The organism is Streptomyces poriticola (genome assembly GCF_036689765.1).
In the GTDB taxonomy this organism is placed as follows: domain Bacteria; phylum Actinomycetota; class Actinomycetes; order Streptomycetales; family Streptomycetaceae; genus Streptomyces; species Streptomyces poriticola.
Genome location: NZ_JBAGKH010000006.1, coordinates 111,293 through 168,963 on the forward strand (window position 1 = coordinate 111,293; position 57,671 = coordinate 168,963).

At 71.1% G+C, this 57,671-nt stretch carries 37 protein-coding genes, 1 tRNA gene and 1 pseudogene (2 of these 39 running past the window's edge); 5 read left to right on the forward strand and 34 right to left on the reverse strand.

Annotated features, from left to right (window positions below; genetic code table 11):
- The 9 genes from V5O46_RS12380 to V5O46_RS12420 form a co-directional block, all read right to left on the reverse strand.
- Positions 1–769: the 5' portion of a hypothetical protein gene (locus V5O46_RS12380; RefSeq protein WP_332884605.1), read on the reverse strand. 305 nt of this gene lie to the left of the window's left edge; only the first 769 of its 1,074 coding nucleotides appear in the window; it begins with the start codon at positions 767–769; the stop codon falls past the left edge of the window.
- A gap of 17 nt (positions 770–786) precedes the next feature.
- A complete protein-coding gene (locus V5O46_RS12385; protein WP_332884606.1) occupies positions 787–1,221 on the reverse strand; it encodes a type II toxin-antitoxin system RatA family toxin in 435 nt (144 codons plus the stop codon).
- A 28-nt stretch (positions 1,222–1,249) separates the two neighbouring features.
- The gene (locus V5O46_RS12390) at positions 1,250–1,864 is read right to left on the reverse strand and encodes a DUF6031 family protein (RefSeq protein ID WP_332884607.1); all 615 of its coding nucleotides are present in this window, start codon (positions 1,862–1,864) and stop codon (positions 1,250–1,252) included.
- Positions 1,861–2,970, reverse strand: a complete 1,110-nt coding sequence (locus V5O46_RS12395) for a DUF6001 family protein (protein WP_332884608.1) — start codon at positions 2,968–2,970, stop codon at positions 1,861–1,863. The genes V5O46_RS12390 and V5O46_RS12395 overlap by 4 nt, the downstream gene beginning before the upstream one ends.
- A 5-nt stretch (positions 2,971–2,975) precedes the next feature.
- Positions 2,976–4,667, reverse strand: coding sequence for an alkaline phosphatase family protein (locus tag V5O46_RS12400; RefSeq protein WP_332884609.1), 1,692 nt, complete (start codon positions 4,665–4,667; stop codon positions 2,976–2,978).
- Positions 4,664–5,446 carry an HAD-IIA family hydrolase gene (locus V5O46_RS12405; protein WP_332884610.1) on the reverse strand — a complete coding sequence of 261 codons (783 nt, stop codon included), beginning with the start codon at positions 5,444–5,446 and terminating at the stop codon, positions 4,664–4,666. Before V5O46_RS12405 ends, V5O46_RS12400 begins: the two co-directional genes overlap by 4 nt.
- Positions 5,446–6,690: a hypothetical protein gene (locus V5O46_RS12410; protein ID WP_332884611.1), complete on the reverse strand. Its 1,245-nt coding sequence runs from the start codon at positions 6,688–6,690 to the stop codon at positions 5,446–5,448. Before V5O46_RS12410 ends, V5O46_RS12405 begins: the two co-directional genes overlap by 1 nt.
- Entirely contained in the window at positions 6,687–9,200 is a 2,514-nt protein-coding gene (locus V5O46_RS12415; RefSeq protein ID WP_332884612.1) for a dCTP deaminase domain-containing protein, read from the reverse strand. Before V5O46_RS12415 ends, V5O46_RS12410 begins: the two co-directional genes overlap by 4 nt.
- A gap of 82 nt (positions 9,201–9,282) precedes the next feature.
- On the reverse strand, positions 9,283–9,432 hold the full coding sequence (locus V5O46_RS12420; protein ID WP_332884613.1) for a hypothetical protein: 150 nt from the start codon (positions 9,430–9,432) through the stop codon (positions 9,283–9,285).
- Positions 9,433–9,736: 304 nt separating this feature from the next.
- Between V5O46_RS12420 and V5O46_RS12425 the strand changes: the two genes are divergently transcribed.
- On the forward strand, positions 9,737–10,612 hold the full coding sequence (locus tag V5O46_RS12425; RefSeq protein ID WP_332884614.1) for a LuxR C-terminal-related transcriptional regulator: 876 nt from the start codon (positions 9,737–9,739) through the stop codon (positions 10,610–10,612).
- A 340-nt stretch (positions 10,613–10,952) separates the two neighbouring features.
- Here V5O46_RS12425 and V5O46_RS12430 read toward each other — a convergent pair whose 3' ends face one another.
- The 16 genes from V5O46_RS12430 to bldG form a co-directional block, all read right to left on the reverse strand.
- Complete coding sequence (locus V5O46_RS12430; protein WP_332884615.1) at positions 10,953–11,087, reverse strand: hypothetical protein; 135 nt, start codon at positions 11,085–11,087, stop codon at positions 10,953–10,955.
- Positions 11,088–12,070: 983 nt separating this feature from the next.
- Positions 12,071–12,469: a hypothetical protein gene (locus V5O46_RS12435; RefSeq protein ID WP_332884616.1), complete on the reverse strand. Its 399-nt coding sequence runs from the start codon at positions 12,467–12,469 to the stop codon at positions 12,071–12,073.
- 105 nt (positions 12,470–12,574) lie between these two features.
- Positions 12,575–13,096, reverse strand: coding sequence for a hypothetical protein (locus V5O46_RS12440; RefSeq protein ID WP_332884617.1), 522 nt, complete (start codon positions 13,094–13,096; stop codon positions 12,575–12,577).
- Complete coding sequence (locus tag V5O46_RS12445) at positions 13,093–19,440, reverse strand: scabin-related ADP-ribosyltransferase (RefSeq protein ID WP_332884618.1); 6,348 nt, start codon at positions 19,438–19,440, stop codon at positions 13,093–13,095. Before V5O46_RS12445 ends, V5O46_RS12440 begins: the two co-directional genes overlap by 4 nt.
- Positions 19,441–19,575: 135 nt before the next feature.
- Positions 19,576–23,703, reverse strand: coding sequence for a LamG-like jellyroll fold domain-containing protein (locus V5O46_RS12450; protein WP_332884619.1), 4,128 nt, complete (start codon positions 23,701–23,703; stop codon positions 19,576–19,578).
- Positions 23,704–25,007: 1,304 nt separating this feature from the next.
- Positions 25,008–25,084: transfer RNA gene (locus tag V5O46_RS12455), tRNA-Thr, on the reverse strand.
- Positions 25,085–25,362: 278 nt separating this feature from the next.
- Positions 25,363–26,961 carry an alpha/beta hydrolase gene (locus tag V5O46_RS12460; protein WP_332884620.1) on the reverse strand — a complete coding sequence of 533 codons (1,599 nt, stop codon included), beginning with the start codon at positions 26,959–26,961 and terminating at the stop codon, positions 25,363–25,365.
- 163 nt (positions 26,962–27,124) lie between these two features.
- A complete protein-coding gene (locus V5O46_RS12465; RefSeq protein WP_332884621.1) occupies positions 27,125–28,330 on the reverse strand; it encodes a DNA polymerase III subunit delta' in 1,206 nt (401 codons plus the stop codon).
- Between the two features lie 187 nt (positions 28,331–28,517).
- Positions 28,518–32,054: a dTMP kinase gene (gene tmk, locus V5O46_RS12470; protein WP_332884622.1), complete on the reverse strand. Its 3,537-nt coding sequence runs from the start codon at positions 32,052–32,054 to the stop codon at positions 28,518–28,520.
- 102 nt (positions 32,055–32,156) lie between these two features.
- Positions 32,157–35,045: a type I DNA topoisomerase gene (topA, locus tag V5O46_RS12475; RefSeq protein ID WP_332884623.1), complete on the reverse strand. Its 2,889-nt coding sequence runs from the start codon at positions 35,043–35,045 to the stop codon at positions 32,157–32,159.
- Positions 35,046–35,316: 271 nt separating this feature from the next.
- On the reverse strand, positions 35,317–35,514 hold the full coding sequence (locus tag V5O46_RS12480) for a hypothetical protein (RefSeq protein WP_332884624.1): 198 nt from the start codon (positions 35,512–35,514) through the stop codon (positions 35,317–35,319).
- Positions 35,515–36,002: 488 nt separating this feature from the next.
- Positions 36,003–37,523 carry a DUF7059 domain-containing protein gene (locus tag V5O46_RS12485; RefSeq protein ID WP_332884625.1) on the reverse strand — a complete coding sequence of 507 codons (1,521 nt, stop codon included), beginning with the start codon at positions 37,521–37,523 and terminating at the stop codon, positions 36,003–36,005.
- A 48-nt stretch (positions 37,524–37,571) separates the two neighbouring features.
- Positions 37,572–38,162: a small secreted protein gene (locus V5O46_RS12490; protein ID WP_332884626.1), complete on the reverse strand. Its 591-nt coding sequence runs from the start codon at positions 38,160–38,162 to the stop codon at positions 37,572–37,574.
- Positions 38,163–38,401: 239 nt separating this feature from the next.
- The gene (locus V5O46_RS12495; protein WP_332884627.1) at positions 38,402–40,819 is read right to left on the reverse strand and encodes a sodium-translocating pyrophosphatase; all 2,418 of its coding nucleotides are present in this window, start codon (positions 40,817–40,819) and stop codon (positions 38,402–38,404) included.
- Positions 40,820–41,103: 284 nt separating this feature from the next.
- Entirely contained in the window at positions 41,104–41,532 is a 429-nt protein-coding gene (locus V5O46_RS12500) for an ATP-binding protein (RefSeq protein ID WP_332884628.1), read from the reverse strand.
- 116 nt (positions 41,533–41,648) lie between these two features.
- Positions 41,649–41,990, reverse strand: a complete 342-nt coding sequence (gene bldG / locus V5O46_RS12505; protein WP_003975386.1) for an anti-sigma factor antagonist BldG — start codon at positions 41,988–41,990, stop codon at positions 41,649–41,651.
- An 82-nt stretch (positions 41,991–42,072) separates the two neighbouring features.
- Between bldG and V5O46_RS12510 the strand changes: the two genes are divergently transcribed.
- On the forward strand, positions 42,073–44,745 hold the full coding sequence (locus V5O46_RS12510; protein WP_332884629.1) for a DEAD/DEAH box helicase: 2,673 nt from the start codon (positions 42,073–42,075) through the stop codon (positions 44,743–44,745).
- A 142-nt stretch (positions 44,746–44,887) separates the two neighbouring features.
- Here the strand turns inward: V5O46_RS12510 and V5O46_RS12515 are convergent.
- The 7 genes and pseudogenes from V5O46_RS12515 to ssd form a co-directional block, all read right to left on the reverse strand.
- Positions 44,888–45,172 (reverse strand): annotated as a pseudogene (locus V5O46_RS12515) (Rv3654c family TadE-like protein); the annotation flags it as partial.
- The gene (locus V5O46_RS12520; RefSeq protein ID WP_332884630.1) at positions 45,169–45,546 is read right to left on the reverse strand and encodes a TadE family type IV pilus minor pilin; all 378 of its coding nucleotides are present in this window, start codon (positions 45,544–45,546) and stop codon (positions 45,169–45,171) included. The gene V5O46_RS12520 and the pseudogene V5O46_RS12515, both read right to left, overlap by 4 nt.
- Complete coding sequence (locus V5O46_RS12525; RefSeq protein ID WP_332884631.1) at positions 45,533–45,721, reverse strand: DUF4244 domain-containing protein; 189 nt, start codon at positions 45,719–45,721, stop codon at positions 45,533–45,535. Before V5O46_RS12525 ends, V5O46_RS12520 begins: the two co-directional genes overlap by 14 nt.
- A gap of 80 nt (positions 45,722–45,801) precedes the next feature.
- Positions 45,802–46,617, reverse strand: coding sequence for a type II secretion system F family protein (locus V5O46_RS12530; RefSeq protein ID WP_332884632.1), 816 nt, complete (start codon positions 46,615–46,617; stop codon positions 45,802–45,804).
- Positions 46,614–47,501: a type II secretion system F family protein gene (locus V5O46_RS12535; RefSeq protein ID WP_332884633.1), complete on the reverse strand. Its 888-nt coding sequence runs from the start codon at positions 47,499–47,501 to the stop codon at positions 46,614–46,616. The genes V5O46_RS12530 and V5O46_RS12535 overlap by 4 nt, the downstream gene beginning before the upstream one ends.
- Entirely contained in the window at positions 47,482–48,837 is a 1,356-nt protein-coding gene (locus V5O46_RS12540) for a TadA family conjugal transfer-associated ATPase (protein WP_332884766.1), read from the reverse strand. The genes V5O46_RS12535 and V5O46_RS12540 overlap by 20 nt, the downstream gene beginning before the upstream one ends.
- Positions 48,838–49,050: 213 nt before the next feature.
- Complete coding sequence (gene ssd, locus V5O46_RS12545) at positions 49,051–50,154, reverse strand: septum site-determining protein Ssd (protein ID WP_332884634.1); 1,104 nt, start codon at positions 50,152–50,154, stop codon at positions 49,051–49,053.
- Between the two features lie 550 nt (positions 50,155–50,704).
- Here ssd and V5O46_RS12550 point away from each other — a divergent pair.
- Positions 50,705–51,538, forward strand: a complete 834-nt coding sequence (locus V5O46_RS12550) for an HAD family hydrolase (protein WP_332884635.1) — start codon at positions 50,705–50,707, stop codon at positions 51,536–51,538.
- A gap of 374 nt (positions 51,539–51,912) precedes the next feature.
- Here the strand turns inward: V5O46_RS12550 and V5O46_RS12555 are convergent, their stop codons facing one another.
- Positions 51,913–52,737 carry a Fic family protein gene (locus V5O46_RS12555; protein ID WP_332884636.1) on the reverse strand — a complete coding sequence of 275 codons (825 nt, stop codon included), beginning with the start codon at positions 52,735–52,737 and terminating at the stop codon, positions 51,913–51,915.
- 101 nt (positions 52,738–52,838) lie between these two features.
- Here V5O46_RS12555 and V5O46_RS12560 point away from each other — a divergent pair, with 101 nt between their 5' ends.
- Positions 52,839–53,819, forward strand: coding sequence for an ATP-binding protein (locus V5O46_RS12560; RefSeq protein WP_332884637.1), 981 nt, complete (start codon positions 52,839–52,841; stop codon positions 53,817–53,819).
- Between the two features lie 63 nt (positions 53,820–53,882).
- Here the strand turns inward: V5O46_RS12560 and V5O46_RS12565 are convergent, their stop codons facing one another.
- A complete protein-coding gene (locus tag V5O46_RS12565) occupies positions 53,883–55,154 on the reverse strand; it encodes a polysaccharide deacetylase family protein (protein WP_332884638.1) in 1,272 nt (423 codons plus the stop codon).
- 393 nt (positions 55,155–55,547) lie between these two features.
- On the opposite strand from V5O46_RS12565, the gene V5O46_RS12570 reads away from it, so the two are divergent.
- Positions 55,548–57,671, forward strand: the 5' portion of a protein-coding gene (locus tag V5O46_RS12570; RefSeq protein ID WP_332884639.1) for a bifunctional SulP family inorganic anion transporter/carbonic anhydrase. It continues 354 nt past the right edge of the window; only the first 2,124 of its 2,478 coding nucleotides appear in the window; its start codon is at positions 55,548–55,550; its stop codon lies off the right edge, out of view.

Sequence of the window (57,671 nt, forward strand, 5' to 3'; positions counted from 1 at the left end):
CAGCCGTGAACTCCGTGCCGAGCCAGGACTCGAAGACGTCGGGGTCCATGAGGATCTTGTGGCTGGGCTCGTACGTGTCGATCCGGTCGTCGACACCGTCGCGGACCAGCTTCTCCAGGCGGGCGTCGGCCCGGATCGTGCCGACCCCCACATACGGGTAGTCGCGCCAGGGGTGGACGAGGATCTCGCCGTCCTCGATCGTGCAGAAGAGCTTGTCCCCGGTGAAGTACTTCCAGCCCGGCCGGCGCAGGGCGGACAGCAGGGTGGTGGTCTTGCCCGCGCCCTTGGGCCCGGCAATGATCACGGCCTGGCCGTCCCGGTGCAGGCCGGAGGCATGCAGCACCACGGTGCCTCGGTTCTCCTCGTGCCTGATGACGAGATCGCGCACGAAGTCGAGGATCTGCACCGTGGACCGCTCGGTGATCCGGACCAGGAAGGTGTTGTCCTCCGCGGTGTCGGCCGGGGCGTCGAGCAGTGTGGCCCGGTTGATGTACTGCCGGCGGCCGCCGGTGTCGACGACGTGGGCGTCGAAGTTGAACTCGGCGGCGTTGCTGCGCCTGATGACGGACTGCGGCAGCTCCCACACTTCGGGGGCGATGTCCGCGTCCGGGTCGTAGGAACGTACGTCGACGGAGAAGGTGATCTCGCCGGCCGGGGCCGGCGAGATCAGGTGCCGAAAGAACCGGCGGACGGGCTCGAACGTGCCCTCCGCGTCCTCGGCCACGTCGAACCGCACGGTGGTGTGCAGGAAGTTCAGGTAGAGACTCATACTCAGGTCGCTCTCTGTTACGCGGCGCAGGCCGTGAGGGCTCGCAGCAGTTCGTCCGCGTGGGCTTGGAAGGACTGGGACCAGATGGGTTCGAGCAGCGGCGCGAGGCCGTCGACGCCCAGCTCGTAGTCGAGAGCGAGCGCGATCCGGGTGCCGGTGTCGGCCGCGGTCAGGGACCACTCGCCCGACAGCTTCTCCAGGTCACCGACGGTCTGCTCGAAGCGCAGCCGCAGCCCGGGCCCAGCGGCCTCCCGTTGCCGCCAGGTCACCTCACTGCCGTTGAGCAGGACGGTCCACTCGTTGACGCGGAACGTCCTGTCCTGGTCGGACTGCGGCCGGACGGCTACCACGTGCCGGGCCCGGGACGCGACGAGCGAGCTGTCCTTGACGATCGCCCACACCTCGTCCGGGGTACGTCCCTCGATCAGCGTGTCCGCCTGGATCTCAGGCATGTGCACCTCACTTCTGTGTCCGGCAGCCTCAGGCGGCCTTCATGAACGGGGCCAGGAATCCGATGTCGAGCCCGGCCGTACGGGCGAGCTCCGCCCAGACCCGCAGGGTCCGCAACATGTCCCGCTGCCCCTCGGCGACCAGCCGGTCGGGCAGCTCACCGGGGAAGGCGTCCAGCAGCCGCTCCCACAGCAGGTGGATCTCATCCACGGCGCAGCTGCCGCCGCCGAACTCCTCGTGCAGGCCGAACACCTCGGCCAGCTCGGGTCCGGTCGCGTCGACCACCTCGCGCATCCCGTACTCGAGCGCGAGCGCCAGGCAGTGCGCGTCGTCCACGGCGACCCGCCCCGCCAGCCGCTGGTCGATGTCCAGCAGTTGCTCCAGGAGGCGCAGTTTGGCGGCCTGCTGCATCTGCGGCTGCTCGGTACCTCCTTCGAGATCCTCGATGTACGCCCGCCCTTCGGCCAGCATCAGCCAGGAGGCCTGCACCCAGACCTCGACGGTCTGCCGACCCGCCATGACGTGCCCGGCCCGTACCGACGGGAAGGCGGTGAGCTCGCTCGCGCCGCGCGAGGTGCACGACACCCGGTCCCGGTACTCGGCCATGTTCCGGTCGCTCCTGTCTGTCGCGGTGTGCTTCGTCATCGCCCGGTCTCCTCGCCCCGGTAGCCGATGCGCAGCCGGGCCGCGCCCGCTCGCAGCGCCCGCAGCAGGGAGGCGGCGGTCGGCGCGTCGAGCGTGGACAGCTCGTCCAGGCCGACCGGTCCATCGGTGAACGGCAGGTCCGTTTCGGCGCCGACGCCCGGCAGCACCACTCCGCTGCCCGACCCCAGCACAACCGCGGCACCGGGCAGGAAGGCCCGTACCCGTCCGGTGAGCTCCACGCCCACCGTGACCGCCTGCGCGGTGCCGGTGGCCTGTACGGCGTCCACGACCAGCTCGGTGAACGGCGCTGCCACCGGCGCGGCGGCCGTGGCGGGGTCCAGGAAGGTGTGGACGTCCTTGCGGAGCCGCTCCAGGCCGGCGGCCGCCGACTGGAGCCGCTCGTCGTGCCAGCCGCCCTCGGCCATCAACCGGGTCCAGCGCAGCACGTACCACTTGCGGGTGGTGTAGACGTCGCCGTGGTGTGAGAGCAGGCCGTCCATCAGATGCAGCAGCACGTTGTACGCGTAGCCCACCCGCCCCCGCGTCTCGCCCGCGGCTTCGGCCAGCGCGGTGTGCGCGGCCTGCTCGATCGCGGTCTGCAGGGCGGCCCGACTCCAGACCCGGCTGAGGGCGGGCAGCCACCGCAGGTACGGCGCGGAGCCGTCCATCGCGATGCCGTTGACGATGCGCTCGGTCTGCTTCCGGCGCGGTTCCCGCTGCTTGTCCCAGACCCGGAAACCGGCCACGCTCTGTGCTGCCGGGAGGTCGGCGAGCCGGTCCAACTCCTCCAGGTTCGATGCAAGTTCGGATTCGCTGAACGACACGACCTCCAGGTGGTGCCCGTTCTCGAAGATCTTGGTGGATATCCGGGGGCCGTCGATCGCGGCTTCCTGTATTCGGATGAAGTCCAGGTCGCTGGTCGAGTTGGCCAGTCCGTGCACGGGAGAGCTGGTCAACAGCAGCAGGCCCGCGCCGACGCGTTCGCGCATCAGCTCGGACAGCCACGCGGCGTCCAGGTCACGCGTCCCGAGGAAGGCCGTCACCTGCGCATGTCGACGGGCTGTCAGCTCGTCGGGAGAGAGGAAGTGGGGAAAGCCGGACGGCATAACCATCATCTTTCGTCGGTCGGTTCGAAAGGGCCGGTGCGGTACAGGCTTGCGGCGTCCGGGCCGAGGCCCAGCTGGCCGAGGACCAGCGCGGCCGGCAGGGTGTTGTCGACGACCTCCGCCGCCGTGCCGGGCGGGATGTCCGGGCCGACCGCGGCGTGGACCGCGTGGAGCCTGCTGTCACCGGTGTTGACGACATGGGCCCCGGTCTTGGCGACACGTCGCACCACCGCCCCGTCCCCCAGCAGTTGGGCACTCGGCTGGTAGTCGTCCGCCAGAGCGACATAGGCCACCGCGGGGTCCGCCGGTGCACCGGTGAGCGGCTCACCGTCGCGGTCGAGGAAGCCCGCCACCACGGGGCGGCCAGTCTCGTGGTCCGTGATCGAGGACAGGGCAGCCCGCGCCTGCGACATGACCTGGCGGGCGCGTACGGGATCACCGGCCGTGCTTTCGCCCGCCCACAGGGAGCCGTTGTTCGCCGGATGATAAAAAACCTGGGAACCTTCGGGGTCCAGACCACCGTCGAAGTCGCGCACCGCCAGGCCCGCGCGCACCAACTGGTCGTTGAGATGCACCAGGTGAGTGCTGCCGACCATGCCGTGATCCGCTCCGAGCACCACGGTGTCCTCCGGGCCGGCCCGGTCGAGAACCCGGCCGAGAACCGCGTCCGACCAGGTGTAGCAGCGCCGGATGTACGACCACACCCGCTCGGCGATGTCCGGACGGTGGGCGGCGCTCCGCCCGTCGCACCAGCCCAGGAACTCGTGGCCCACGTCGTCGGTCATCGGCAGGTAGACGACGACCAGGTCCGCGTCGTGGGTCTCCAGGACCGCGTCGGCCACAGCGCCGAAGGACCGGGCCACGCACTCCACCGAGGAGAGGAAGACCTCCTCGGCCGAGCCGTCCCCGCCCTCGGCCAGCCGGGGGCCGAACACCCCCTGGCGGTAGAGCGGTCCGACTCCCTCTCCCGCGAACGGCGGGGACTGCGCGAGGCGGTGCAGTGTCTTCGGGTTGCGGCCGGCGGTGCGCGTCCGCCAGACCCCCGTGTGCACCAGCATCAGCCGTTCGCCCACCCGGACACAGCACACCCAGGTGCCGTGATGCCGGTCCAGTCCGAAGGGCTGCCATCCGCCGCCGGGCCCCAGCAGCAGCCGCTCGCCGCCGGTGATCCGCACCCGCTGCGAACCGTCCTGGGCCCGATCGACCACGGCTTCGACGCGGTAGTCGCCGATGTCCCAGTGCTGCTCCCCGGGGCCGGAGTCCAGTGTGCGCAGCGCATGCCGGGTCAGCCGGCCGCTGTACGCCTCCACCGCGCCGTCGATGTGCGGCCCGACGTGGTCGTCGGCACCGAAGACCCAGGGTGCGTGCACCAGCGCGCTCGTCAGATCGGTCTCGGACATCGCCTCCCACACCGGCGGCGCGGCCGGGAAGCCCGGCGAGAAGCCACTGACATGGCTGGCGACGCCCTCCCCGGCACCCGGCACGGTGTACCCGGTGACCTTGTGCTCGGCCGGCCAGGCGCCGGTGAACAAGGTCGCGAGAGACGGCGGGGTCTGGCAGTTGGGGCGTGCGGGGCGGGCCGCCGCGAAGACCCCGCGCTCCCGCATCCGCGTGACGGCAGGCAGCGCGCCCTCGCGTTCCAGCCGGTCCACGACCCAGTGCGCCCCGGCGTCCCAGACCACCCAGTAGACGGTCACAGGAGGCCCCACTCGCGGATGAGCTGCGGCAGCCCGGCCACGGAGTCCAGTTCGTGGGTGGCCTGCCCGGTCAGCCCTTCGGCCCGTTGGTCCTCGTACTTGCCCGTGCGCACTTGTACGGTCCTGAGCCCGGCGGCGCGGCCTCCCGCGATATCGGTCGTGGCGTCGTCACCGACCACCACGCACCCGGTGACCGGCACGTCCATGGAGTGGGCCGCGAGCTCGAAGAAGTCGGTGGCCGGTTTGCCCAGTACCCTGGCCTCGGTTCCGGCGGCGTACGCGACGGCCGAGACCACCGCGCCGGTGTCCAGGTGATCCCCGTCGGCCCGCTTGAAGTAGCGGCCCGTCTGGAGGGCGAGCAACTGCGCCCCGTCCCGTACGGCCCGGAAGGCCCCGTCGAGCGCGGCGTAGTCCAGCGTGTCCCGGCAGTCCCCGATCACCACGTGGCTGTACGGGGGTTCGTCGGCCAGGGTGGGCAGCACCGCGCGCAGTTCCCGCGAGACCAACGGGTAGGTGCGGGCGCCGGCGGCGGTCAGCAGCTGGGCGGCCGCCACCACCGGCGTGAACAGTTCCTCCGCCGCCACCGTGAGCCCGTAACCGGCCAGGTCGGCCCGGATCCGCTCCGCGGGTTTGGAGTCGGTGTTGGTCAGGAAGCGCAGCCCCACACCCAGCTCACGCAAGGCAGCCACCGTCTCCGCTGCACCGTCGATCACGGCGCCCCTGGCGTACAGGGTGCCCTCCAGGTCGAGCAGGACCGCTCGCACCGCGGCGCCCGTCATCAGCCGACCTTCCGGGCCAGCTCGGGCCGGGCCGCGACGGCGTCCTTGAGGAAAGTGCGCTTGGAGTAGAAGCCGCGCCGGTCGTTGAGGCCGCGCGCCCTCAGGAATGCCTCCAGCCAGGCGACGATCTCCTCCATCTCGGCCAGCACCTCGGCCTCGTCGGGCTCGACGGCGACCCGGCTGCGCAGGTACTCCAGCTCGCACTGATTGAGGGTCACCTCACGGGCCTCGACCAGGCTGCAGTGGTCGAAGAAGACGCCGTAGACGTGACCGGTGCGCACCGACTCGAAGTTGATGTCGTAGCGGACCCGCCGGAAGGACGGCAGTCGGACGGCCTCGACCTTCAGCTCCTCACTGACGTACCGCTCGAAGCCGCCGTCGTCGGCCAGATCGAGCCCGTACGTGTGGCTCTCCCTGCGGTCGAAGGTGTCCTCGGCGTACCACTTCCGCTTGAGCAGGTGCTTGCCGTCGGTCGTGGGGATGAAGGAGGCGTAGCCGCGCTCCGCCTCCATGGGGCCGGTGACCTCGAACAGGTGGTTGAGGTAGTCCCAGGCCTGGTACTCGTCCCGGTATTCCGGGATGTAGCCGGGCAGTTCGCCGTGCAGCAGGCTCTGGTACAGCTCGACCGTCAGCGTCCAGGCGTCCACCGGCGGGGTGAGCGTGTACTTGTACTCCAGCTCCTTGCCGCTGAAGCACTTGCGGTAGCAGCGCTGGTGGTTGTTGAGGAAGAGGAACTGCTCCGCGTGCCGCCGGACCGCCTCCGGCAGCCATCCCAGCTCCTCGATGCCGGCCGTGGGCACGGTCTCGGGCGTGATCCGGATGAAGCAGGCGTCCTCGGCCAGGAAGCGGATCTGGCTGTGCACATGGGCCCGGTCGCCGTCGGCGGTGACGTAGAACAGCGGCACGAGCGGTCCGACGGCCCGACCGGTGACCTCGGTCACCGCCTCGCGCAGCGCCTGGCCGGCCAGCATGCCGGGGAAGAGTTCGTCGCCGAGAGCCTTCGCAGTGTGCCGGCGTGTGCCGTCGACGGTACGGACGGCCAGCTCGAGCGGGCCGAGGCGGTCCCACTGCAGGACGACCGTGTTGCTCGGGAACGCCTGTTCCACCGGGGCGTCGAGTCCCACGAGAACCACGGGGTCGGTGCCGGCGAGCGGCGCCGTGCCGTTGAGGAGGTGCAGCCCGCCGAGGACGAGCCAGGCACGCCGTCCGGCCGCGGCAGTGGTCGGGGTGGTGGTGTCGCTCACGGTCGTTCTCCCTTACGGCCGGTCGTCGCGACCGTGCCATCACTGATCACTGCTTCGGCTCCGCTGATACCGGCGGCGGTCACCGCGGGGACCCGGGCCTCGCGCAGCAGGATCGCCAGGTGCCCCAGCGCCGAGCCCTGGTCGAAGACGAATCCCGCGACGTGCTCAAGGAGGACGGAGAGCACCGCGTACGGCCGTGCGGCGCTGATCACGGGCTTCTCGTCGTACGACTTGACCAGCTCGAGTATCCGGGCCAGGCCCTCGTGCTCGGTGACGTCCTGGGACTTGTCGATGCTCACGGCAGGGCCGATGGAGAGGCGGCGCAGCAGAGCGTCGTCGTCGAGGCGCAGCAGCGGTCCCCGGGCGGTGCCGGGTGAGATGCAGACCTCTCCGTGCGCGACGGTGACGGTGTCGTCGCCGCCGAGCACCGAGTAGTCGACGAAGTACAGCGTGCCCCGGTCGAAGACCCACTCCAGGGTCACTGGTCCGTGTTTGGCGTGCATGGCCGCCGTGAAGCGGGCGAGTTCGTCGAGGTGCGGACGCAGAATCGTTCCGTCAGCAGGGCACGTCACATTGGACGCATCGTCGTACCCTCCCGCAACGTCTCCGACGACGATCGCCTCGCCACCCGCGGTGCCGCGGTTCAGGGCCATCAGGCCCTCGTCGGTGTACTCGACGACGAGGCCGTTCCCTCCCGCCCGACGGGAGATCACCCCGAGCTCGCCGCGGATGAAGTCGCGTACCACCACCGTGTGCAGGTCCGTGCCGTCCGCGGTCACTCCCGTGGTGACGGCGAGCTGGTGCGGCACCTCCTCCTTGGGCACCACGATCTGGCGCAGGGTGTCGCCGAAGTCCAGCACGCATTCATCGGTACCGCCGGAGAGCGTGTCGCGCAGGGCCTTGCTGCCCTCGGCGCCGTGCAGACCGCGGCCGTTGAACCGGATGACCCAGCCCGCACCGGTGGACACCCCATGCTCGTGGGCCAGCCGGTGAGCGGGCCCGCGCTTGGCGCTGTAGCCGCTGTAAACCGCCGCCACCGCACCGAGGTTGAAGTCGGCGGGGAGTTCGTCGACGTACAGCTGGTGCGCTTCGGTGACCGGTTCGGCGGAGCCGTGGGAGACCTCGCGGGCCGCCGTGAGCGGGCGCACCTGGACGAGGTGGACGCCGTCGGCGTCGGCCGCCCACTCGACGTCCACGTGATGGCCCCGGCTCTCGCGCAGCCGCCGGGCCAGGGCGACGACCTGGACGAGAACATCGTGTTCGGCCGCGTCGCGTTCCTTCGGCCCTGCGGCCAGTCCGGCCGAGTCGGCGCGCCTCGGCACGGCGACGCCGGCGACGAGTTCGTCGGCGAGACCGTCTACGTACTCCACGGACACCCGGTCGTCGTCGCCGTCGAGGCCGGTGAACGCGACACCTGCAAGGGTCGGGCGTACGAGCTTCTGAACGATCACGGCAAGGCGCGGAACCGGGGAGAAATCTCCGGCCCGGATACGGGCGGCGACTGCCGGGGCCTCGTAGTACGAGCGCCAGCACTGCTCGACGGCGTCGATGACGGCGTCCACGCCACCGACACCCAGGATGGACTGATGGATCCCGGCGAGGCTGGATCCGTCGGTGTCCTCGTCCAGGCCCGAGGACCGTACGGCGAGTTCGGTCTTCTCGCCCCCGGAGCCCGGGAACATCTCGCTCAGCCGGGCAGCCAGCAGCTTCCGGGCCTGCTCGGGGACGCGGATCCCGGCGCCGATCTTCTGGATCTTCGCCACGGAGTCGGTGAAAAAGGCGCCGACGGTGGCCTTGAGGTCGCCGAAGGCGTCGGCGAGCGCGGCGTTCTGCTCGGCGGTGAGCGCGTCGGTGAACTCGCCGGCGGGCACGCAGAAGGCGTCCGGAACACGGAAGTCGTGACTGGATGCCGCGAGTTGGGCGAACTTGGGGCCCACGTCGTTCGCGTCGAAACTCGCACCGAGCCCGGGGAAACGCTGGCGGGCGAACTGCTTGTCGAAATCGACGTGGATGTCGCTGGAGCGGGGACCGACGGATCCCTGGTACTTGCCGTCGTAGAGGACGATCTCGCCCTGCGGGCGCCACCACATCATCTGGCCGATGTTGATGCCGGGATACACCCTGACCCGGTTCATGGTGTAGAGCTGCAACGTCCACTGGCCGACGTAGCCGATGTCGCCCAGGCTGGCGGAGAGGTTGATGAAGAGACCGAGCCGGGCGACCGAGGAGCGTGCCGCGAAGGTGGGCGCGTAGTGCTCGCTGCCCAGCATCTCTATGGTGTGGGCGAGGTAGAGCCGACCGGGCTCCAGGACATAGCCGTCGTCCGGGATCTCGATCTCTTCGAAGTCGTTCGTGCGCCGGGCGTCCAGCGGCATGCCCTGGTAGACCCGCAGCGTCTTGCCGAGCCGGAAGTTGTAGCTGTTCGGGTTGACCTGCTCCGGCGTGAACGGCTCGATCGTGATACGACCATTGGCCCGTTCTCGCTCGATCTCGGTCCCGGTCAGAATCATGGGTGCCCCGTTTCGCTCGTGCTCGTAAGAAGGTGTGGAGAGCCTCGGACGGCCGGCCTCACGGAGACCGGCCGAAGGGGCGTCAGCCCCAGCCGGTGTCGAAGGCGGAGGCGGAGACGCCACCGGCGCCGGAAGCGCTCACGGTGCCCGCGGTCGCGTTCGCACCGCCGAACACGCCGATCGCCGCGGCCAGGGCCCAGCCAACGAGAACCGCCTTGCGCAAAGTCTTCATGACACTGCCTTCACCTGTGCGTTGGTTCCTGTCCACCTGCCCATCACAGAAGTTCCCTTGCAGGGATGAAGGGCAGGATGAATCACCATGCCAAACGCTGCAGGTGCATGAGCGGGCAGAATGGATCATCAAACTGCATGGCAGCTTCTTGCCAGGACCGCACATGGGGATATAGATGGACATATTGACCAACGAAGGTGAAGGCGAAGCAAGCGAAGCAATTATGCAAGGTGTGTATGAATATGCACTGCAGCGCCTTCCGGGGGACACCTTTCCGGTCAGCTCCATCAGCATGGGCACCGGCTTGTCCCCCACGCAGGTCAGTGCCGCCGTGCGGGAACTCCTGGCCATGGGACTGCTGCGCAGCGGTCCCGGCGACGAACTCCGGGCGGTGGCGCCCGAGGACGCGGTGGCGTGCGTCGTCGGCCCCCTCGATCGCGACATCCGCGCCCGCCGCGCGCTCGCGGAACAGACCCGTGAGGCGATCATGGCCTTTCTGCCCGTCTTCGAGACGAGCCAGTTCTCCAGGGAGAAGGAGAGCAGGTTCGAGGTCCTGGAGGAGCTCGGCCAAGTCCGTGCGGTCATCGCCGACCTGACGGCGCGGACCCACAGCGAGATCCTCACGGCCCAACCGGGTGGCGCCCGCGGCGAAGGCATCCTCAAGGAGGCGACGCCCAGGGACAGGGCCGCCCTCGACCGGGGTGTCAGGATGCGCGTCCTCTATCAGCACACGGCCCGGTTCAGCCCGGGCACAGCCGCGTACGTCGACCAGGTATCGGAGTTGGGCGCACAGGTGCGGACCCTGGACGACCGCTTCAGCCGCCTCCTGGTCTTCGACGAGGAGACGGCGATCATCTCCCTGCCCGGCAACCACCTGGGCGCGGTCGTGGTCCGCGAGCCGCACATGGTCGCCTTCATCGTGGAGACGTACGAGCGACTGTGGCTGGCGGCCGAACCCTACGCAGTGGCCTTCGGCGCCCGCGCCGAGGTCGCGGGCGACGTCCAGCAGGCCATCGTCCGCCTTCTCATCGAGGGCCTGACGGACGCCTCCATCGCCACGCGTCTGGGCATGTCGGTGCGGACCTGCCGCCGCCACATCGCGGACATCATGGAGGAGTTGGGCGCCCAGAGCCGCTTCCAGGCCGGTCACCTGCTGACCGTCCGCGCCCGGCAGGACTGACGTAGGCATCGGCAGGGTGGCGGTGTGCCGCATGACCGTCCACGCAGAACCGGGCTCCCGCATCCGAGCGGGGACAACAAGGAGCACGGTTGACCGGCATCGGCGGGACCGACACAGTGAGCAAGCGGTGCATGGACACGTGCACGCCGGATTCGAGGGGGTGCGTGAGGCCTTGGCGCAGCTGGTGCAGGACCAGCTGCGCCAGCTGGTGCAGGACCAGCCGCAGCCGACCTGGCAGCAGCCGGCGGTGTACCGGCACGGTGTGCGCCTGACGGCGGACGGGAGCCCTCGGACGGGGATCGGCGGGCGGAGTCGCCTCCGCCCGAGGTGTGGCCGGCGCCTATGCGTCGCTCATCGGCGGCCTGGACGAACCGGCACTGCTCACCCCGTACACGATGGAGACGTTCAGCCAGATCCACTCGGGGGCGTCGAGGCCGTGGGCGGCGCCGAGAGCCGGTTCGCCCTGGGATTCCAAGTCTTCGAGACCGTTCCCCGGCACTCGGCCCGGACGCCTTCGGCCACCCGGGCGCAGCTGGCGCCGTAGCGTTCGCAAGCCCGCGACCCGGCTCCGCGTACGCGCACGTCCGGAGCCGGTTCGCGCTCGGGGACAGTGCCGACAGGGGAGTCACCTTGCGGAAAGCGGCGCGACCTCCGACCCATGCAGGGCGACCGCGCAGGTCAACCGCCGGACTCCCACCCGGACGAAACCGCAGGAAAGCAAGAATCCCCAGGTCAATAGCCCGACCTGGGGTTCAAGGAGAGCCGCCTTCGGGATTCGAACCCGAGACCTACGCATTACGAGACCATGAGGGTTCGTGTTGCGTGGTGCCCACTCGTGCTGCAGGGTGACGTTTTGCCTGATCAGAGGACATACGACCTGTTGGCTCGTGACGCCTCGTGTGACACCGTCCAAAGGCGTCTGTCCACCGGCTGTCCACCGGGTGGGGGCACCACCGGCACTGCGCGACCTCTGGCGGCGGCGAGCCGCCTCCCGATTGCATCAGTTCAGAGTCTGCTGTCCGCTTGTAGCGAACATACAAGACCCCTCTCCCAGTCCGAGTGCTCTCACTGGTGACGGAGGTGGCCGCCGTCGGCTCTCATCTGGCGGCCGGGCATCCCAACGGTGCTTACCGGCGCTCCCTGTTGTCTACCGCGACTGGCCCCTCGGTACAGAACTCACACTCGTGCTCACCCAGCGTGCGGCTGACCATCCGCGGAGACGCCCGCTCGAATCGAACGCCTCCCACGGCTTGCTCGGACATGGGGGATGATTCCCCCGCTGAATCCCGTGCTCCCTTCCGAGTCGTCCGACGCAGAAAAGCGGGAATGAGGGCGCCGGGTAAACATTAGGCGACAGATCGAGATATTCCATCGTTCTGGTGCGCTCCGTGAAGGAAGAACGGGCAGGGCCCCGCCTCCTCGGCGTGAGTCCTGCCCGCTCATCTGCCAATCTGCCGGCTAGTCCTCGTCGTACAGGTCCTCCGGCAGCAGATGCCTCGTCACCTGGAGGAGCCGCTCCACCCGTGTCGGAGCGGTCTCCACCTCCTTCACGAGCCAGTAGGCGAGGAGAGCGCTGCCCTTGGACCCGCCGGACAGGATTTCCTCGTACAGCGACCAGGTTCCAGCCCGTACCGCGTCCTTGCACGCCTCGGCGAGGTCCTCGTCGTCCACGATGACGAACGACCAGAGCAGGTCCAGAAACTGATTCCGGGCCGCCGGCGAGATGCTCCGGTCCGCCAGCCCGGCCATCAGCACCCGGGCGACGGGGACAACGGTCGGAGTCGCCCAGCTCTCCTGCAGCACGTGGAACTCGATGTTCCTCGGCCTGGCTTCATCTCGCGTCTGCGCGCGGGCCATTCGCAGCAATTCCCCCGGAACGTGATCCGCGGAGGCGCAACTGCGGCATGGGAGCGTGGACCAGTCGTACAGACCGATCTCCAACTCCGTGGCGTTCATGGCCTTTCATCCCCTCGAAGCCCGCCTCCACATCGTGACGCCCTCCTTCTCCTCGGCCACCCAGGCGGGCGACCGGCGGACCCTGCGCGCGAGTCGCGCCAAGGGAGCGACAGGGCTCAGCGTCCTCAATGTGGAACGGGTGGACGACTGGTACGCGGACCAAAAGGCCTCCTGCTCGGCCACCGGGCTCACGTGGCGGGCGGGAGCCGGAGAGAGCAGGGGAACCAGATCCTCTGGTCCCGGATTCCTCGCGGACGGCAGGAGATACACCATGCCGCCGCCGGACGCGCTCGCCAGCGGCGAGGGCCGGGCGTTGGCCCTGGCGCCGTTGCAGCACAGCAGCACGCCCTGCTGCTCGATCTGTCTCCTCACCTCCTGAAGCGCGAGGAAGAGATCGGCGCCGTCGGCCTCGAACGATCGCCCATCGGGGGCCACTGCCCTGATCGTCCACGGCTCATCCTCGGAGGAATGGACGATCCATTCCTGCGCGCCAGCCGGCGTCCGGGCCGGAACCACCGTCTTGGTCATTTCGCTCCATACCCTGGGTTCTCGATCGTCTCGCCGGTGGGTCGTGCCCACTCCCAGCGTCTGGCCCGCACGATCATCGAGGGATCGATCCCGTCCGGGAACACGATCTCACGTTCGGCGCGGAAGACGTAGTTGAACGGCAGAGCCTTGTTCACTCGGATTCCCGTGCCGGGCTGACGGATCTCGTAGACCCATGTCCTTCCCTTCGCCCATTGCGGGAACATCGCCGCCAGGCTCTCACGGTCGCTCGTGCCGACCCAGGCCGATGGCGTGTTGTTCCAGCCGTAGTCCTGGATGTCGGTGTTGGTGCCCTTGGACTGGAACCCTTCCTTGAAGACCAGGTCGGGATGCCTGGCGTCGCCGCGGAACACCCGCTTCGGGGTGACGATGGCCCGCTCGGGCACCTTGATGTGCCGGAACGCGGGCTTGGTCTCCGCCTTCCTGGCCGCACCGGAGAACAGCTTCCCGAGTGCGCCCTTGACGACGTTCAAGACGGTGCCGGGCTTTGACGCAGCCTTGGCGCCGCCGCCGACGCCGGCCGCCCCCGGCAGCAACGGCGTGATGAACTTGCCGATCCAGTGCCCGGCCTTGTACCAGGCGCCGCTCTGGTCCGGCCCCCGGATGGTCTGATAGACGCTGACCAGACCCTTGCCCGCGCGGTCGTTCTTGATCTTCTGGGCGTTGCCGTCGGTCCAGCCGAACCGGTCGGTGACCGTGTAGACGCTCTCGGCGATGTCGTAGTAGCCGTCGATGACGCCGTTCTTGATGCCGGACCCGAACTGCTTGGCCTTCTTGACGGTGTTGTCCCACCACTTCCACAGACCCGTGCTGTCACTGAAGGTGACCGGCGAGTTCTCGGTGTAGGCGTAGCCGTTGAGCTGCTGCGGGTCCGTGAGGTCCATGACCGGGTCGACGCTGAGGAAGCGGCCCGTCGTGGGGTCGTACTCGCGGGCTCCGAGGTGCGTCAGACCGGTGTCGGGGGTGTCGTCGGTGCCGCCGACGAAGCCCTTGCTGCCGGCCCAGGCGGTCGGGGCCGTTCCTCGGATGCCTCCGAAGGGCAGGGTGCGGCGCTGGGTCAGCTTCTGGGTGGCAGCGTCGACCGCGAGCTGGCCGGTGCCCTGGTGGTCGGCGAGGGTGAAGGCGATGGCCCCGTTGTCGGACTTGACAGCCTGGTGGCCGCCGCCGAGCGGGGTGTAGCGGGTGGCCTTCGCCTTGTCGGCCCCCTTGGTGAGGATGAGCTCGGTGTGGGCGAGGTAGAGCGTGGTCGTCGAACCGGTGCGGCCGATCAGTCGGCTGCCGTCGGCGCCGTAGACGTACTCGGTGACCTTCCCGGCCTTGGTGGCCTTGGCCAGGTGGCCCTCGGCGTCCCACTCCAGCTTCTGGCCGCCACGGGTCGTGGTGTTGCCGGTCGCGTCATAGCCGTACGACTGCTCGCTGGTGGAGCCGTCGGGGCCGCGCGTCGTGAGGGACTTCAGCGCGTGCGGCTGGTCGCTGCCCCGCGTCGGGTAGCTGTACGTCCGCTTGATGTCCTTGGCGCTGTCTCCCGAGGAGTCGTGCAGGGTTTCGGTGAGGCGGTTGCCGGTCTTGTCGTAGGTGTAGGTCTGCCAGTACGGCGCCGGGCCGCCCACCGCACTGCGGGACGGGGCGGTGGCGCAGGTCTTGTCGCCCTGCGTCCATGCCTCCGTCAGCCGCCGTAGATAGTCGTAGCCGAAGCACTGGGTGTCCGTGCCGGAGCGGGAGGTGTCCGAGACGGACAGGATGTTGCCCGACTGGTCGTAGCGGTAGGTGTGGTGGCGGTCGACGCCGTTCACGTCCTGCCGGTCGACCCGCGAGGTCGCCAGGCGCTGGGTGCCCCACTCGTAGGTGTTGGTGACCTGGACCGGCTTGGCGCCGGCGGCGGTGCCGTACATCTTGTACTGGAGCGGCTTGCCGGTCCTGGAGTAGTTCGTCTCCGCCTTGAAGCCGTCGCCCAGCAGCGATACGGGCCGCAGGGTCTGAGGCTCGTACGTGTACGAGTAGCCGCCGCCTGGCAGCGAACCGGCCGCCGAGTAGCTCACGCCTCGGACCAGACCGGACGGCAAGTAGGCGGTGCCGGTCTGGTAGGTGCCCGCGAGGGCACCCTCCCGCTCGGGGACGACCACCGCCGTGCGCACCGGCCGGTAGAGGCGGTCGTACTGGGTGACCTTGGACGTGTACGCGGCCCCGTCGACGTAGCGTGTGGCCTCGGCAAGGAGGCCCTTGGCGCCGCTGACGGTGTCGTACGTCCACTCGGCACGCAGGGTGCCCGTGGCGGAGCCCTCGCGCAGCTCGGTTCGGCGGTCCAGGCCGTCGTAGACGCGGGCGAGAACGGTACCGCGTGCGTCCTTGGTGGTGGTGAGCAGACCGCGGTCGTCGTAGGTGTTGATCGTGGTGCCCCGGTCAGGGTCGTCCACGCGGGTCTGGCGGCCGCGTTGGTCGTAGCCGTAGCTCCAGGTGTTGCCGACCGGGTCGGTGACCTTCTCCAGCTGTCCCTTCGGCAAGTACCCGTACGTCGTGGCGTCGTAGGCGGCGTCGGCGCTGCGGGCGTGGTGCTGGCGCAGCTCGGTGACCTGGCCACGGGCGTCGACGATCGTCGTGGTGGCGGTGCCGCCCTCCGGCGGGATCACGGTGGTCCGGTCACCGCCGTGGATCGTGCGGGTGATGCCGAGGGCGGCACCGCCGTCGCCGTTGCCCGCGATGTCCCGGGTCTCGGTCTCCCGGCCGAGCCCGTCGTAGGTGTGCCGGGTCTGGGTCTCCACGGTGAGCGCGTCGGTCGGCTTGAACAGGGCGCGGTTCGGGGCGGATTGGTCGTTGTAGTACGGCGCGAAGGTCTTCGCCGTCAGACCACGCTCGTCGTAGAAGACGTCCGTGAGGATGCGGCCGCCGTCCGGGCCCGGTGCCTGGGTCTGGCGCTCGCGCAGGAAGCCGTCGTAGAGGACGTACGAGGCGCGCTGCCCGCCGTTGTTGTCGAGGGTCCGGGTGCGGATCGCGGCCGGTTTGCCCTCCTCGGTGAAGTAGGTGAACTCGTAGCTCGGGGTCTGGCTGGTGCGCCGGTCGGGGAGCCAGATCTTGCTGGACCGGCCCAGCGCGTCGTAGGTGAACTCGGCGCGCTTGCGGTTGGGGTCGACCTGGGCGGACGGGCGGCCGCGCAGCGCCTCGAACTCGGTGACCGTGGTCTGTGCCGTCGACGCGACGCCCGGCTTCGCGGGCGGGGTCGTCTCGGTGACCTTGGTGGGGAAGCCGGTGGCGGGGCTGTAGGCGGTGGTCGTCGTACGGCCGTCCTTGCGGGCCGTGCGGACGGGCCCTGCCGTGCCGGTCACCGTGATGTTCGCGGTCAGGTCGGTGGTGGTCAGGCGCCGGCCGTAGGAGTCGAAGGTCGCCTTGGACTCCAGGTAGGTGGCCTTGGTGCCGTCGTGGCTCTTCAGCGTCGCGGACGCGGTGGCGTCGCCCTTGGTCGCGGCGTCGCCGTACTCGCCGCCGTCGTAGGCGGTGCGCACGTCGGAGACGACGTCCTTGGACCGGTCCGGAGTGCGGGAGCAGGCGCCGAGAACGGTCTCCTCCCGCGCGACCAGGGTGAGGATGGCGCCGGGGGCGTAGGTGGTGCGGGTGCAGCGGTCGTCGGCCGCCTTGGTCGTGTCGCCGAGGTCGTTGACCCGGGTGACGCGGCCGGCCACGGTGTCGAACGTCGATTCCGTCGCCGTCGTCGTCCACTTGGTGCCTGCGCCGCCGTCGAGCGATGTCCAGGACGCGGTGCGGGCGGTGCCGGTGAGATTGGCGGTGACGGTGCCCCAGTCGCGGACCTTCCTGGCGGTCTGATGGTGCCAGGGCCGGCTGACGGTCTTCGCCAGGACCTTGCCGCCGACACTCGAGTAGGTGACGGTCTTGTAGGCGAAGCCCGCCGCCGACGCGTGGTCGGTGATCGGGTCGCCCTCACCGCTGCCGAGGGAGACGGAGACCTTCTTGGTACCGCCGGAGGCGGCCTCGCGGTCGCCGTCCATGCCACGCAGGAAGTAGGTGTCCTGCTGCGTCTTCAGGGCGGAGGCGCCGCCCTGGCCGCCGGACTTGACCCGGACCTGGCCGTAGCCACGCCACTGCGACCACGTCTTGTGCTTCTGCTTGGTCAGTCCGTCGTCATCGTCGTAGTGCCAGGCCGCACCGCCCAGGTACTCGTACCTCGTCACGCCGTCCGGGGCGCCGCCGGTGTGGTCGGTCTTGGTGGTGGAGGTGACGACGTACTTGTTGAACCACTGCCGCTCCGGCGCGTCGTCGGAGTCGCCGCCGATGAACTGCGGGTAGCAGCGCGTGGTGTTCTTCTCCGGCGTCGGCAGCGCGCTCCAGGAGCAGGCGGACGCCGAGTAGTTGACGTCGACCTGGCCGCCGTACTCGTCGGCGACGGTGGACAGGCGGGCCTTGATGAAGGGGGCGTAGCCGTCACCGGTCTTGTCGAGGCGGTTGGCGAGCTGGGTGTAGGCGAAGGTGGTCTTCGGCAGGGTGATCGCCGGGGTGGCGCTGTGCCCGGTGTGCTGGATGGAGTCCAGCAGCAGCTGGTAGTCGGTGTCGGCCTTGCCCCAGCGGTGGCCCAGCTTCCAGGAGTCGACCTTGGTGTGGGTGTCGCCCTTGAGGACCTCGGTGGTGATGCCGGTCAGCCGCTTGCGGGTGAAGAACACCGGGGACAGCCGGCCCTGGTCGCAGTCCTCGTCCGCCTTGCAGTTGAGGTCCCAGGGGGTGTCGTACCAGTAGAAGGCGTCCTTACCGATGTCCGAGCAGTCGGTCTTGCTGTCCGGCAGGCAGCGCTCGGAGGTCGTGAAGTCGACCCTGGCGAGCGGCTTGGTGCCGTACATCGACGACGACTTCAGGCCGTACTCGATACGGTCCAGGGAACCACCGCGCACATAGCGCGTGTTGTCCTTGGCCTTGAGGTTGCGGCCGTAGGAGTTCTTCTCCTGGTCGTAGTAGTAGGCGGCCGCGTTGCCGTGCGGGTCGACGACGTAGTCGAGGTTCCAGCGCCACGCCTGCTTGCACCACGAGTCCGCGAAAGCAGTCTTGTGGCAGGGCTCGCCGGAGTCGTCGCCGAAGACCGGGACCGTCCAGACCGAGTCGGTGGTCTCCCTGCCGTCCTTCCAGCCGGGCAGCCGGTTGTAGCCGAAGTAGTAGCGCACGCCGCCCGGGTCGGTCAGGCGCCAGTACTCGCCGTCGTTGTCGCCGTTGCCACGCTTGGTGGAGCGCAGGCGCTTGATGCGGCTGCCGTCGTCCTGCTTGAACTTGAACTCGTCGTCACCGGCGGGGACGAGCTCGCCGCCCTTGCCGTTGAAGGTGATGAACGCGTTGTCGTAGCCCCAGCACAGGTCGCCCGGCTTGCTGCCGTCGGCGTTCTTGACCCCGTCGTCGTAGCACGGCTTGTAACGGCGCTCGATGAAGCCGGACCACAGGTCGAATCCGTCCCCCGCCCAGGAGGACTGGTTGTTGGTGGTGCCAGTCTGCCCGTCGATCTGGCCGGAGTTGTACGACAGGCCGAGATCCGGGGTCAGTCCGCCGGGGACGTCGGGCACCGGTATGTCGTACGACCAGGTGAAGTCACCGGTGTTGAGGTCGGTGTCCCAGGTCGCGGAGGGGGACAGCTTGCTGGCGGTGTAGTCGCCCTTCCCGGCGGTCTCCTCGGCGGCGGCGACCGCTGCGAGGACCGTCGGGCCGGACGAGCGCAAGGACACCCTGGACGCGGTCAAGGTCTGCCGCTCGGTGTCGTTGACCGTCTCGACGGGGGTCGCGGTGCGGCACTCCGCCTTGTCGGGCTTGTCGAGGGCGCACGCGGGCAGCTCGACCAGCGTGAGCCGCGATCCGTAACCGCCGCCGAACGCCTCGGCGAAGGAGGAGTAGTCGAGGGAGGCGTCGACGGTACCGGGGCTGCCGTCGGCTTCAAGGGTGAAGACGACACCGTTCACGCCGGCCCGCTCGGCTGCGGTGCGGCCCAGGACGCTGGCGCTGGCGGTGCCTTGGGTACTGGTACTGGTCCGAGTGGCTGCGGTGAACCGTACGGACCGTTGTCCGGTCGTGGCCACTCGGGGCGTGGCGGGCCCGGTCACCCTGACCAGCTCCGCGCCCTCCCTCGGCCAGGCAGCCCTCGGCTTGCCCTGGGGCGTGCGGGGCTCCTTGGCGGCGGTGCGGGGCTCGCCCGTGCGAGCGTCCTTGCCTTTGACCGGCTTCTCGGCCGAAGGGAGGCCGGGCAGGTCGTGCCCCGCCGTCGGGGTCGCTGATGCTGCGGCGGTCTGCAGCACCGAGCCCACCATGACGGCGGACAGAGTGAGCGCCACCCTTCGTCGGACTGCCATATGCAGTCGCGATCTGGATGTTCCAGACATATGCGGCTGTAATCCTCGTGTGGGATGGGCACCGGCCACGTCCCCGGAGGGACGGGCCGGCGGAAAGGAAGGAGAAAGGAAAGAGAAGGACAGGGACCGCGGGTGTCAGCCGACGCCTGGTACCTCGGTCGGGAGGTCGAACCAGGTCGTGGCCAGCTTCTCGACCTGCTCGTCGGTCAGCGCGCCCTGGAAGGTCCAGACGTCGTCGACCAGGCCGGGGAAGTACCCGCCCCAGGCCCCGTCGGTCTTGGCACGGCCGATCTGGAGGGACTTGGTCGCCTTGAAGGCCAGCGTGTTTTCCGCCCAGGAGACCTGGTCCGCGCACGCGTCCTCGTCGGCTTCCCTGTCGCCGTCGGTGTCGCCGCAGGAGACGACCTGGAGCGTGCCGTTGACGTACAGGCGGGCCTGCTTGGCGAAGCCGTCGTAGACGACGGCCAGGTGGTTCCAGTCCCGCGCGTCGGAGAACTCGCTGTTGGCGACGCGTACGACGGTCGCGTCCGTGCCGTCCCTGTCCGGCACCGTCAATTCCCAGTGGCCGAGGCCCTCCGGATCGGCAGTGTCCGGGACGAAGCGGACGCTGAAGGCACTCTGCCCGGAACCCTCGGCGCTCACCAGCGAGACCCCGCTCTTGGGCAGCGCGGCGGCCTGGGCCCACGCGGTGACGGTGTAGCTGGCGCTGGTGTCCACCGGGACGGACGTAGTGGCCGCGTAGCCGCGGACGCCGTCGAGCTCCAGGCTGCCGTAGTCGATGAAGGCCGAGTCGGACTTCGTCGCACCGCCGTTCAGTGTGAGCGCGCTGCCGCCGGAGACGGCGTTCGGCATGGTGACCGTATCGGTCCCAGTGGTCTCCTCGAAGTTCCAGCGGCTCTTGACCAGCGGCCGCTGCTGGAACATCTGACGGACCTCGTCGTCTGCGACCGGACGGTCGAAGAGGCGGACCTCGTCAATGCCGCCGAGGAAGTAGTCGACGTACTTGCCCGTCCAGATGGTCCGGCCGACCTGCAGGCGGCCCTGGGCCTGCCAGGTCTTCGGGGCGGCGTCGGTGCCCTGCAACTGCCCGTTGACGTACAGCCGGATCTGCTGGGTGATGGCATCATGGACCGCCACCAGGTGGGCCCACTCACCGGGCCGGGCGGGCTGCTTGGCCACCACGCGCTGCTCCCTGATGTTGCCCGCCTGGACGTCCTCCAGCGAGGTGCGCAGGGACCAGGTCTTCTCCCCCGCCTCGTACGACAGATAGAACGGGCTGTAATAGGTGCCGCTCTGGCTGAGCACTGTGCGGTTGCCGGTGGTCTCCCCAGCGGACAGCTTCGCCCAGGCCGACACCGTGTACGAGCGGGCCGTGTTGAGCACCGGGCGGTCGGTGGCTGCGTAACCGCTCTTCCCGTCCAGCGTCAAGGCCGCGCCCGCGACACCACTCGCCCCGCTGGTCACACCGCCGTGAAGAGTCAGCGGCTGCTCGGCCGCCGTTCCGGCGATCTCGGTGGCGGCGGCCTCCTCGTCCAGCGGGAAGACGGCACGCGCCGGGCGCCCGCTGGTGAGACCCTGACCCCGGCGCAGCAGTCCGGCCTCGGCGGTGGTGACCGCCCGGTCGAAGATCCGCACATCGTCGATCGTGCCGGGGAAGAAGGACTTGTGGGTGCCGCTGTAGATGCCGGCGCCCAGTTGAAGGCCCCGGCGGGCCTCCCAGGCGGTGGTGTACGCGGTGGAACCGGCGAGCTTGCCGTTCACGTACAGCCGCAACTGCTTGGCCTTGCCGTCGTACACGCCGACGAGGTGGGTCCACTCGCCCGCCTCGGCGTCTCCGGGCGCGGCGGCCATGGCGCGGGCGATGGAGGCCCCGGCTGTGTCGGAGGTGTACTGGTTGAACACCCAGCGGTCGTAGTACCGGGAGTAGTACAGCTCGAAGCCCGGCGAGTGGTTGCCCGGCTGGGCGGCGATGATCGCCGCGTTCTCCGGCATCCGGTCGAGTCGGGCCCAGACCGCGACGGAGAAGCTGTCCGAGGTGTCCACGACGGTGAGGTCGGAGTCGGCGTACCCGGATGTGCCGTCGAAGTGGAGCCCGGTGCCTTCCCTGCCCTCGGCGCCGAGGGTGGCGCCGCCGTGCAGCCGTACGATCCTCGGGGGCGTCGCACCCGCGGCCGCGGTGGCGCCGGCGGGCTCGTCCAACTGCCAGGCCGCCCGCTCCGACTGCCCGGCCTTGACCCGGAACTGGTAGGTGCGGACCTCCGAGCCGTTGCCCGCCTGGTCGAACGCCTGGGCGGTGACGAAGTTCAGGCCCGGCTTCGCGGGCAGCAGCCGTACAGCTCTGGCCGCGCCGCCACTGGTGGTGATCTGCCGGGACGCGGACGGGTCGGTGTTGAACCCGTAGCGGTAGCGGACCGCGTCCGTGGAGGACGAATCAAGGGAAAACGTGCCGTACTGGCCGACCCCGTCGTACCACGGGTCGTCCGGGTCCTCCGGGTCCGACGCGGGGTACTGGCCCGAGGAGATCGCGGGTGCCTTGGGCACACTGGTGTCGTAGACGAAGTAGCAGCCCGTCGGATCCCCGGCGTACGACCACGGTGAGTACTGCGCCCCGTCGTACGAACGGACGTACCAGTGGACCTGCTTGTTCGGCGTGATCGACTTCGGCAGGGCGATGGAGAAGCTCGAACCGGACTTCTTGTACGACGTCCGGGCCGGCTTCCAGCGGGCGATCAGTCCCTTGCCGTCACCGGAATCCCACTTCGCCTGGAACTGGACCGCGATGTTGTCGCCGTCCGGGTCGGTGATGTTGTTCGCATAGATCTTGCCCAGCGTGCGCACGCGGGCCGCGCTCCCGGGCTTCTTGCAGGTGCCGCCGTACTCCATGGCGAGCTGCGACATCTTCACCTGCCGCGGCGCGCGGTTGTACTTCACGCGCAGGAAAGCCTTGTTCGAGAACCGCTTCCAGCCGTACCGGTCGGACTCGCTGGTGGCACGCAGCCCGAACGTCATCGTCGACCACTTGCCGTTCGCCGCCTCCTGGACCGCAGACTTCACGTTGAACTCGGCGTCCTTCGCGGCGCAGCCCGTGTAGCCGTGCGCGAACGACTTGCTCGCCAGCTTCTTGACCCAGAAGCCGGACGCGTTCTGCGAGTTCCAGGTGGTCGACGACGAGATGCCCTTCGTCCGCCACAGCTGCACCGAGCGCGCCGAGCAGGACGCCGAGTGCACATTGCGCACCACGAACTCCGCCGACAGGATCGTCTTGCCCGCGAACTTCGAGGTCGGCACGCGGTAGAAAAGCCGCTTGGTATCGTGCGGCTTGCAGTAGGCCCAGCCACAGTAGCCCAGGCCCGCGTTCGACTTGCCGTTGAACTTCCACTGCGGAGACGACGCCCAGTACTTCGACGCCATCGTCCAAGCTGAGGCACGCGGTGAGTACCACTGCGGGTCGATGAACACCGGGTACTGGGTGTCCTTGCCCTTCAGCACGTCCTGGTCCGGCTTGAGGACCAACTCGCGGCCGCCCGCCGGGAGATCCACGGCGACGGGGGCGAGCTTGGCGGACTCGGTGGGGCCGGGTTCACTGTCGGTGGCGGCGTCCGAAGCCGGGTCGGCCTCGGCCGAAAGGGGGGCGCTCCGCAGGAGCTGAGGAGCAGCACCCTTGTCGGCGTCCCTGGTGTCATCCTGGTCGGCACCGCCATCGGCACTGCCGTTCCCGGAGTCCCACATCAACGGCTTGGGCGCCTCGAACACCGCGTTCCCGGCACCCTCGTCGACCGCGACCAGGCCACCGCCCGCGGTCTCCTTCACCTCCATGCCGTCCGCAGCCAGCTTCAGCCGCAGCTCGGCCAGCGCCGGACTCGCCGCCGCCTCGGCCGAGTTGACCACGAGTAGCTGGGTGAACCCGTCCTCCTGCGCGCCCATGCGCAGATCGACATCCGGCAGCACGTTCCGGTACGTCGCCGTGGCACCGTCCAATTCGGGCACGGGCAATTCGCCCGGCCAGGACAACGCCAGCTCCCGCCCCGCCCTGTTCATCCGCACCAGCGGCACGTCGGTCCCGCCGCCGGAGAACGCCAGACCGACGGTCGTCACCTTCGGCGCGACCACGCCGTCGCCGGTCCGCGCCAGATCCGTATCGATGGCCTTCCACTCACCACCGACCCGGGCCCGCACAGGACGCAGGTACTCCCGCGTCTCCAGGTCCCCCTCGGGGGTCACGAACACGTCGTGGCTCTCACCGCGCAGTGAGGTGATCTCCACACTCCGGCCGGTCCGTTCGGCCTCCGCCCGTGCCTCCTCCTCGGAAAGCGGCGCCTTCCCGACGGCGGAACGGGCCTGCGTTTCCAGCGTATTCGGCCGTGCAGCGGTCGACGCCGTCGCGGTGGCAGGCAGCAGCCCGACCCCGAGAACGGAGCTCAGAGCGATCGCGATGGTTCCCCCGAACGCCACGCATACGCGCACGCGTCATCATCTTCAGTTCCCCCGCATCATGAAAAACATATGAAACTTTTGTGGTCGGGGGGGAACTTAACTCACGCACACAAGTTCGGTCCAGGCCTGTTGATTCCGGTCACTCCAGTCGCACACGACCAACGGGCAGTGCCTGAGCGACTCCCACAACTCACTCTCCGCCAGCTCATGGGCCACCGCCCGTCGAGGTTCGTACGGGCGGGCACGACGGGCCTCGGCACCATCGTGACGTTCTCGGCGGACAGGGAGTCCTCCTCGAACAAGGGATGGTCGGTGAGCACCCGGCGCATCGACTCGCTGCGACGCTCGAGCCCGCCTTCGCCGTGCCGTCCCGGCCCGACCACACCGACTTCGCCGTCGCCCGGCAGCGACACTTCCTCACCTGTGCCAGCCCACCGAGTTCGAGTCCGAACTCGCCGCGGGCGACCTGCGCCCTCTCTCTCCTGCCTGGCTCTCCGCGCTCACCCGCTGGGAACTGCAGGAGGACGTCGACGAGGACGAGTACACCTCCACCGTCGAGCCGCCCGTACCCGTCGGTCTTTCGGCCTCGGCCGCCGAGAGCGCGACGAGCGAGTCACCGTCGGGCACCAGCCAACCCGGCAGGCGCTGCGCCATCGCCTCGTCCGCCACCAACGCTCCCCCCTCCGCCCCACTCCGGCCCACCTGCCGACCCTCCCACGGATGTGGGTCCCGTCCGTGGGCGACGCTACGGCGTGAACCTCACCAGACGTCACCCCTCGACAGCCAGGGTTTCTCCCCGCCTGTCGGAACAGCACAAGCCATACGCCGCCGACCACCATTCCCAAGGCCCCCGAAACCCTGGGCTCCCCCAAGGGGCAGCGAGGCGATTCTGACTAGCCGCCATGCACGCTTGTCCACCGACTGTCCACCGGAGCGCTTGCCTGCATAGGCAACCGAAGAGCTAAATGCACCAAACCTGCTGGTCAGAGCCCTGCTACGGTCCAACGACAACAAGGAGCGAACCCGTGACCTACGCATTGCGATGCACAGACGTACAGTGCCCGATTTGCCGAGATTCCAAGGTCAACAAAAACGAGAAACCCCAGGTCAGAGGCCTGAACTGGGGTTCACCATGGAGCCGCCTTCGGGATTCGAACCCGAGACCTACGCATTACGAGTGCGTTGCTCTGGCCATCTGAGCTAAGGCGGCGCGCCGCATGCACCATGGTGCGATCGGCAACGTCGGTAAGTCTACACAGTTTCCCGGGGTGCTTCGTACCGGCCCCGGAGGGTGCACGGACCGTCGATCTGATCTTGCTTCCGGCTCTCCCGGCGACGGCCGAATGGGGGATCGCCGGGAAGCCGGATCGCCGGGAGGCACGACAGGAGGTCCCACCCGTTCCGGACAGGCGGCGACGCCGTGCTCTGCCGGGTGGGGCCAATGACCGCCCGAGCCGGGCGGCCCGGGGCCGGGTCCGTGGACCGGGGCTACGAGCAGCGCTTTCCGTCGTCCGGAGCGGTGCCGCGCAGCAGGTAGGCGTTGATCGCGGAGTCGATGCAGGCGCTGCCGCGGCCGTAGGCGGTGTGGCCGTCGCCGTCGTAGGTGAGCAGGCGGCCGGAGGAGAGCTGGCCGGCCAGGGCCTCGGCCCAGCGGTAGGGGGTCGCCGGGTCACGGGTGGTGCCGACCACGACGATCGGGGCGGCGCCGTCGGCGGTGATCCGGTGCGGTTCTCCCGTGGCCCGCACCGGCCAGTACGTGCAGTTCAGGGAGGCCCAGGCGAGGCCCTCGCCGAAGACGGGGGACGCCTTCTCGAAGTCGGGCAGCGCCTCGCGCACCTCGTCCGGGGAGGAGAAGGCGGGCGGGAGGTCGATGCAGTTCACCGCAGCGTTGGCGAACATGAGGTTGCTGTAGCTGCCGTCGGCGTCCCGCTCGTAGTAGCTGTCGGACAGGAGCATCAGGCCCGCGCCGTCCTTCTCCTTCATCGCCGAGGTCAGTGCCGCGCGCAGCTGCGGCCAGGCGCCCTCGTCGTACATCGCCGCGATCACGCCGGTGGTGGCCAGCGATTCGGTGAGCCTGCGCCCGTCGGCGTCGCCGACCGGGATCGGGGCGGTGTCCAGCCGGTCGAAGAACGCCTTCAGGTTCTGCCCCGCCCGGGCCGCCGACGTGCCGCTGCCGCCCAGCGGGCAGTCCGCCTGCTGCACGCAGTCCTCCGCGAACGACCGGAACGCCGTCCCGAAGCCGGCCGTCTGCTCCAGGTTCAGCCTGCGGGCGGGCAGCGACGGGTCCATCGCCCCGTCCAGCACCAGCCGCCCCGCCCGCTCCGGGAACAGCCCGGCGTACGTCGCCCCGAGGAACGTCCCGTACGAGGCCCCCACATACGTCAGCTTCTCGTCCCCGAGGACCGCCCGCAGGACGTCCATGTCCCGGGCCGCCTCCACGGTGGAGACATGGGGCAGCAGCTCCGGGGCGTCCGCCCCGCAGCCCTCGGCGAACTCCTTGTAGGCGTCGACGAGCCCCTCGGTCTCCTCGGCGTCGTCCGGCGTCACGTCCGTCTGCGTGTACGCGTCCATCTCGCGTCCGTCGAGGCACTCCACGGGTTCGCTGCGGGCCACGCCCCGCGGGTCGACCGCCACCATGTCGTAGCGGGCGCGGACACCCTCCGGATAGCCGATGCCCGCGTACTGCTGGAGGTAGCCGATCGCCGAGCCGCCCGGTCCGCCCGGGTTGACCAGCAGCGAGCCGATGCGCTCGCCCGGACCGGTGGCCTTCTTGCGCGCGACGGCGAGCAGGATGTCGCCCTCGGCCGGCTTCGCGTAGTCGAGCGGCGCCTTCATCGTGGCGCACTGGAAACCGGGGACGCCGCAGTCGCGCCAGCTCAGCTTCTGCCCGTAGTACGGCGCCAGGGCGGACGGGGTGGCCTCGGGGAGTGCGGCCAGGGCCGGGTCCGACGCCGAGGTGGCGGAGGTCGATGCACCCTCGGAGGAGCAGGCCGTGGCGAGCAGGGCGGCGGCGAGCAGGGCGAGACCCGTACGGGGGCGTAGGCGGGGGCGGGGGCGGGGGCTGCGGAGAGTGCGCCTGATGTGCATTGAGCGAGCGTAACTCTCTGCGATGGCATGAGTGCTCTGCGTGCGGAGCGTGCCTCTTATGAGTGACGCCGTCAACCGTGTCCGGGCGCGGACGTGTCCCGGGATACCCGGTCGGTGTCCGTGTCCAGGGTGCGAACGGCTGCCCCGACGGCCGGTGGCTCCGTCAACCCGATCTGAGGGCCATCGTCATCGCCTCCACCGCGAGCAGCGGCGCCACGTTGCTGTCGAGGGCGTCCCGGCACGCCGCGATCGCCTCGATCCGGCGGAGGGTGGCCTCCGGGGTGGTGGCGCGCGCGAGCCGGTCGAGAGCGTCCTCGGCGTCGGCACTGGCGATCGCCGTGCGGGAGCCGAGCTGAAGGGCGAGCACGTCCCGGTAGAAGGCGGTGAGGTCGGTCAGGGCGAGATCGAGGCTGTCGCGCTGGGTACGCGTCCTGCGCCGCTTCTGCTTGTCCTCCAGCTCCTTCATCACCCCCGCCGTGCCGCGTGGCAGCCGACCCCCCTGGGCCGCGCCCAGCGCCGCCTTCAGTTCCTCGGCCTCCTTGGCGTCCATGCTCTCGGCGAGCTGCTTGGCGTCCTCCGCCGCCGCGTCGACCAGCTCCTGGGCCGCTCTGAGCGCACCGCCGACCTCCTCGACCCGCAGCGGCAGCCTCAGCACGGCGGCGCGGCGCTCCCGGGCGGCGGGGTCGGTGGCCAGCCGACGGGCGCGGTCGACGTGCCCCTGGGTGGCGCGCGCCGCCGCCGCGGCGGCCTCGGGCTCGATGCCCTCGCGGCGGACCAGCATGTCGGCGACGGCCCCGACCGAGGGGGTGCGCAGATTCAGGTGGCGGCAGCGGGAACGGATGGTGGGCAGCACGTCCTCGATCGACGGGGCGCACAGCAGCCAGACGGTGCGGGGCGCGGGCTCCTCGACGGCTTTGAGGACCGCGTTGGCGGACTTCTCGTTCAGCCGCTCGGCGTCCTCGACGAGGATGATCTGCCAGCGGCCGTTGGCCGGCGAGGTGAACGACTTGCGGACCGTGTCCCGCATGTCCTTGACGAGGATCTCCGCGCCCACGGCGGCCACCGTGGTCACGTCCGCGTGGGTGCCGACGAGCGCGGTGTGGCAGCCGTCGCAGAAGCCGCAGCCGGGGGCGCCGCCGAGCGCCCGGTCCGGGCTGACGCACTGCAACGCCGCGGCGAAGGCGCGGGCGGTCTGCTCCCGCCCCGCGCCCGGTGGCCCGGTGAACAGCCAGGCGTGCGTCATCTTCGACGCCTCGGGCGGCGGCGTGTCCGCCGCGGCGGCGGTGACCAGGGCGTCGGCGTCCCGGGCAGCGGCGGCGAGCTGCTCGCTCACCTTCTCCTGCCCGACCAGGTCGTCCCACACCGTCATGGGTCACGCCGTCCTTCCGTGGTCCTGCGCGCCTCGCCCCGTGGTCCTGCGGGCGTGTTCCCGTGTTCCCGTGGTCCTGCGCGTGTCGTCTTCGTCCGGTCGTCCTGCACCGCGCCGTGCTCCGTCGGGCACGCCGTCCATTGTGCGGGGGGCCACTGACAATCCGGGCGGGCTCCTGCGGCGGGGGTCAGCGCCCGCGGCCACCCCGGCCGCTGCCCCGGCCGCTGCCGTCGTCGTCACCGGCGCCCTCGTCGTCCGGGCGCGGGCCGAGCAGCTCGTCCGCCAGCGACGGCAGGTCGTCCAGCGGGGTCTCCTCGGCCCAGTCCGGCCGCTTGCGGCGGCGCGGCGCCCGCCCGGCGTCGGCCTGATGGTCCGCCCGCGGGTCCACCTGCGGGAGCTCCCGGGTGCGGTCGCCCGCCCGGTGGTCCGTCCCCTGCTCCTCCCGGCGGCGGCCGTCCTCTCGCTCGTCCCGACGGCGGTGGTCCTCTCGCTCGTCCCGGCGTCCGTCGCCCCGCTCGTACCGGCTCTCGCCGCGGTCCTCGTCCCGGAAGAAGCCCGGCGGAACCCGGTCGGCGGGGGCGTCCGCGCGCACCGGCGGCAGCACGGCGGTCTCGTCCGCAGCACCCGGCGTCACGGGCGGCAGGACCGCCGTCTCGTCGGCCGCCCTCGGTGGTACCGGCGGCAGCACAGCCGTCTCGTCCGCCGCACCCGGAGCCTCCGGCGCCACCGGCGGCTTCGGCAGCTCGGTCGTCACCTCCGCCTCGGTAACCCCCTGCGCCCCGGACGCCCCGGTCCCCTCGCCGGATCCCGTCGACCGGTCCGAGCCCTTCCCGGACTCCGGAGACCGGCCGGAACGACTCGATCGACCCGAACGGCGCCCCGGCCCCTTCCCCGCCGTCCCGGACGGACTCGAGCCACCCTCCCCGGACGGCTCCTCCGGGGACTCCTCCCGCACCGGCCGCAGCACCGTCGTGTCCTCACCCGCGCCCGGGGACGCCTGCGTCGGCGGGACGACGGGCGTCGGTACGGTGGCGTCCTCCGGTGCGGGCCGCCGCCCGGCGGGCCGGGGGGCGGCCGTCGCCCGGGGCGGCGTCCCGGGCCGGGGGCCTTCCGCCGCAGCCGCCGCGGCCTGCTCCGCCGCCCGGCGTGCCTCCTCGGCGCGCAGCAGGGCCTCCTCGGCCTCGCGCTGCTTCTCCAGACGCCGCTCCTCGGCCTCCGCGCGCAGCCGTTCCTCCTCCTCGGCCTGCCGACGGCGGCGCTCCTCCTCGGCCTCTCGGCGGGCCTCCTCCTCGGCACGGGCCCGCTCCTCGGCGAGCAGCCGGGCCCGCTCCTCCTCCGCCTTTCGGCGGGCCTCCTCCGCCCGCTGCCGGGCCTCCTCCGCCTGGCGTTCGGCCTCGCGGCGCTGGGCCTCCTCCAGCTCGCGCCGCTTGCGCTCCTCCTCCTCGGCGCGCAGCCGCTCCAGCTGCTCCTGGCGCTCGCGCTCCAGGCGCTCCTCCTCGGCCTTGCGGGCGGCCTCTTCCTCGGCCTTGCGCCGGGCCTCCTCCTCCGCCTTGCGGCGCGCCTCCTCCCGGGCCTCGATCTCGGCCTGGGACAGCGGCAGCACCTGGTCGAGCCGGTGGCGTACGACGGTGGTGACCGCCTCGGGCTCCTGGCCGGCGTCCACCACCAGATAGCGACCGGGGTCGGCCGCGGCCAGCGTGAGGAATCCGGCCCGTACGCGCGCGTGGAACTCGGCGGGCTCCGACTCGAGCCGGTCCGGCGCCTCGGTGAACCGCTCGCGCGCGGTCTCCGGGGGCACGTCCAGCAGCACCGTCAGGTGCGGGACCAGCCCGTTGGTCGCCCAGCGGTTGATCCGGGCGATCTCGGTGGGCGAGAGGTCGCGGCCGGCACCCTGGTAGGCGACGGAGGAGTCGATGTAACGGTCGGAGATGACCACGGCGCCGCGCTCCAGGGCGGGCCGCACCACGGTGTCCACGTGCTCCGCGCGGTCCGCGGCGTACAGCAGCGCCTCCGCGCGGTGCGACAGACCGGCGCTGGAGACGTCCAGCAGGATCGACCGCAGGCGCTTGCCCACCGGTGTGGCGCCCGGCTCGCGGGTGAGCACGACCTCGTGCCCCTTGGCTCTGATCCACTCGGCGAGGGCCTCGGCCTGGGTGGACTTCCCGGCGCCGTCACCGCCCTCCAGGGCGATGAAGAAGCCGTGGGACGCAGGCGCCTGCACCGGGTCGTCGCCGCCGAGCAGCGCGTCCCGCAGGTCGTGCCGCAGCGGCACCCCGGAGCGGTCGTCGACCTTGGCCAGCACGAGCGCGGCCACCGGCAGCAGCAGTGCGCCCACCAGCATCAGGGTGAACGCCGCGCCGCCGTGCGCGAACACGAACTTGCCGCTCTCCAGCCGGTGCGGCCCGATCAGGGCGGCCACCAGCGGGGCGATCACCGCACCGAGCGCCACGGCGACCCGCACGCACGCGTGCAGGTGGTCGGTGGTCCGCGCCCGGCGGTGGTCCTCGGTCTCCTGGTCGAGCAGGGTGTGCCCGGTGTTGGCGGCCACGCCCGCGCCGACGCCGGCCAGCACCAGGATCAGCAGCACGCTGGTGTCGTCCGGGACCAGACCGGCGGCCAGCAGGGCGACACCGGCGAAGGCGATCGCCAGCGCGAGCAGCCGGCGGCGCGAAAGGGACGGCAGCAGGGCGGGGGCCGTGCGGATGCCGACGACCACTCCGCCGGTCAGCGCGGCCACCATCAGTCCGTAGAGCACCGGGCCGCCGCCGAGGTCCTTGGCGTGCAGCACGGCCACGGCGACCGCGGCCGACACCGCGCAGGCCACCGCGGCACCGGCGAGCACCAGCAGCGCGAGCGCCCCGGTACGTCCCCGCTCGGCGCCCGCCGATACCTTGGGGCGACGCAGCCCCTCCAGCGGCGACCGCGCGCGGGGGGTGCGGGCCGCGGGCAGCTCCAGGAATGTCACCACGGACAGCGACGCGGCGAACAGCCCGGCCGCGACATACGACCCGAGGGCGGCCTGGTGCCCGGCGAACCAGTCGATGCCCGCGCCCAGCAGGTTGTTCAGCAGGCCGGCGACGACGAGGGCCAGCGCCGCGAGCGGGACGGCCACGAAGGTCGTCCGCAGCGACAGACGGCGCAGCGCGTCCATGTGGTCCGGCAGCGGCCGCACGCTCGCGCCCTCCGGCGGCGGGGCGGGCAGCAGGGCGGGGGCCGCGCTCTCCCGGCAGACGGTCCAGAAGCGCTCGGCGACCCCGCTGACGAAGACGGTCACCAGCAGCACGGCGAGGGCGTCGTCCGGCATCCAGTCGATCCACAGCGGTGCGACGAGGAGCAGCGCGGCGCGCAGCCCGTCCGCGCCGATCATCGTCCAGCGGCGGTCCAGCGGGCCGTCCGACGAGGTGAGCGAGGTGAGCGGCCCGAGCAGTACGGCGCCGAAGAGCAGCGTCGCCAGGATGCGCACCCCGAAGACCGTCGCCACCGCGAACGCCGCGCCACGGTAGCCGCCGCCGAAGGAGCCCGCGGCGATGGCCGCCTGGAGGGCCAGGACGACCAGGACGAGGAGGGCGAGCGTGTCGCCGACGCCCCCGACGAGATGCGCACTCCACAGCCGCTTCAGCTGTGGCCGGCGCAGCAGGGCGCGGACGGCGCGCTCGCGGGAGTCCGCGACGAGTGCGTCGTCAGAGGCCGGGTGAGGGGCCGTTGGCTGCTCGGCTCGCGTCATGCGTTCAGCCTATCGGCAGCCACCGACAGCCCCGCGCGGTTGCCCGAACGTACGCGCGCCCCGACACCGGATCGATGCCGGGGCGTTCGCTCTGCTAAGGGCTCAGTCCTCCGACGAAGCCGGGGAAGCCGACGAGGCCGACGAGGCCGACGAAGCCCTGGAGGCCGTCGTCTTCTTGGCGGTCGCCGTCTTGGCGGTCGCCGTCTTCTTCGCCGCCGTGGTCTTCTTCGCGGTGGTCGTCTTCTTGGCCGCCGCCTTCTTCGCCGGGGCCTTCTTCGCGGCGGTCTTCTTGGCCGTCGTCTTCTTGGCGGCCGACTTCTTCGCCGTCTTCTTGGTGGGGCCCTTGGCACGCTTCTCGGCGAGCAGCTCGTAGCCGCGCTCCGGCGTGATCGTCTCGACGCTGTCGCCGGAGCGCAGGGTCGCGTTGGTCTCGCCGTCGGTGACGTACGGGCCGAAGCGGCCGTCCTTGACCACGACCGGCTTCTCGCTGACCGGGTCGGTACCCAGTTCCTTCAGCGGCGGCTTGGCCGCGGCACGACCGCGCTGCTTGGGCTGGGCGTAGATCGCCAGCGCCTCCTCGAGCGTGATCGTGAAGAGCTGCTCCTCGGACTGCAGCGACCGGGAGTCCGTGCCCTTCTTCAGATACGGGCCGTAGCGGCCGTTCTGCGCGGTGATCTCGGTGCCCTCGGCGTCGGTGCCGACGACGCGCGGCAGCGACATCAGCTTCAGGGCGTCGTCCAGCGTCACCGTGTCCAGCGACATCGTCTTGAACAGCGAGGCCGTCCGCGGCTTCACGGCGTTCTTGCCGGTCTTCGGGGTGCCTTCGGGGAGCACCTCGGTGACGTACGGGCCGTAGCGGCCGTCCTTGGCCACGATGGGGCGGCCGGTGGCCGGGTCGGTGCCCAGCTCGAAGTCGCCGCTCGGCTTGGCGAGCAGTTCCTCGGCCAGTTCGACGGTCAGCTCGTCCGGCGCCAGGTCGGCGGGGATGTCCGCGCGCTGGTGCTGCTCGCTGTCCTTCTCGCCGCGCTCGATGTACGGGCCGTAGCGGCCGACGCGGAGCACGATGCCGTTGCCGACGGGGAACGAGGAGACCTCGCGGGCGTCGATCGCGCCCAGGTCGGTGACCAGTTCCTTGAGGCCGCCGAGGTGGTCGCCGTCGCCGTTGCCGGCCTCGGCGGCGCCGCCGTTGCCGGTGCCTTCGCCGAAGTAGAAGCGGCGCAGCCACGGCACTGCCTGGGCCTCGCCGCGGGCGATGGCGTCGAGGTCGTCCTCCATCTCGGCGGTGAAGCCGTAGTCGACGAGCCGGCCGAAGTGCTTCTCCAGGAGGTTCACCACGGCGAAGGAGAGGAAGGACGGGACGAGTGCCGTGCCCTTCTTGAAGACGTAGCCGCGGTCGAGGATGGTGCCGATGATCGACGCATACGTCGACGGGCGGCCGATCTCCCGCTCCTCCAGCTCCTTGACCAGGGAGGCCTCGGTGTAGCGGGCCGGGGGCTTGGTGGCGTGGCCGTCCACCGAGATCTCCTCGGCGGTGAGCCGGTCGCCCTCGGCGACCTGCGGCAGCCGGCGCTCGCGGTCGTCCAGCTCGGCGTTCGGGTCGTCGGCGCCCTCGACATAGGCCTTGAGGAAGCCGTGGAAGGTGATCGTCTTGCCGGAGGCGCTGAACTCGACGTCCCGGCCGTCGGCCGCCGTGCCGCCGATCTTCACCGTGACGCTGTTGCCGGTGGCGTCCTTCATCTGGGAGGCCACGGTCCGCTTCCAGATCAGCTCGTACAGCCTGAACTGGTCGCCGGTCAGACCGGTCTCCCCCGGAGTGCGGAAACGGTCGCCGGAGGGGCGGATCGCCTCGTGCGCCTCCTGGGCGTTCTTGACCTTGCCGGCGTACGTGCGCGGCTGCGCCGGCAGGTAGTCGGCGCCGTACAGCTGGGTGACCTGGGCGCGGGCGGCGGCGACCGCCGTGTCGCTCAGGGTCGTCGAGTCCGTACGCATATAGGTGATGTAGCCGTTCTCGTACAGCTTCTGGGCGACCTGCATCGTCGCCTTGGCGCCGAAGCCGAGCTTGCGGCTGGCTTCCTGCTGCAGCGTCGTCGTACGGAACGGGGCGTACGGCGAGCGGCGGTACGGCTTGGACTCGACGGAGCGGACGGCGAACTGCGTCTGCTCCAGGGCGTCGGCCAGGGCGCGGGCGTTCGCCTCGTCGAGGTGGAGGGTGTTCGCGCTCTTGAGCTGTCCGAGCGAGTCGAAGTCGCGGCCTTGGGCGATCCGGCGGCCGTCGACCGACTGCAGGCGTGCGACCAGCGACGACGGGTCGGAGGTGTCGCCCGGGCGGCCGGTGAGGAAGGTGCCCGTCAGGTCCCAGTACTCGGCTGAGCGGAAGGCGATGCGCTCGCGCTCCCGCTCGACGACGAGCCGGGTGGCGACGGACTGGACGCGGCCGGCCGACAGCCGCGGCATGACCTTCTTCCACAGCACCGGCGAGACCTCGTAGCCGTAGAGGCGGTCGAGGATGCGGCGGGTCTCCTGGGCGTCGACGAGCTTCTGGTTGAGCTGGCGCGGGTTGGCCACGGCCTCGCGGATCGCGTCCTTGGTGATCTCGTGGAACACCATCCGCTTGACCGGGATCTTCGGCTTGAGGACTTCCTGGAGGTGCCAGGCGATGGCCTCGCCCTCGCGGTCCTCATCGGTGGCGAGGAAGAGCTCGTCGGACTCCTTCAGCAGGTCCTTGAGCTTCTTGACCTGGGCCTTCTTGTCGGCGTTGACCACATAGACCGGCTGGAAGTCGTGTTCGACGTCCACACCGAGCCGCCGGACCTCGCCGGTGTACTTCTCGGGTACCTCGGCGGCGCCGTTGGGGAGGTCGCGGATGTGCCCGACGCTCGCCTCGACGACGTATCCGGGGCCGAGGTAGCCCTTGATCGTCTTCGCCTTGGCAGGCGACTCGACGATGACGAGTCGGCGGCCGCCCTTCGCGGTCTCGCTGGTCGGGGACAACTTCGCTCTTCTCTCCGGTCGACGCTGGGGCCTGACCCAGGCATGCTCCCGGGGTCGGGTCTGTTTCCTTGTTCGCTCGTGACGCTGCGGAGTGTGACGGTACCTCCCGCCCCCGTGTCAAACGGGAAAAGCCCGCAACGGCCACTCGAACGGTAACCCGACCGAGCCGGTTCCTGCCGCCCGGAGTGGTCGGCGGCCTGTTGGCGCCTATCCGGAGCGCGATCCCCCGGTCACCGTGACCGCATCGCCGACGGCGACCGGAACCCGGCCTTCAGGGGCGGGTGAGACACCAGACCCCGAGGGCCAGCGCGATCACCGCGGCGATGCTCGCCAGCGTCGCGGAGGCGGCCTGGCCCACCCCGTGGGCGACCGGTCGACGGTGCCGCAGGCGGGCCGCGGTCCACACCAGCAGACCGGCTCCGAACAGGGCGAACACCATTCCCGCGAAGATCGCCGGTCCGCGCTCCATGGCTCCCTGTGCCCCTTTTCTCCCGACCGTGTCCGCCCAGCCTCCGGGAGGCTGACACGTGCGGGCTGCGTCCGGGCGAACCCGAGGTGAACGGGAGGCCGCCGGTCCGTGGCGTGGCCTGTTCCCCAGGTACTCTCGTGTCTCGTTTTCCTCTGAGTTTTTTCCGGCCCCCCGTGACTCATTTCTCTCGGCTCTCCCCGGCGCCGCTCGTGTCCCACGACGGCTTGGGGCTCGATGCGCCGCGCGGCTCAGGGCACGGCCGGCTAAGGGCACCGCCAGAATCGGAGCGCGACCGGGCTCGGTGCACCGCCGGGCTCAGTGCACCGCCGGGCTCGGTGCCCGACCGGGCCCACCGCATTACCGGACTTCCTGCCTCACTGGGCATCCTGCGCGGCCGGGCTCCCTGCGCGGCCGGGCTCCCTGCGCGGCCGGGCTCCCTGCGCGGCCGGGCTCCCTGCGCTACCAGGGCTCACCGCATCGGCGGGCTGTCACCGCGCCGGTTCGAGGAACCCCTGCTCCACCAGCAGGCGGATCTGCGCGGGGGTGCGGTCGCGCAGCAGCACCGGGTCCTCGCCCACCAACTGGGCGATGGCGTCCAGAATGCGGCCGGCGCTCATCGTGCCGTCGCAGACGCCGGCGAACCCGGCGCCCACCGTGTCGACCTTGGTGGCCCGGCACATACCGCGGTTCTGCCGCAGGACCACATGCTCCGGGTCCTCGGCGCCGGGCAGCCCCACCTGCTCCTGGACGACCTCACCGGCGAGCGTGAAGCTGGCCTCCAGCAGGGCCGCGTCGTCGTGGTCCCGGAGGTAGTCGAGCCGGTCGAAGTGGGCCCGGACGGTCTCGCCGAGCGGCTGCTCCACGGGGTGCGGCCACTCCTCCACCGTGATCGACGGCTCGGCGGCCCCGGTGCGGCGCAGGGTGATCCAGCCGAAGCCGACCGCCTTGACCTTGCGCGCCTCGAACTCGTCCAGCCATGCGTCGTACCGCGCCTGGTACCGCGCCGCGTCCTCGCGGTGGTCCCCGGCGTCGCGGAGCCACAGCTCGGCGTACTGCGTGACGTCCTGCACCTCGCGCTGGACGATCCACGCGTCGCAGCCGCTCGGCACCCAGGAGCGCAGTCGGTCCGTCCACTCCTCCCCCTCCACGTGCAGCCAGTTCGCGAGGAACTGCGCGAAGCCGCCCTCGGTCAGCCGGGTGCCCGCTCCCTGAACGAGCGTGCGGCACAGATCGTCCCCGCCCATCCCGCCGTCGCGGTAGGTGAGCCGGGCGTCCGGGGAGATCACGAACGGGGGGTTGGAGACGATCAGGTCGTACCGCTCCTCCTCCCGGACCGGGGTGAACAGCGAGCCCTCGCGCAGGTCGGCCCCCGGCGTGCCGGAGAGCGCGAGGGTGAGCGCGGTGATGTGCAGCGCGCGCGGGTTGACGTCGGTGGCGGTCACGTGCGTGGCGTGCCGGGTGGCGTGCAGCGCCTGGATGCCGGATCCGGTGCCGAGGTCGAGGGCGGCGGCGACTGGCGCACGGACGGTGATGCCGGCGAGGGTGGTGGAGGCGCCGCCGACGCCGAGCACGACGCCCTCCGCGCGGTGGCCGATGCCGCCCGCGCCGCCGACCGCGCAGCCCAGGTCGGAGACGATGAACCAGTCCTCACCGCCGGGTCCGCCGTACGGCCGTACATCCACGGTGGCCGCGACCTCGCCGTCCCCGGCCGGCCTGAGCCAGCCGCTCTCCAGACAGGCGTCGACGGGCAGAACGTCCGCCACGCGCGCGTGGCGGACCGGTTGCTGGAGGAGGAAGAGCCGGACGAGCAGCTCCAGCGGCGTGTCGCCACGGGTGGCGCGAAGCGCGGGCACCGTCTCGCTGCGGGAGAGCGCCGCGTAGGCGGGGGCACCGAGCAGCTCCAGCAGCCCGTCGGCGGTGAAGGAGGCCCCGAGCAGGGCGTCGCGCAGGCGTGCGGCGACGTCGGTACGGTCGGCGGAGGGCAGGGGGGAGAGGCTGGCGTTACTCACCACCCCATTGTGACCCCGCGCCCGGCCCGGGGCTCGGCTGAGCGGGCGTCAGCTCGTCGTGGCCGACGCCGTCGCGGTGGCCGACTTGCAGCTGGGCTGCTTGGCCATGGCCTGGCCGACCTCGCCCTCCTCCAGGGCCCGCAGCGCGACGTTGCCGCTCCTGCCGAGCTTGTCCAGCTCGGCGGCGATGTCCTTCAGGCCGTCGGCGAACTTGGCCTGGTCCTTGGTGTCGAGGGCCTCGACCTGCTTCTTCAGATCGGCGTAGGAGGTGGACAGGCCGTTGAGCTCGGCGACGGCGTCCTTCTGCTTCTTCTCGCCGTCCTCGACGTCGGGTGCCCCGGCCTTCTGCACGGCGCTGCCCATCGCCCGGTAGGCGTCGGACATGTCCTGGAAGGCCTTGGCGTCGGCCGACTGGACCTCCTGCGGTGTGCTGTTGTCCGAGGTCTCCTTCTGGATCGAGGCGTTGGCGGCCTCGATCTTCCTGGCCTGCGGCTGTACGGAGTCGCAGACGTCCTTGGCCCAGGAGTTCAGCTTGTCGCTGTTGTCGTCGCCGCCGCATCCGCTCAGCGCCAGTACCAGTACCGCACCGCCGGACAGTGCGGCCGCGAGCTTCTTGTTCACCGGTTTGGTCCCTTCCATGACTTCCGGCCCCGGAACATACACGCCATCCGGGCGACACTCGCGTGACCAACGTCCGGTATGACCATTCTTGCAGCCATTTGCACCAAGCGAGATAAGCCTCACGGCGCGCACCGGCGGACGGGGCGCATACGCGAGGCGCGGGCGTACCGCGTGCCAATGCACGCGGTACGCCCGCGCCTTGAGCCGGTCCCTCGCGCCCGGCCCGTTCGGGAGACCGCCGGCGGACCGCCTGAGGCCTACGAAACCACCGCCGGATCCGGCGATTTGGGTTCCTGGTCGGCGTCGCCCTCGCCGTCCACCGCGATGCCCCGCCGCTTGGAGACGTAGACCGCCGAGACGATGACGGCCAGCGAGACCACCGCGATCAGCACCCGTACGGCGACGTTCTCGTCGGCGCCGTACGAGAACTTGATCACCGCGGGGGCGATCAGCAGCGCGACCAGGTTCATCACCTTCAGCAGCGGGTTGATCGCCGGGCCCGCGGTGTCCTTGAACGGGTCGCCGACCGTGTCGCCGATGACGGTCGCGGCATGCGCCTCGCTGCCCTTGCCGCCGTGGTGGCCGTCCTCGACCAGCTTCTTGGCGTTGTCCCAGGCGCCGCCGGAATTGGCCAGGAACACCGCCATCAGCGTGCCGGCGCCGATCGCACCCGCCAGGAACGCCCCGAGCGCGCCCACACCGAGCGTGAACCCGATGAAGACGGGCGCCAGGACGGCCAGCAGACCCGGCGTGGCCAGCTCGCGCAGCGCGTCCCTGGTGCAGATGTCGACGACCTTGCCGTACTCCGGCTTCTCGCTGTAGTCCATGATCCCGGGCCGCTCCCGGAACTGCCGCCGCACCTCGAGGACCACCGATCCCGCCGACCGCGACACCGCGTTGATCGCCAGCCCCGAGAAGAGGAAGACGACCGCCGCGCCCGCGACCAGCCCGACCAGGTTGTTGGGCTGGGAGATGTCCATCATGAGGCTCATCGGCGCGCCCTCGCCGCTGAGCCGCTCGCCCACCTCTCTGGCGCCGGTGGTGATGGCGTCGCGGTACGACCCGAACAGCGCCGCCGCGGCGAGGACCGCCGTGGCGATCGCGATGCCCTTGGTGATGGCCTTGGTGGTGTTGCCGACGGCGTCCAGGTTGGTGAGGACCTGCGCGCCCTCGCCCTCGACGTCGCCGGACATCTCGGCGATGCCCTGCGCGTTGTCGGAGACCGGCCCGAAGGTGTCCATGGCGACGATCACCCCGACCGTGGTGAGCAGACCGGTGCCGGCCAGCGCCACCGCGAACAGCGCCAGCATGATCGACGTACCGCCGAGCAGGAACGCTCCGTACACACCGAGCCCGATCAGCAGGGCTGTGTACACGGCCGACTCCAGGCCGATGGAGATGCCGGCGAGGACCACGGTGGCGGGTCCGGTCAGCGAGGTCTTGCCGATGTCCTTGACTGGCCGGCGGGTGGTCTCGGTGAAGTAGCCGGTGAGCTGCTGGATCAGGGCCGCCATCACGATGCCGATCGCCACCGCGACGAGTGCGAGGATGCGGGGGTCGCCGCTCTTGCCGGCGATCGCCGCGTCGGTGACACCGTCGAGTTCGGAGTACCTGCCGGGGAGGTAGACGAAGACGGCCACCGCCACCAGCACCAGCGAGATCACCGCGGAGATGAAGAACCCGCGGTTGATCGCGGTCATGCCGCTGCGGTCGGCGCGGCGCGGCGCCACCGCGAAGATCCCGATCATCGCCGTGACCACGCCGATCGCCGGAACCAGCAGCGGGAACGCCAGCCCGGAGTCGCCGAAGGCCACCTTGCCGAGGATCAGCGCGGCCACCAGGGTCACGGCGTACGACTCGAAGAGGTCGGCCGCCATGCCCGCGCAGTCTCCGACGTTGTCGCCCACATTGTCGGCGATGGTCGCGGCATTGCGCGGATCGTCCTCCGGGATGCCCTGCTCGACCTTGCCGACCAGGTCGGCGCCGACGTCGGCGGCCTTGGTGAAGATGCCACCGCCGACCCTCATGAACATCGCGATCAACGCCGCGCCGAGACCGAAGCCCTCCAGCACCTTCGGCGCGTCGGCCGCGTAGACCAGCACCACGCAGGAGGCGCCCAGCAGACCGAGCCCCACCGTGAACATGCCGACCACGCCGCCCGTGCGAAATGCGATCTTCATCGCTCTGTGCGAAACGAGGGTGAGATCCTTTTTCGGCTCACCCTCCGCCGGTGTCGCCTCCCGCGCCGCCGCGGCGACGCGCACATTGCTGCGCACGGCCAGCCACATGCCGATATAGCCGGTGGCCGCCGAGAACGCCGCGCCGATCAGGAAGAACACGGATCGTCCGGCCCGCTGATTCCAGTCGTCCGCGGGCAGCAGCATGAGCAGGAAGAACACGACCACGGCGAAAACACCGAGCGTGCGCAGCTGCCGGGCCAGATAGGCGTTCGCGCCTTCCTGGACGGCCGCCGCGATCTTCTTCATGCTGTCGGTTCCCTCGCCCGCCGCGAGCACCTGGCGCACCAGGATGCCCGCGACCACCAGCGCGGCCAGCGCCACGGCGGCGATGACCACCACGATGGCTCGGTTGCCGTCGGTCAGCACCGCAGCTGCGAAGATCGAGGGGTCGCCCAACTGATGAGGGTCCAACTGAGGGGTAGAAAGCCCCGCCATTCGTCCTCCTTGACGCTTGGGCTGAGCTCAAGATGTGGACGGGATTGTAGGTAACCGGAACCTGATCAAAACAGTGCGCGACAAATGGAATTGGCCTGTCAAGCAGAAAGCTGTAATACCTCAAAAGCATTGGGCTCGATCAGGTGACCGTGATCCATTTTACGGTGGGGCTGATCGTGAATTCATTCACTTGTCGTCCGCACGCACCCACTGTATGCGTGACCTGCTGTTTCCGCACATGACAAAGGGCCCTACGAGGTAGGGCCCTTCGAGTGACGGGGGTGTCAGGGCATCGGCACGATCGGGGGCGTGGTCGGCCAGGTCATACGGATCAGCCCGCCGCCCTCGGTGGCGGAGACCTCCACGTCGTCGACGAGCCCGCTGATGACCGCGAGGCCCATCTCGTCCTCCTCGGCCTCCGCGTCGTCGCCGGCTCCAGAGGCGCCGCCCCCGGGCATGGCGTGCGGTGCCTCGTCGCCGACCTCGATGGAGAACTGCTTCTCGTCCTCGGTCAGCGCCACCTTGACCGGCGCCGTGATGCCCCCGCTCTGGTGCAGCCCGACGGCCCGGGTGCAGGCCTCACCGACGGCGAGCCTGACCTCGTCGAGGACGGCCTCGTCCACTCCGGCCCTGCGCGCCACCGCGGCCGCCACGAGACGGGCGGTGCGGACGTGCTCGGGCAGCGCGCTGAAGCGGAGTTCGACGGTGGCCATGCATCCCCCTCTGAGCTACGGGCGTGCTGTCGGGGGGGCCGGGCCGCCGAAAGCCCGGCCCCCTCCGGTTCGACTCGGCGTCCCGGGCCCGCCGGGCCCGGGATCGGTGCCGGTCGTCAGTCGGTGGCCGCCACCGCTTCCTCGACCGAGGTGTGGATCGGGAACACCTTGGTGAGGCCGGTGATACGGAAGATCTTGAGAATACGCTCCTGGTTGCAGACCAGGCGCAGCGAGCCCTCGTGGGCTCGCACCCGCTTCAGGCCGCCGACCAGCACGCCGAGCCCGGTGGAGTCGAGGAAGTCCACGCCCTCCATGTCGACGACGAGATGAAAACTCCCGTCGTTCACCAGCTCGACCAGCTGCTCGCGCAGCTTGGGCGCGGTGTATACGTCAATTTCGCCACCGACCTCGACGACCGTGCGATCGCCGACGGTACGGGTCGACAGGGACAGGTCCACGGATCCTCCAGCACCTTGCTATCGAGCGGTCGCCCCTCGGGACACCTCGGCTTGGAGCCCCCGGGACGGTTCGCCAGCCGCGATGGCATTCAATCACTTACCGGCAGGCGTGCACGACGCCTTCCTCCCATTGTCCGTCACGCCAGTGACACACTCGATGCCGATGGCCAAGAATCACCGATCCGATCGACCCTCGACGGACCCCGTTTCCCGGACGGAACCGCGCACGATACTGGACCGGCTCACCGCGGGGCCGAGCCGGGCGTCGCGCATCACTCATACGGAGCACTTGCCCCCGCGTGAGGGTCGCCATGCCGTCTGGCCGGACCGGATTCGGCCGGAGGTCGTCGCGGCGGTCCGGGCCGCGGGGATCACCGACCCCTGGGCCCACCAGGCGCAGGCCGCCGAGCACGCCCTGGACGGCGAGTCGGTGGTCGTCGCCACCGGCACCGCCTCCGGCAAGTCCCTGGCCTATCTGGTGCCGGTCCTGTCCACCCTGCTGGACGGCGCCGAGGCCCCGAACGGGCGCGGCGCCACCGCCCTCTACCTGGCTCCGACCAAGGCGCTCGCCGCCGACCAGTGCCGTTCGGTGAAGGATCTTTCACAGCCGCTCGGCGCGTCGGTGCGCGCCGCGGTCCACGACGGCGACACACCGTTCGAGGAACGGGAGTGGATCCGTCAGTACGCCAACTACGTGCTGACCAACCCGGACATGCTGCACCGCGGCATCCTCCCCTCCCACCCCCGCTGGTCCTCCTTCCTCAAGGCGCTGAGGTACGTCGTCATCGACGAGTGCCACACCTACCGAGGCGTCTTCGGCTCCCATGTCGCCCAGGTACTGCGCAGACTGCGCCGGCTCTGCGCCCACTACGGCACCTCGCCGGTGTTCCTGCTGGCCTCCGCCACCGCCGCCGAGCCCGCGGTCGCCGCCCGCCGGCTCACCGGCCTGCCGGTCGCGGAGGTCGCGGACGACGCCTCACCTCGCGGCGAACTGGTGTTCGCACTCTGGGAGCCGCCACTGACCGAACTGGAGGGCGAGAAGGGCGCGCCCGTCCGGCGCACGGCCACCGCCGAGACCGCCGACCTGCTCACCGACCTCACGGTGCAGGGCATGCGCTCGATCGCGTTCGTCCGCTCCCGGCGCGGCGCCGAGCTGATCTCGGTGATCGCCCAGGAGCGCCTGGCCGAGGTGGACCGGTCGCTCGCCCGGCGTGTCGCGGCCTACCGCGGCGGCTATCTGCCCGAGGAGCGCCGCGCGCTGGAAGGCGCCCTGCACTCCGGCGAACTCCTCGGTCTCGCGGCGACCAACGCCCTCGAACTCGGCGTCGACATCTCCGGCCTGGACGCGGTGGTGATCTCCGGCTATCCCGGCACGCGGGCGTCCCTGTGGCAGCAGGCGGGGCGGGCGGGGCGCGCCGGGCAGGGGGCGCTGGCCGTGCTCGTGGCACGGGATGATCCCCTGGACACCTTCCTCGTCCATCATCCGCAGGCGCTGTTCGACCAACCGGTGGAATCGACCGTCCTCGACCCCGACAACCCGTACGTCCTCGCCCCCCATCTGTGCGCGGCAGCGGCAGAGCTGCCGCTCACCGACGAGGACCTGAAGCTGTTCGGTCCCGCCTGCGGGGAACTGCTCCCCCAGTTGGAGTCCGCCAAGCTGCTGCGTCGCCGCACCCGGGCCTGGCACTGGACGCGCCGGGAGCGCGCCGCCGACCTCACCGACATCCGCGGCGAGGGCGGCCGACCGGTACAGGTCGTCGAGTCCGGCACCGGCCGGCTGCTGGGCACGGTCGACGCCGGAGCCGCCCACACGACGGTCCACGAGGGCGCCGTGCACCTGCACCAGGGGCGCACCTATCTGGTGCGGTCGCTCGACCTGGACGACGCGGTCGCCCTGGTGGAACAGGCCAGTCCGCCGTACTCGACGGTCGCCCGCGACACCACGTCCATCTCCGTCCTCGACACCGACGTCGAGATCCCCTGGGGCGACGGACGCCTGTGCTACGGCTCCGTCGAGGTCACCAACCAAGTGGTCTCCTTCCTGCGCCGGCGCCTCATCACCGGCGAGGTGCTGGGCGAGACGAAGCTCGACCTCCCTCCCCGGACGCTGCGTACCCGTGCGGTCTGGTGGACGGTCACCGAGGACCAGCTGGACGACGCCCGGATCGGCCCGGAGATCCTCGGCGGCGCCCTGCACGCCGCCGAGCACGCGTCGATCGGCATGCTGCCGCTGTTCGCCACCTGCGACCGCTGGGACATCGGCGGTGTCTCGGTGCCGCTGCACCCCGACACGCTGCTGCCGACGGTCTTCGTCTACGACGGTCACCCGGGCGGCGCGGGCTTCGCCGAGCGCGCTTTCCACACGGCCCGCGACTGGCTCGCCGCCACCCGCGAGGCCATCGCGTCCTGCGAGTGCGACGCCGGCTGCCCGTCCTGCATCCAGTCCCCCAAGTGCGGCAACGGCAACGACCCGCTGCACAAGAGGGGCGCGGTGCGGCTGCTCACCGTCCTGCTACGAGGTGCTCCGCCGGCCGTGGGGCGAGGGCCGACGGGGGAACCGCAACCCGCGGGCCAAGAACCGCCTCGGGAGCCGCAGCCCGCGGATCAAGGGCGGGCGGAGGAACCCCCTGCCGGACCAGCGGACCGGACGCAGGTACTGCGGACCGCGGGGCGACACCCTGCGCACGGACCGCGGGCCGGATCGCCGGAGGAACCGACACCGAACCCGCAGGGCGGATCAGCGGACCCGGCGTAAGTCCCGCCCACCCCGAAGCGACCCCCTGCGCACGGACCACGGGCCGGGGCGGTGGAACCGGCAGGGGAGGAACCCCCTCCGGTGGGCCCGCCCGGGCCCTGACCTCGGCCGCGAACGGCCCCGCCCCCGACGCGGCCGTCACGTCCACGATCCGCCCGGTGAGCGCGCAGCGCAGCAGCCGGGTGCCCTGCGCCCTCGCCACCCCGCCCGCCAGCGCACAGGCCTCCGGCCCGCCCCGGGACCAGTGGTCGGCCGCCGCCAAGGCCGCGAGATCCGCACCGGCGGCCGCTCGATGCCGGGCCACGACGGCCTGCCCCAGGGCCAGGACCACGCCGAACACGACGCACAGCACGGCGACGGCACCGACGCTCCAGACGGTGGCGGAACCCCGGTCGGCGACCGCCCGGCCGCAGCTGCCGCCCTTCATGAGCCCGGCTCCTTCGTGCCCTCCACCGACGCCACGGCCTCCTCCCGCACCTCGAACGGCAGCCCGTGCAGCAGCGGCGGCCCGGCGACGACGACCACCCTGACCCGGTCCGCCTCCCGGCCGACCCGGACCGACGCGCCGGGCGGCGCCGCCGCGCGGGCTATCGCCACGACCGCCTCGGCGGGATCCTGACGGGCCGCCGCGCGGGCGCCCGCCCGGGCCGCGTCCACACACTGGATCTGCGCGGCCACCACCAGCAGGCACCACACCAGCGCCATCGCGAACATCACCAGCACCGGCAGCACCACTGCCGTCTCCGCCGTCACGAACCCCCGGTCGCGCCGCACACCCAGGTCGCGCTCACATCCGGGCATTGAGTGCCTGCTGCACGATGCTCTGCAGTTCCGCGCTGACCGCGCCGCTCGTCAGCACCTTGTAGAGGACCACGGCGAACGCCACCGCCGCGACGATGCCCATCGCGTACTCCGACGTGACCATCCCGGTGTCCCGCCGCGTCGCACGCAGCCTTGCCCGTACCACCTGACACATGTCAACCCCCGTAAGGATCGGTTCCGTTGCTTGCCTGCTCGACTGCTCACTGCTTCTCGTCCGGTCCGACGAACCGTCTGCTATCGACCACCCCCGCCCAACGCCCCGCCCGCCAGGCCGATCACCACGGGCAGCACGCCGACGGCGATGAACGCGGGGAGGAAGCACAGCCCCACCGGCGCGGTGACCACGACGGCCGCGCGCCGCGCCCTCTCCGTCGTGGCGCGAGCCCGGTCGGCCCGGGCCTGCGCCGCGAGCCGCCCGACCGGTCCGGCGGCGGGCAGCCCCGAGACATCGGCCCGTTCCAGCAGCCGCGCCAGCCCCGCGGCTCCGGGGAGAGCGGCCAGGGTGCGCCAGGCCCCGCCCGGTTCACCTCCGAGCCGCACCTCGGCCGCGCCGTGCGCCAGCGCCTCGCCGACAGGGCCGCCGAGGGCGTCGCCCACGGCCCTGGCCGCGACCACCGGGCTCGCTCCCGCCGCGATGCAGGCCGCCAGCAGATCCGCCGCCAGCGGCAGTTGGCGGGCTGCTGCGGCACCGTCGGCGCCCGCTGCCGGCGTGGCAGCCGCCTTCGCTCCGCCGGACGCGCGGCGCAGTCGCAGGTGCCGGAGCACCATGGCGACGACCACGCCCGCCACGACCCCGCTGCCGCCGCCGACCAGCACCCACACCGCGCACACCGTGCCCAGCGGGGGAAGCGAGCCGCGCACGGCGCGCCGCATGTCGACACGCGGTGCGGCACTCACCCGTGCCGAACCGAGCAGGTCGGCGAGCCGCCGCCGTACTCTGCGCCCGCTGCGCGCGGCCTGCAGCCACCGCGCGGCCCACCAGGCGCCCAGCGCGGCCCCCAGGACCGGTCCCGCGACCACCCCCAGGCTGTGGACGGCGTCGCCGTTCATGCGGTCGCCTCCGCTCCGCGCACGATCCGCATCGCCCACCACAGCCCCAGCGCCTCCAGCACCCCGCCGGCCAGCAGACAGCCCAGCCCCGCCCCGGTGTGCAGGAGCACGTGCAGCGGATCGGCTCCCATGGCGACACCGAGGAGGAGCCCCAGGGCCGGCAGGCCGGCGAGCATCACCGCCGTGGCCCGAGCGCCGGCCAACTGGGCACGGAGGTCCAGCCGTTGGTCCCGCTCGGCGCGCAGCGCGCCCTCCAGCCGGTCGAGGCCGTCCGCGAGACCCGCACCCTGGTCGACGGCCACCCGCCAGCAGGCCGCGAGGCCACGCAGGCCCTCCGCCCCCGGCTCCCGGGCCGCCGCCGCAAACGCGCCGGGCACGTCACCGGCGAACCGGGCCGCCGCCAGCACCGTGGCCCGGACTTCACCGAGCCCGTCGGACTCCCGCGCGGCCCACACCAGCGCCTCCCCCGGCTGCCGTCCCGCCCGCACCTCCCCCGCGAGCTCCGAGCACAGCGCGATCACCGCGTCCCGGCGGCGCTCCCGCTCCCGACGCGCCCGCGCGGCCAGCCGTACCCGCCGCAGCACCGGCACCCCGACCGCCCCCGCGACGACCGGCACCACCGAAGCGGCCAGCAGAGCCAGCACCAGACCGCCTGCCAGCGACCACCACTCGGGCAGCAGCCGCCCGCGCATCCACCGCAGGACGTCCGCCGTCCAGCGGACCGTCGGCGGACCGGTGCCCACCGTCCCACCGCCCGCGAACAGCAGCCGCACCCGCCGCGCCCCGGAGTACCGGCCTCCGGTCAGCCATGCCGCCGCCCCGAGGCACGCCACGGCCGCGCCGACCGACAGCTCCCCCGCCAGCTCATGCGTCGTCCCTGTCATCCAGCACCTCCATGCTCGTCGCCGGTCCGTGTTCACGCCCGGCTCCGTGCTCGTCGCCTGTCCCCGTGCTCATCGCCGATCGCCTCTGCATGGCCCGCCCCGCCGTCGGCTCCGCCCCGGCACCCGCACGCCTCGTGCCTCTCACTTCCTCCTCCGCTCCGCCCGGTTCCTCCAGGGCACCTACCGCCTCGTCCCGCCCCGCACAGCCGCTCCGCAGCAGCGCCCGCAGCCGCTCCCAGCCGTGCTCGGCGACGAACGCCTCCGCGCCCCAGCGCAGCGCCGGAACCGTGTGCACCAGCCCTGACGGGTCCCGCTGGAGCACATGGACCTCGGCGATCCGGCGGCGTCCCACCCGGTCCCGCACCAGATGCACCACCACCGACAGCGCCGCCGCCAACTGACTGTGCAGGGCGGCCCGGTCGAGTCCGGCGGCCGTGCCGAGCGCTTCCAGCCGGGCGGGCACATCCGCGGCGGCATTGGCGTGCACCGTCCCGCAGCCGCCCTCGTGGCCGGTGTTGAGGGCTGCGAGAAGATCGACTACCTCAAGCCCCCGTACCTCGCCGACGACCAGCCGGTCCGGCCGCATCCGCAGCGCCTGCCGCACCAGGTCCTCCAGGGTCACCAGGCCGGCCCCCTCCTGGTTGGCGGGTCTGGCCTCCAGCCGCACGACATGCGGGTGATCCGGCCGCAACTCCGCGGAGTCCTCGGCGAGCACGATCCGCTCCCCCGGGCCGACCGCCCCGAGCAGCGCACTCAGCAGGGTCGTCTTGCCGCTGCCGGTGCCGCCGCTGACGAGGAACGACAGCCGTGCCCGCACCAGCGCCCGCAGTACCCGGTCACCGCCCGGCGGCACCGTGCCCGCCGCGACCAGTTCGCCGAGGGTGAAGGCGCGCGGCCGGACCACCCGCAGCGACAGACATGTACAGCCGACCGCGACGGGCGGCAGCACGGCGTGCAGCCGTGTGCCGTCGGGCAGCCGGGCGTCCACCCAGGGCCGGGCGTCGTCGAGGCGGCGCCCGGCCACCGCGGCGAGGCGCTGCGCCAGTCGCCGTACCGCCTCCGCGTCCGCGAACGACACCGACGTCAGCCTCAGGCCGCCGCCGCGGTCCACCCAGACCCGGTCCGGAGCCGACACCAGTACGTCGGTCACCGAGGGGTCGGCCAGCAAGGGTTCCAGCGGGCCGCTGCCCACCAGCTCGGAGCGCAACTGCCGGGCGGCACCGAGGATCTCGGCATCCCCCAGCACCCGCCCCTGCTCACGCAGCGCCTGTGCCACGCGCGCCGGCGTCGGCTCCGCCCCGCTCTCGGCAAGCCACCGCCGCACACCGTCGAGCATCCCGGCCGGGATCACCGCATGGCCCGCGTGGCCCGCCCGGCCCCCGGCCCCTTCGACCGCTTCGGCGCTCACCGCCGACCACCTCGCTCCCCGCTCCCGAACCACGTCCCCGCCGGCGCCGGCCGTGCCCCGGCCGCCGTCACTGCCGCCCCCGCCGCCATCGGCCGCGTCCCCGCCGCCATCGCCTCCCGCGTCCACCACCGCTCCGGCACCTCACCGCACCCCCGACTCCACCAGCGCCCGCTCCCAGAACTCCCGGCAGAAGCGGGCCAGTGGTCCGCGCCCGGTCGCGGCCGGGGGCTGTTCGGCCTCGGTCGCCCGGAGCAGTCCGGATTCGACCGGGACCTCACCGGCCAGAGGCAGTCCGAGCAGCCGGGCCGTCTCACGGTCGTCGAGTCCGGGTGCGTACGGCCCGCGTGCGGCGATCCGCAGATCCCGCAGGACCATGCCGACGGCGGACGCCACCCGGCCGGCCGCCGCGACGGCCCGCAGTTCGCCGGGGACCACGAGAAGGCCGACATCGAGCTGGGAGAGGATCTCGGCGACCCCGTCGTCGATCCGGCGCGGCAGGTCGACGACGACCGTGCCGCCCCGTCGCCGGGCCGCGGCGAGCACCGCGCGGACGGCCTGCGGCGGCACGGCGACGCAGTCGCCGCGGTCCCAGCTGAGCACCCGCAGCGAGTGCAGCTCGGGCAGCGACTCCTCCAGCGCTCCGCCCCCGACCCGCCCACGGGAGGCGGCGAACGCCGGCCACCGCAGTCCGTCGGTCGTCTCGCCGCCGAGGACCACGTCGAGTCCGCCGCCGAGTGGATCGGCGTCCACCAGCAGGGTGCGCAGCCCTTCGCGGGCGGAGGTGACGGCGAGCGCGCAGGCCAGTGTGGAGGCACCGGCGCCGCCCCGGCCTCCGATGACGCCGACGGTGAGGGCGGGCCGGCCGACGCCCTCGGCGACGTCGGCGATCCGGTCGACCAGCCACTGCTCGCCGTCGGGCAGCATCAGGACGTGGTCGGCGCCGATCTCGACGGCCCGTTGCCAGATCCCGGAGTCGTCCTGGTCCCGGCCGACCAGCACCACGCCTCGTCTGCGGGTCGCCCCGCGCACGCGGTGCACGGCGTCGTCGCCGACCAGGACGAGCGGTGCGGCCTCCCAACCGCCCCGGCGTTCGGGCAGCGAGGAGCACACCTCGGGTGTGGCCCCCGCCGCCGCGCAGAGCCGCAGCAGGTCGTCGAGGAGATCGACGTCCTCGGTGACGATCAGCGGTGCGGCCGGCCTGCCTCCCGCGGCGGGCGGTGGGTCGGGTGTGACGGTTCCGGTCATGGACTGCATCCCCCTCGGCGGTGTCTCGTGTGAAGAACCGGCAACCGGTCTCCATATGAACGGCCGACCAAAACCGGCCATACGCGTCCGACAAACGGAACCGCCCCGGAACTTCGGCGCGGCCGGGACGCGTGGGAATCACGGTGCAGTGATCCGGAAAATCGTGTGGATCTTGGTCGAAAACTGTGGACAACTCGGTGATTGTGAATATCGCCGTCACCCATACCGGTGAGCCGCACCCCACCCGTGTACGACTTCCGCAGTGCAGTCCGACGGCTACGCACAGTCAGCGATCATGGGCAGGGAGCGAGCCGTCTCCCGGACTTCCGGGACCGGGGCACAAGCAGCGCAGAACCGAGAAGAACCCGCCCGGACATGCGACGACCCCCGCCGGGGGGGAGAGCGGGGGTCGTCTCCACGGCCGACTCGGGGGGGGGAGGAGTCGGACCGGGTTAGCACGGTCGCGAACGATCCGTGACTTCCATGGTGTACCCGAGAGCCCTCTCAGGCAAACCCACGCGCCCCACCTTACGCCGAATGGGCTGCGCCTATGCTTCGGGGCGTGGAAAACCACTCGTTGCCCCGCACAGCGGCCTTCTTTGATCTGGACAAGACGGTCATTGCGAAGTCGAGCACGCTGACGTTCAGCAAGTCCTTCTACCAAGGCGGCCTGATCAACCGCAGGGCCGTCCTGCGGACCGCATACATCCAGTTCGTCTTCCTCGTGGGCGGCGCCGACCACGACCAGATGGAGCGGATGCGCACATACCTGTCCGCACTGTGCCGCGGCTGGAACGTCCAGCAGGTCAAGGACCTCGTCGCCGAGACGCTGCACGACCTGATCGACCCGATCATCTACGACGAGGCCGCCTCCCTCATCGAGGAGCACCACACCGCCGGCCGCGACGTCGTGATCGTCTCCACGTCCGGCGCCGAGGTCGTGGAGCCGATCGGCGAACTGCTCGGCGCGGACCGCGTGGTCGCCACCCGCATGGTCGTGGGCGACGACGGCTGCTTCACCGGAGAGGTGGAGTACTACGCGTACGGCCCGACCAAGGCGGAGGCGATCCGCGAGCTGGCCGCGTCCGAGGGGTACGACCTGGCCCGCTGCTACGCCTACAGCGACTCGGTGACCGATCTGCCGATGCTGGAGTCCGTGGGCCACCCGCACGCCGTGAACGCGGACCGTGCACTGCGCCGCGAGGCTCACGCGCGCGAGTGGCCGGTTCTCGACTTCCACCGGCCGGTCCGGCTCAAGCAGCGGATCCCGACGTTCTCGGTTCCGGCGCGTCCGGCGCTGATCGCCGCCGCCGCGATAGGCGCCGCGGCGGCCACCGCGGGGCTCGTCTGGTACGCCGGCCGCCGCCGAGCCACAACTGCCTGACCTGCAGTGATCAATGATTCATCACGATTGCACTGTTTGAACCCAAAAGTAAAGAAGTATGGGCAGGACTTCCGCTGGCCCTGACCCTGGAGTACAAAGGAGTCAACGGCCCGCGAGACCAAGGACATCCGAGAGGATCACCTTAAGTACGCACATTGGCCCCACGGACCGAGCATGGACATTGGGCACCCACGCGACGTCGACCCGTCGATTACGGGCCAGCCGCACCAGGTGACGGGCAAAGCAACCCGACCTGATGGGCATATATCCGAGGACGCTTGGTAACCCGGTGCGCATGCCAGCGGCGGTACGAGTTCTCGTACCGCCGCATTCTGCTGCGCTGCCGCCGCGCCACTCCGTGGGCTGCCGAGCCGCTATGCCGCCCCGCGCTGCAGCGCCTCGCACACCGCCGTCGACTCCCGCGCACCCAGGGCGACCGCTTTGCCGCAGTGGGCGATCCAGGCCGTCATGCCTTCGGGAGTGCCGGAGACATAGCCGTCCAGGGCGGCCAGATAGGCGGCCCTGCCCAGTTCCGCGTGGCCGGCCTCCGCCGGGCAGACGGACTTCGGGTCGAGTCCACTGCCGACCAGCACGATCCGTTCGGCCGCGCGCGCGACCAGGCCGTTGTGGGAGGCGAAGGGGCGCAGCGCCAGCAGTTCGCCGTGCACCACGGCCGCCGTCACCAGCGCCGGAGCCGAACTGCCCGCGAGGATCAGCTCGGCCAGGCCGTCGAGCCGGCCGTGCGCCTCCTCGGCGTTCGGCAGCGGGAGTTCCACCAGCGGCTCGTCGACCTGCTCCCCGGCCCGCCGCGGACGCCCGATCTCGTCGGCCCGGCCCGCCGCGGACACCAGGTGCAGCCGGGCGAGCACCCGGAGGGGCGACTGCCGCCAGATCGAGAGCAGTTGCCCGGCCTCCGCGGTCAGCCGCAGGGCCGCGCCGATCGCGCGTGCCTCGTCGTCACCGCTGAAGTCGGAGCGCCGCCGCACCTCCTCCAGAGCCCAGTCGGCGCCGGACAGCGCCGCCGAGCCGCGGGCGCCGCGCAGCGCCGCCTCGGAGGTGATCTCGTTGCTGCGGCGGCGCATGACCCGGTGCCCGTAGACCCGGTCCACGGCCTTGCGCACGGACTCCACGGACTCGGCCACGCCGGGCAGTGCGCCCAGGGCCGCGAGCGGATCGGCGGTCGCACCTGTCGTACTCATGGGTACGACCCTACGCACCGGGCAGCCCCGCCCCACGAAGGAGTGGTCTTCTTCACGCCCGTGCGCCACACACGGCTATGCCGTCACTACGCTTGGTGAACATGAAAATTGCTTTCGTCGGGAAGGGCGGCAGCGGCAAGACCACCCTGTCCTCCCTGTTCGTCCGCCATCTCGCCGCCACCGGTGCACCCGCGCTGGCCGTCGATGCCGACATCAACCAGCACCTGGGCGCCGCACTCGGGCTCGACGAGCAGGAGGCCGCCGGGCTCCCCGCGATGGGCGAGCACCTGCCGCTGATCAAGGACTATCTACGCGGCGACAACCCGCGCATCGCCTCCACCGAGACGATGATCAAGACCACGCCGCCCGGGGAGGGCTCGCGGCTGCTGCGGGTGTGCGAGGACAACCCCGTCTACGACGCCTGCGCCCGGCAGGTGGAACTCGACGACGGCGCGGTCCGTTTGATGGTCACCGGGCCCTTCACGGACGCCGACCTGGGAGTCGCCTGCTACCACTCCAAGACGGGAGCGGTGGAGCTGTACCTCAACCACCTGGTGGACGGGCGTGACGAGTACGTCGTGGTCGACATGACGGCGGGTTCGGACTCGTTCGCCTCCGGCATGTTCACCCGATTCGACATCACGTTCCTCGTGGCCGAGCCGACCCGTAAGGGAGTGTCCGTCTATCGCCAGTACAAGGAGTACGCCCACGACTTCGGCGTCACCCTGAAGGTGGTCGGCAACAAGGTGCAGGGGCCCGACGATCTCGACTTCCTCCGCTCCGAGATCGGCGAGGACCTGCTCGTGACCGTCGGGCACTCGGACTGGGTACGCGCCATGGAGAAGGGCCGCCCGCCCCGGTTCGCGCTGCTGGAGGACGCCAACCGGCGGGCGCTGCGCCTGCTGCGGACGGCCGCCGATGTGACGTACGGCCTGCGGGACTGGGAGCGTTACACGCGCCAGATGGTGCACTTCCACCTGAGGAACGCCCAGAGCTGGGGCAACGAACGCACCGGGGCCGACCTGGCGGCTCAGGTCGACCCCGGATTCGTCCTCGGCGAGGGCGTGGTCACACCCGCGTGACGGCCGGTGCCGGGCCGGCCCGGCACCGGCGCTGACCCGGCCCCGGCGCTGACCCGGTGCCGGCTAACCCTTGGCGGCCGGAGCCCCGGGCACGCCCTTGGGCGCCGGAGCCGGCCCGGCCGACAGGAACGACGCCCAGCCCCGCTCAGGGGCCTCGCCGACCTTGAGCGTGCGCAGCTTCTTCAGCGTCTTGGGGTCCTGGGCGTCCAGCCAGTCCACGAGCTGCCGGAAGGAGACACAGCGCACGTCGTCCTTGGTGCACACCCCTTCGATGACCTCCTCGACGGCGCGCATGTACGTGCCGCCGTTCCAGGACTCGAAGTGGTTGCCGATGATCAGGGGCGCGCGGTTGCCGTCGTAGGCGCGGTAGAAGCCCTGGAGCAGCCCGTCGCGCATCTGGTCGCCCCAGAGGGCGTGCTTGGCCGGGTCTCCCTGGGTGGTGGTCCCCGACTGGCCCACCATGAAGTTGTAGTCCATGGTGAGCTGTTCGTAGCTGTGCCCGGGGAACGGGACCAGCTGCATCGACACGTCCCACAGGCCGTGCTTCTTCTTCGGCCAGACCTGGTCGTTGACGCCGCTGCTGTCATAGCGGAATCCCATGTCGGCGGCAGCCCTCATGAAGTTCTCCTGGCCCTCCAGACACGGGGTGCGGGCGCCGATCAGCTCCTTCTCGTAGTCGAAGGGCAGCGGCGCCGCGTTCTTCGTCCCGGTGTTGGTCTTCCAGGTCTTCACGAAGCGCTTGGCCTGAGTGATCTCGTCCTTCCACTCCGCCACCGACCACTCGCCGACCCCGCCGCCCTCGCCGCAGAAGTGGCCGTTGAAGTGCGTGCCGATCTCGTTGCCCTCCAGCCACGCCAGACGCAGCTGCTCGACGGTGTCGGCGATGCCTTGCGCGTCGTTGAAGCCGATGTCGGACCTGCCCGGCGAGTGCTGCGGCGGGCGGTACAGATCCCGTTTCTCCTCCGGCAGCAGATACACGCCGCTGAGGAAGTACGTCATGGTGGCGTCGTTCTCCTCGGCCACCCGACGGAAGTGTGAGAACAGCTTCTGGCTGTCCTCTCCTGCACCGTCCCAGGAGAACACCACGAACTGCGGGGGCTTCTGCCCCGGCTCGAGACGTTCGGGCTTCGGCAGACGGGGCTGCGCCCCGGTGTACGCGGTGGAACCGTCTCCGATCAGCCGCACGGCACTCCGAGGCGCCGGGGCCTCCTTCGCTCGCTGCGAGCCGTGCGCACTCGCCCCGGAATCCTCCGTGCCGATTCCGCAGCCGGCGAGCGATGCGGCGCAGACCGCGGCGATCGCGGTGCCCGCGGCGATCCTGTGGGTGGCGGCCATCTTCCGCCCACCTTCTTCCTTCTCTCGGGCCAACGCTGTCGAGGGCGATGTCGGGTGCTGTGCCGGGAGGGCCGTCAGCGCCGCCAAGTTCGCACGGGTCCGAGAAGGAATTAGTACGACAAGCCGATGAAATAACTCCTTCACTCGTTTGAGCAGAGCGTTAGGCCATTTGCAGGGATAATCTATGCCCGCCCTTTACTCTGCATTACGATCCATTTACTGAGCGTGGTCAGCGCATCGCATTCATGAGCGACTCGTCCTGTCGCCCTCATGAGCGAGTCGTCTCACGCCGCTGCATCCCGCCGCTGTACGCCGTGACCCACGGCCGCGACCGCCCCCACGCCGGGCGACCCCCACGACCGCGACCGCGCAGCCCCGGAGGAGACGGGAAACATGTCCGCCTGCGTCCCCACCCGTGCCGACGACACCGCCCCGGCCCATCACGTCGACCCACCGCACAGGCCACCGCGCCGCGGTCCCCGCCGCTTCCGCGTCGCGGGGGCCGATGTGTCGGCCTCGATCGCTGTCTTCCTGATCGCACTGCCCCTGTCCCTGGGCATCGCCCTCGCCACCGGCGCCCCCCTCCAGGCCGGTCTGGTCGCCGCCGCCGTGGGCGGGATCGTCGCCGGCCGGCTCGGCGGCTGCCCGCTCCAGGTCAGCGGGCCCGCCGCCGGTCTCACGGTGGTCACCGCCGACCTCATCCAGCAGTACGGATGGCGGGCCACCTGTGCCATCACCGTCCTCGCGGGCATCGCCCAGCTCGGCCTGGGCTGCCTGCGCGTGGCGCGTACCGCACTGGCCGTCAGCCCCGCCATCGTGCACGGCATGCTCGCCGGGATCGGTGTCACCATCGCCGTCGCCCAGTTGCACATCGTCCTCGGCGGCACCCCGCAGAGCTCCGTCCCCGACAATCTGCGCGCGCTGCCCGCCCAGTTGGCCGATCTGCGACCGGCCGCCGTGTCGGTGAGCGCGCTCACTCTGGCCCTGCTGCTGCTCTGGCCCCGGCTGCCCGGCCGGACAGGAGACGTGCTCCGCAAGGTCCCGGCCGCGCTGGTCGCCGTCGCCGGATCCACCGCGGTGGCCGCCGTCGTCGGGCTGCGGCTGCCCAAGGTCGACCTGCCCTCCTGGAGCAGCCACGCCCTGGCCGCACTGCCCGACGGGCCGGTGCTCGGACTGGTCGCCGCCGTCCTCACCATCACGCTGGTGTGCAGCGTGCAGTCCCTGCTCGGCGCCGTCGCCGTGGACAAACTGGTCGCCGCCCGGACCGACCTGCCCGGCCGCGTCGGACGCTCCGACCTCGACCGTGAACTGCTGGGTCAGGGCGCCGCGAACATCGCCTCCGGTTCCCTCGGCGGGCTGCCCATCGCCGGGGTGGCCGTGCGCAGCACGGCGAATGTGAACGCGGGTGCCGTGAGCCGGAACTCCACGATGCTGCACGGCGTTCTGGTAGTAGTCGCCACGCTGCTGATGGTCCCGGCCCTCGAGCTCATCCCGCTCGCCTCGCTCGCCGCCCTGGTCATGGCCGTCGGCATCCAGATGGTGTCGCTGCACCACATTCGCACGGTGACCCGCCACCGTGAGGTGCTGGTGTACGCGGTCACCACCGCAGGCGTGGTGTTCTTCGGCGTCCTGGAGGGCGTCGCCCTGGGTGTCGCCGTCGCCGTCGGGGTCGCCCTGCACCGCCTGACCCGCACCCGCATCACCCACGACGAGAGGGAAGGAGTCCATCACGTACACGTACGAGGCCAGTTGACGTTCCTCGCGGTGCCGCGGCTCAGCCGGGTCCTGCATCTCGTGCCCCAGGGGGCGGACACCGTCGTGGAGCTGGACGGGTCGTTCATGGACCACGCCGCGTTCGAGACGTTGCAGGACTGGCAGAAGACGCACACCGTGCAGGGCGGCTCCGTTGAGATCACCGGACGTCGTCCCGGCACCCGTCTCTCCGAGCCCGACACATCCGGAAGCTGCCGCTGCCGCCCCTGGACGGCATGGCGCAACCACCAGTGCGAGCGCCCCCGGTCCGCGCCGCCCCCGTCCGACGCCATGCCGACCGCGGTGCGGGCGGCCAGCGGGCAGGAACTGGCACGCGGCATCAGCGCGTTCCAGCGCAACACCGCCCCGCTGGTGCGCGGGGAGCTGTCCCGGCTGGCCCGCGAGGGGCAGCGGCCCTCGCAGCTCTTCCTGACCTGTGCGGATTCCCGGCTGGTCACCTCGATGATCACCTCCAGTGGTCCGGGCGACCTCTTCGTGGTGCGCAACGTCGGCAATCTGGTGCCGATGCCCGGTGAGGAGAGCGGCGACGACTCGGTCGCCGCCGCGATCGAGTACGCCGTGGATGTGCTGAAGGTGCGGTCCATCACGGTGTGCGGGCACTCGGGGTGCGGAGCCATGCAGGCGCTGCTCAGCGCCGATCCCTCCGGTGCGCGGACGCCGCTCAAGCGGTGGCTGCGGCATGCGCTGCCCAGCCTGGAGCGGCTGACCGTCGACGACGGCTCCTGGGCCCGGCTGGCCGGGCGC

Excerpts from the sequence above, each read along its gene's own strand:
- V5O46_RS12535 (WP_332884633.1), bottom strand. The coding sequence starts at position 47,501 with ATGACAGGGACGACGCATGAGCTGGCGGGGGAGCTGTCGGTCGGCGCG.
- V5O46_RS12390 (WP_332884607.1), bottom strand. The coding sequence starts at position 1,864 with ATGACGAAGCACACCGCGACAGACAGGAGCGACCGGAACATGGCCGAG.
- V5O46_RS12530 (WP_332884632.1), bottom strand. The coding sequence starts at position 46,617 with ATGAACGGCGACGCCGTCCACAGCCTGGGGGTGGTCGCGGGACCGGTC.
- tmk (WP_332884622.1), bottom strand. The coding sequence starts at position 32,054 with ATGACGCGAGCCGAGCAGCCAACGGCCCCTCACCCGGCCTCTGACGAC.
- V5O46_RS12565 (WP_332884638.1), bottom strand. The coding sequence starts at position 55,154 with ATGGCCGCCACCCACAGGATCGCCGCGGGCACCGCGATCGCCGCGGTC.
- V5O46_RS12550 (WP_332884635.1), top strand. The coding sequence starts at position 50,705 with ATGCTTCGGGGCGTGGAAAACCACTCGTTGCCCCGCACAGCGGCCTTC.
- ssd (WP_332884634.1), bottom strand. The coding sequence starts at position 50,154 with ATGACCGGAACCGTCACACCCGACCCACCGCCCGCCGCGGGAGGCAGG.
- V5O46_RS12555 (WP_332884636.1), bottom strand. The coding sequence starts at position 52,737 with ATGAGTACGACAGGTGCGACCGCCGATCCGCTCGCGGCCCTGGGCGCA.
- V5O46_RS12490 (WP_332884626.1), bottom strand. The coding sequence starts at position 38,162 with ATGGAAGGGACCAAACCGGTGAACAAGAAGCTCGCGGCCGCACTGTCC.
- V5O46_RS12560 (WP_332884637.1), top strand. The coding sequence starts at position 52,839 with ATGAAAATTGCTTTCGTCGGGAAGGGCGGCAGCGGCAAGACCACCCTG.
- V5O46_RS12420 (WP_332884613.1), bottom strand. The coding sequence starts at position 9,432 with ATGAAGACTTTGCGCAAGGCGGTTCTCGTTGGCTGGGCCCTGGCCGCG.
- V5O46_RS12465 (WP_332884621.1), bottom strand. The coding sequence starts at position 28,330 with ATGACGGTGTGGGACGACCTGGTCGGGCAGGAGAAGGTGAGCGAGCAG.
- V5O46_RS12480 (WP_332884624.1), bottom strand. The coding sequence starts at position 35,514 with ATGGAGCGCGGACCGGCGATCTTCGCGGGAATGGTGTTCGCCCTGTTC.
- V5O46_RS12385 (WP_332884606.1), bottom strand. The coding sequence starts at position 1,221 with ATGCCTGAGATCCAGGCGGACACGCTGATCGAGGGACGTACCCCGGAC.
- V5O46_RS12540 (WP_332884766.1), bottom strand. The coding sequence starts at position 48,837 with ATGCTCGACGGTGTGCGGCGGTGGCTTGCCGAGAGCGGGGCGGAGCCG.
- V5O46_RS12510 (WP_332884629.1), top strand. The coding sequence starts at position 42,073 with ATGGCATTCAATCACTTACCGGCAGGCGTGCACGACGCCTTCCTCCCA.
- V5O46_RS12395 (WP_332884608.1), bottom strand. The coding sequence starts at position 2,970 with ATGCCGTCCGGCTTTCCCCACTTCCTCTCTCCCGACGAGCTGACAGCC.
- V5O46_RS12435 (WP_332884616.1), bottom strand. The coding sequence starts at position 12,469 with ATGGCCCGCGCGCAGACGCGAGATGAAGCCAGGCCGAGGAACATCGAG.
- V5O46_RS12415 (WP_332884612.1), bottom strand. The coding sequence starts at position 9,200 with ATGATTCTGACCGGGACCGAGATCGAGCGAGAACGGGCCAATGGTCGT.
- V5O46_RS12445 (WP_332884618.1), bottom strand. The coding sequence starts at position 19,440 with ATGGCAGTCCGACGAAGGGTGGCGCTCACTCTGTCCGCCGTCATGGTG.
- V5O46_RS12495 (WP_332884627.1), bottom strand. The coding sequence starts at position 40,819 with ATGGCGGGGCTTTCTACCCCTCAGTTGGACCCTCATCAGTTGGGCGAC.
- V5O46_RS12520 (WP_332884630.1), bottom strand. The coding sequence starts at position 45,546 with ATGCCCGGATGTGAGCGCGACCTGGGTGTGCGGCGCGACCGGGGGTTC.
- V5O46_RS12460 (WP_332884620.1), bottom strand. The coding sequence starts at position 26,961 with ATGCACATCAGGCGCACTCTCCGCAGCCCCCGCCCCCGCCCCCGCCTA.
- V5O46_RS12500 (WP_332884628.1), bottom strand. The coding sequence starts at position 41,532 with ATGGCCACCGTCGAACTCCGCTTCAGCGCGCTGCCCGAGCACGTCCGC.
- V5O46_RS12525 (WP_332884631.1), bottom strand. The coding sequence starts at position 45,721 with ATGTGTCAGGTGGTACGGGCAAGGCTGCGTGCGACGCGGCGGGACACC.
- V5O46_RS12405 (WP_332884610.1), bottom strand. The coding sequence starts at position 5,446 with ATGACGGGCGCCGCGGTGCGAGCGGTCCTGCTCGACCTGGAGGGCACC.
- V5O46_RS12440 (WP_332884617.1), bottom strand. The coding sequence starts at position 13,096 with ATGACCAAGACGGTGGTTCCGGCCCGGACGCCGGCTGGCGCGCAGGAA.